At 51.3% G+C, this 57,671-nt stretch carries 52 protein-coding genes (1 of these 52 cut by a window edge); 31 read left to right on the top strand and 21 right to left on the bottom strand.

Annotated features, from left to right (window positions below; all coding sequences use genetic code 11):
- From mfd to B5D23_RS07535, 12 genes are all read left to right on the top strand, one after another.
- Positions 1-698 carry the end of a transcription-repair coupling factor gene (gene mfd, locus B5D23_RS07590; RefSeq protein ID WP_431830566.1) on the top strand. 2,776 nt of this gene lie to the left of the window's left edge, so 698 of the gene's 3,474 nt are visible here — the last part of the coding sequence; its start codon lies beyond the left edge, outside the window; the stop codon is at positions 696-698.
- 27 nt (positions 699-725) lie between these two features.
- Positions 726-1,682: a peptidylprolyl isomerase gene (locus B5D23_RS07585; RefSeq protein WP_078684811.1), complete on the top strand. Its 957-nt coding sequence runs from the start codon at positions 726-728 to the stop codon at positions 1,680-1,682.
- Positions 1,683-1,812: 130 nt separating this feature from the next.
- The gene (locus B5D23_RS07580; protein ID WP_078684810.1) at positions 1,813-2,751 is read left to right on the top strand and encodes a SurA N-terminal domain-containing protein; all 939 of its coding nucleotides are present in this window, start codon (positions 1,813-1,815) and stop codon (positions 2,749-2,751) included.
- A gap of 66 nt (positions 2,752-2,817) precedes the next feature.
- Complete coding sequence (locus B5D23_RS07575) at positions 2,818-3,762, top strand: helix-turn-helix domain-containing protein (RefSeq protein ID WP_078684809.1); 945 nt, start codon at positions 2,818-2,820, stop codon at positions 3,760-3,762.
- Between the two features lie 11 nt (positions 3,763-3,773).
- Positions 3,774-4,523, top strand: a complete 750-nt coding sequence (gene recO / locus B5D23_RS07570; RefSeq protein ID WP_078684808.1) for a DNA repair protein RecO — start codon at positions 3,774-3,776, stop codon at positions 4,521-4,523.
- Positions 4,524-4,569: 46 nt separating this feature from the next.
- Positions 4,570-5,439: a glycine--tRNA ligase subunit alpha gene (gene glyQ / locus B5D23_RS07565; RefSeq protein WP_078684807.1), complete on the top strand. Its 870-nt coding sequence runs from the start codon at positions 4,570-4,572 to the stop codon at positions 5,437-5,439.
- Positions 5,440-5,451: 12 nt separating this feature from the next.
- The gene (gene glyS / locus B5D23_RS07560; protein WP_078684806.1) at positions 5,452-7,539 is read left to right on the top strand and encodes a glycine--tRNA ligase subunit beta; all 2,088 of its coding nucleotides are present in this window, start codon (positions 5,452-5,454) and stop codon (positions 7,537-7,539) included.
- 143 nt (positions 7,540-7,682) lie between these two features.
- Complete coding sequence (gene rpsT, locus B5D23_RS07555; RefSeq protein WP_078684805.1) at positions 7,683-7,946, top strand: 30S ribosomal protein S20; 264 nt, start codon at positions 7,683-7,685, stop codon at positions 7,944-7,946.
- A gap of 179 nt (positions 7,947-8,125) precedes the next feature.
- On the top strand, positions 8,126-9,493 hold the full coding sequence (trkA, locus tag B5D23_RS07550; protein ID WP_078684804.1) for a Trk system potassium transporter TrkA: 1,368 nt from the start codon (positions 8,126-8,128) through the stop codon (positions 9,491-9,493).
- Positions 9,494-10,945, top strand: a complete 1,452-nt coding sequence (locus B5D23_RS07545; protein WP_078684803.1) for a TrkH family potassium uptake protein — start codon at positions 9,494-9,496, stop codon at positions 10,943-10,945. It abuts the gene before it with no gap.
- 35 nt (positions 10,946-10,980) lie between these two features.
- Entirely contained in the window at positions 10,981-12,354 is a 1,374-nt protein-coding gene (locus B5D23_RS07540; protein ID WP_078684802.1) for a TrkH family potassium uptake protein, read from the top strand.
- A 36-nt stretch (positions 12,355-12,390) separates the two neighbouring features.
- Positions 12,391-13,044: a potassium channel family protein gene (locus B5D23_RS07535; protein ID WP_078684801.1), complete on the top strand. Its 654-nt coding sequence runs from the start codon at positions 12,391-12,393 to the stop codon at positions 13,042-13,044.
- Between the two features lie 157 nt (positions 13,045-13,201).
- Here B5D23_RS07535 and B5D23_RS07530 read toward each other — a convergent pair whose 3' ends face one another.
- The 7 genes from B5D23_RS07530 to B5D23_RS07500 all read right to left on the bottom strand — a co-directional run bounded on the left by B5D23_RS07530 (position 13,202) and on the right by B5D23_RS07500 (position 19,214).
- Positions 13,202-14,053 carry a menaquinone biosynthetic enzyme MqnA/MqnD family protein gene (locus tag B5D23_RS07530; RefSeq protein WP_078684800.1) on the bottom strand — a complete coding sequence of 284 codons (852 nt, stop codon included), beginning with the start codon at positions 14,051-14,053 and terminating at the stop codon, positions 13,202-13,204.
- Between the two features lie 127 nt (positions 14,054-14,180).
- Positions 14,181-14,852: an adenylate kinase gene (locus tag B5D23_RS07525; RefSeq protein ID WP_078684799.1), complete on the bottom strand. Its 672-nt coding sequence runs from the start codon at positions 14,850-14,852 to the stop codon at positions 14,181-14,183.
- 102 nt (positions 14,853-14,954) lie between these two features.
- Entirely contained in the window at positions 14,955-15,983 is a 1,029-nt protein-coding gene (tilS, locus tag B5D23_RS07520) for a tRNA lysidine(34) synthetase TilS (RefSeq protein WP_078684798.1), read from the bottom strand.
- 15 nt (positions 15,984-15,998) lie between these two features.
- Positions 15,999-16,334 carry a hypothetical protein gene (locus B5D23_RS07515; protein WP_078684797.1) on the bottom strand — a complete coding sequence of 112 codons (336 nt, stop codon included), beginning with the start codon at positions 16,332-16,334 and terminating at the stop codon, positions 15,999-16,001.
- A 30-nt stretch (positions 16,335-16,364) separates the two neighbouring features.
- Positions 16,365-17,720, bottom strand: coding sequence for a glutamyl-tRNA reductase (gene hemA / locus B5D23_RS07510; protein WP_078684796.1), 1,356 nt, complete (start codon positions 17,718-17,720; stop codon positions 16,365-16,367).
- A 2-nt stretch (positions 17,721-17,722) separates the two neighbouring features.
- Entirely contained in the window at positions 17,723-18,550 is an 828-nt protein-coding gene (locus tag B5D23_RS07505; RefSeq protein WP_078684795.1) for a cytochrome C assembly family protein, read from the bottom strand.
- Positions 18,537-19,214, bottom strand: a complete 678-nt coding sequence (locus B5D23_RS07500; RefSeq protein ID WP_078684794.1) for a precorrin-2 dehydrogenase/sirohydrochlorin ferrochelatase family protein — start codon at positions 19,212-19,214, stop codon at positions 18,537-18,539. Before B5D23_RS07500 ends, B5D23_RS07505 begins: the two co-directional genes overlap by 14 nt.
- Before the next feature lie 151 nt (positions 19,215-19,365).
- Between B5D23_RS07500 and B5D23_RS07495 the strand changes: the two genes are divergently transcribed.
- Both B5D23_RS07495 and B5D23_RS07490 read left to right on the top strand, forming a co-directional pair.
- Entirely contained in the window at positions 19,366-20,679 is a 1,314-nt protein-coding gene (locus B5D23_RS07495) for a glycosyltransferase family 9 protein (RefSeq protein ID WP_078684793.1), read from the top strand.
- 13 nt (positions 20,680-20,692) lie between these two features.
- Positions 20,693-21,970, top strand: a complete 1,278-nt coding sequence (locus B5D23_RS07490) for a CgeB family protein (protein WP_078684792.1) — start codon at positions 20,693-20,695, stop codon at positions 21,968-21,970.
- A gap of 449 nt (positions 21,971-22,419) precedes the next feature.
- On the opposite strand, the gene B5D23_RS07485 is transcribed toward B5D23_RS07490, so the two are convergent.
- The 7 genes from B5D23_RS07485 to B5D23_RS07455 form a co-directional block, all read right to left on the bottom strand.
- On the bottom strand, positions 22,420-23,199 hold the full coding sequence (locus B5D23_RS07485) for an ATP-binding protein (RefSeq protein ID WP_078684791.1): 780 nt from the start codon (positions 23,197-23,199) through the stop codon (positions 22,420-22,422).
- 111 nt (positions 23,200-23,310) lie between these two features.
- On the bottom strand, positions 23,311-25,188 hold the full coding sequence (gene cooS, locus B5D23_RS07480) for an anaerobic carbon-monoxide dehydrogenase catalytic subunit (protein WP_078684790.1): 1,878 nt from the start codon (positions 25,186-25,188) through the stop codon (positions 23,311-23,313).
- Positions 25,189-25,767: 579 nt separating this feature from the next.
- Positions 25,768-26,427 carry a Crp/Fnr family transcriptional regulator gene (locus B5D23_RS07475; RefSeq protein ID WP_078684789.1) on the bottom strand — a complete coding sequence of 220 codons (660 nt, stop codon included), beginning with the start codon at positions 26,425-26,427 and terminating at the stop codon, positions 25,768-25,770.
- A 126-nt stretch (positions 26,428-26,553) separates the two neighbouring features.
- Positions 26,554-27,807 carry a replication-associated recombination protein A gene (locus tag B5D23_RS07470; RefSeq protein ID WP_078684788.1) on the bottom strand — a complete coding sequence of 418 codons (1,254 nt, stop codon included), beginning with the start codon at positions 27,805-27,807 and terminating at the stop codon, positions 26,554-26,556.
- Positions 27,797-28,534 carry a 16S rRNA (uracil(1498)-N(3))-methyltransferase gene (locus B5D23_RS07465; RefSeq protein ID WP_078684787.1) on the bottom strand — a complete coding sequence of 246 codons (738 nt, stop codon included), beginning with the start codon at positions 28,532-28,534 and terminating at the stop codon, positions 27,797-27,799. The genes B5D23_RS07470 and B5D23_RS07465 overlap by 11 nt, the downstream gene beginning before the upstream one ends.
- A gap of 86 nt (positions 28,535-28,620) precedes the next feature.
- Complete coding sequence (gene gcvT / locus B5D23_RS07460) at positions 28,621-29,703, bottom strand: glycine cleavage system aminomethyltransferase GcvT (RefSeq protein WP_078684786.1); 1,083 nt, start codon at positions 29,701-29,703, stop codon at positions 28,621-28,623.
- A 42-nt stretch (positions 29,704-29,745) separates the two neighbouring features.
- Positions 29,746-31,485 carry a hypothetical protein gene (locus B5D23_RS07455; protein ID WP_078684785.1) on the bottom strand — a complete coding sequence of 580 codons (1,740 nt, stop codon included), beginning with the start codon at positions 31,483-31,485 and terminating at the stop codon, positions 29,746-29,748.
- Positions 31,486-32,098: 613 nt separating this feature from the next.
- On the opposite strand from B5D23_RS07455, the gene B5D23_RS07445 reads away from it, so the two are divergent.
- The 3 genes from B5D23_RS07445 to B5D23_RS07435 all read left to right on the top strand — a co-directional run bounded on the left by B5D23_RS07445 (position 32,099) and on the right by B5D23_RS07435 (position 35,077).
- Complete coding sequence (locus B5D23_RS07445) at positions 32,099-33,049, top strand: GAF domain-containing protein (protein WP_078684783.1); 951 nt, start codon at positions 32,099-32,101, stop codon at positions 33,047-33,049.
- Between the two features lie 138 nt (positions 33,050-33,187).
- Complete coding sequence (locus B5D23_RS07440; protein WP_078684782.1) at positions 33,188-34,213, top strand: rod shape-determining protein; 1,026 nt, start codon at positions 33,188-33,190, stop codon at positions 34,211-34,213.
- Between the two features lie 69 nt (positions 34,214-34,282).
- Positions 34,283-35,077: an inositol monophosphatase family protein gene (locus tag B5D23_RS07435; RefSeq protein ID WP_078684781.1), complete on the top strand. Its 795-nt coding sequence runs from the start codon at positions 34,283-34,285 to the stop codon at positions 35,075-35,077.
- On the opposite strand, the gene B5D23_RS07430 is transcribed toward B5D23_RS07435, so the two are convergent.
- The gene (locus tag B5D23_RS07430; RefSeq protein ID WP_159445950.1) at positions 35,074-35,727 is read right to left on the bottom strand and encodes an NUDIX domain-containing protein; all 654 of its coding nucleotides are present in this window, start codon (positions 35,725-35,727) and stop codon (positions 35,074-35,076) included. The two genes, B5D23_RS07435 and B5D23_RS07430, sit on opposite strands and share 4 nt — an antisense overlap.
- A 3-nt stretch (positions 35,728-35,730) precedes the next feature.
- Here B5D23_RS07430 and rimI point away from each other — a divergent pair, with 3 nt between their 5' ends.
- The 6 genes from rimI (at position 35,731) to B5D23_RS07400 (ending at position 42,069) form a co-directional block, all read left to right on the top strand.
- Entirely contained in the window at positions 35,731-36,213 is a 483-nt protein-coding gene (gene rimI / locus B5D23_RS07425; RefSeq protein ID WP_078684780.1) for a ribosomal protein S18-alanine N-acetyltransferase, read from the top strand.
- Between the two features lie 35 nt (positions 36,214-36,248).
- On the top strand, positions 36,249-37,430 hold the full coding sequence (locus B5D23_RS07420; RefSeq protein ID WP_234985076.1) for a phosphoglycerate kinase: 1,182 nt from the start codon (positions 36,249-36,251) through the stop codon (positions 37,428-37,430).
- Between the two features lie 4 nt (positions 37,431-37,434).
- Positions 37,435-38,187 (top strand): triose-phosphate isomerase, encoded by a 753-nt coding sequence (gene tpiA / locus B5D23_RS07415; RefSeq protein ID WP_078684779.1) that lies wholly within the window; start codon positions 37,435-37,437, stop codon positions 38,185-38,187.
- A 41-nt stretch (positions 38,188-38,228) separates the two neighbouring features.
- Positions 38,229-38,573: a preprotein translocase subunit SecG gene (gene secG, locus B5D23_RS07410; RefSeq protein WP_078684778.1), complete on the top strand. Its 345-nt coding sequence runs from the start codon at positions 38,229-38,231 to the stop codon at positions 38,571-38,573.
- A gap of 392 nt (positions 38,574-38,965) precedes the next feature.
- Positions 38,966-40,315, top strand: a complete 1,350-nt coding sequence (locus B5D23_RS07405) for a sodium-dependent transporter (protein ID WP_078684777.1) — start codon at positions 38,966-38,968, stop codon at positions 40,313-40,315.
- A 404-nt stretch (positions 40,316-40,719) separates the two neighbouring features.
- Entirely contained in the window at positions 40,720-42,069 is a 1,350-nt protein-coding gene (locus tag B5D23_RS07400; protein WP_078684776.1) for a sodium-dependent transporter, read from the top strand.
- Positions 42,070-42,130: 61 nt separating this feature from the next.
- Here the strand turns inward: B5D23_RS07400 and B5D23_RS07395 are convergent, their stop codons facing one another.
- Complete coding sequence (locus B5D23_RS07395; protein WP_078684775.1) at positions 42,131-43,165, bottom strand: queuosine salvage family protein; 1,035 nt, start codon at positions 43,163-43,165, stop codon at positions 42,131-42,133.
- A gap of 432 nt (positions 43,166-43,597) precedes the next feature.
- On the opposite strand from B5D23_RS07395, the gene B5D23_RS07390 reads away from it, so the two are divergent.
- From B5D23_RS07390 to B5D23_RS07375, 4 genes are all read left to right on the top strand, one after another.
- Complete coding sequence (locus B5D23_RS07390) at positions 43,598-44,257, top strand: hypothetical protein (protein ID WP_078684774.1); 660 nt, start codon at positions 43,598-43,600, stop codon at positions 44,255-44,257.
- A 131-nt stretch (positions 44,258-44,388) separates the two neighbouring features.
- On the top strand, positions 44,389-44,736 hold the full coding sequence (locus B5D23_RS07385; RefSeq protein WP_078684940.1) for a diacylglycerol kinase: 348 nt from the start codon (positions 44,389-44,391) through the stop codon (positions 44,734-44,736).
- An 11-nt stretch (positions 44,737-44,747) separates the two neighbouring features.
- Entirely contained in the window at positions 44,748-46,280 is a 1,533-nt protein-coding gene (locus B5D23_RS07380; protein WP_078684773.1) for a phosphoethanolamine transferase, read from the top strand.
- Positions 46,281-46,377: 97 nt separating this feature from the next.
- Entirely contained in the window at positions 46,378-47,286 is a 909-nt protein-coding gene (locus B5D23_RS07375; protein ID WP_078684772.1) for a GSU2086 family protein, read from the top strand.
- 40 nt (positions 47,287-47,326) lie between these two features.
- On the opposite strand, the gene B5D23_RS07370 is transcribed toward B5D23_RS07375, so the two are convergent.
- Positions 47,327-48,004: a DUF1499 domain-containing protein gene (locus B5D23_RS07370; protein WP_078684771.1), complete on the bottom strand. Its 678-nt coding sequence runs from the start codon at positions 48,002-48,004 to the stop codon at positions 47,327-47,329.
- Between the two features lie 195 nt (positions 48,005-48,199).
- Between B5D23_RS07370 and yajC the strand changes: the two genes are divergently transcribed.
- From yajC to secF, 3 genes are all read left to right on the top strand, one after another.
- The gene (gene yajC, locus B5D23_RS07365) at positions 48,200-48,562 is read left to right on the top strand and encodes a preprotein translocase subunit YajC (RefSeq protein WP_078684770.1); all 363 of its coding nucleotides are present in this window, start codon (positions 48,200-48,202) and stop codon (positions 48,560-48,562) included.
- Positions 48,563-48,733: 171 nt separating this feature from the next.
- The gene (gene secD, locus B5D23_RS07360) at positions 48,734-50,335 is read left to right on the top strand and encodes a protein translocase subunit SecD (RefSeq protein ID WP_078684769.1); all 1,602 of its coding nucleotides are present in this window, start codon (positions 48,734-48,736) and stop codon (positions 50,333-50,335) included.
- A gap of 12 nt (positions 50,336-50,347) precedes the next feature.
- On the top strand, positions 50,348-51,421 hold the full coding sequence (secF, locus tag B5D23_RS07355; RefSeq protein WP_078684768.1) for a protein translocase subunit SecF: 1,074 nt from the start codon (positions 50,348-50,350) through the stop codon (positions 51,419-51,421).
- Between the two features lie 565 nt (positions 51,422-51,986).
- On the opposite strand, the gene B5D23_RS07345 is transcribed toward secF, so the two are convergent.
- From B5D23_RS07345 to nadC, 4 genes are all read right to left on the bottom strand, one after another.
- On the bottom strand, positions 51,987-52,355 hold the full coding sequence (locus tag B5D23_RS07345; protein WP_144012581.1) for a hypothetical protein: 369 nt from the start codon (positions 52,353-52,355) through the stop codon (positions 51,987-51,989).
- 168 nt (positions 52,356-52,523) lie between these two features.
- The gene (gene nadB, locus B5D23_RS07340) at positions 52,524-54,104 is read right to left on the bottom strand and encodes an L-aspartate oxidase (protein WP_078684765.1); all 1,581 of its coding nucleotides are present in this window, start codon (positions 54,102-54,104) and stop codon (positions 52,524-52,526) included.
- Positions 54,105-54,127: 23 nt separating this feature from the next.
- A complete protein-coding gene (gene nadA, locus B5D23_RS07335; protein WP_078684764.1) occupies positions 54,128-55,162 on the bottom strand; it encodes a quinolinate synthase NadA in 1,035 nt (344 codons plus the stop codon).
- 2 nt (positions 55,163-55,164) lie between these two features.
- Positions 55,165-56,046: a carboxylating nicotinate-nucleotide diphosphorylase gene (gene nadC / locus B5D23_RS07330; RefSeq protein ID WP_078684763.1), complete on the bottom strand. Its 882-nt coding sequence runs from the start codon at positions 56,044-56,046 to the stop codon at positions 55,165-55,167.
- Between the two features lie 120 nt (positions 56,047-56,166).
- Here nadC and mgtE point away from each other — a divergent pair, with 120 nt between their 5' ends.
- Positions 56,167-57,522, top strand: coding sequence for a magnesium transporter (mgtE, locus tag B5D23_RS07325; protein ID WP_078684762.1), 1,356 nt, complete (start codon positions 56,167-56,169; stop codon positions 57,520-57,522).
- The last annotated feature ends 149 nt before the right edge of the window (positions 57,523-57,671 follow it).

The raw sequence follows: 57,671 nt of genomic DNA, 5'->3' as shown, positions 1-57,671 counted from the left end.
CTTCTATTGAGAAAATCCCAGAGCAGACCCGAAAGCGACTTCAGGTTATTTTGGACATGGATTATCTGGGGGCTGGTTTTCAGATCGCAATGGAAGACCTGCGCTTGCGTGGAGCCGGAAATATCCTTGGTGAAGTGCAGTCAGGAAGTATGGCCAAAGTTGGTCTGGATATGTTCCTTGAGATGCTGGAAGAAGAAGTCCGCCACCTGCGTGGAGAAAAAGACCAGCGGGATACCAGTCCTGAATTGAATATTTTGTTTGAAGCGCACATCCCGGAAGATTATATTCCGGAAACACGTGAGCGCCTGCGTTACTACAAGGCCCTCTCCACGGCTGAGCAGGGAACTCTGGAGGAGCTGGAGAGCGAAATCCGGGACCGCTTTGGTGCGCCGCCAGTAGAATTTCAGCGCTTTGCCAATGTGCTTCGACTCAAGCGTTTGCTGGGGGCGTTGCATATTACCAAGGCTGATGTCTTTGAAGGGCGCCTTGTCTTGCATTTTACTGAGGAAGCCACAGTGCTTTCCCCGGAAGACATTGTGGCGTATGTGCAGTCCCGGCAGGGCATTGTCAAAATGCTGCCGCCAGACAAGCTGGAAATTCGTTCGCGAGATTCCAAGGATATTCTGGGGGCACTGGCATTTTTTGAAAAAGAACTCACATCGCTTGTTCCGGAAGAACCGGGAAAGGCCACCGAATAAACGCTTTGAACTGAGGTCTCTTCTCTGATGAAACTGCGTGCGCTAATTCTTTCTGTAATGCTGCTTGGCCTGAGTGGACTGTTTGCCTGTACCCCAAGCCAGAATGAGCAGGGTGTCGTTGCGACGGTGAATGGGAAAAAGATTTCTCTGAAACGGCTTGAGATGAAGTATGACTTCAAGCATCTTGATGTTGCCAACGATTCTCTACCCTCGGTTGAGGGTGTTCGCCGTGACTATGGGGAGCTTTTGGGTGATCTGATTGTGGAAGCTCTGGTTCACGAAGAACTGGAGACACGTGGGCTTGCTGTGACTGATGAAGAGTTGCAGGCTGCGGAAAACACGGTTCGGAAGGATTACCCGGAGGGAGCTTTTGAAGACGTTTTGGTAGAAGAGTATATTGATATTGATGCGTGGCGGCAGGAGCTGCGTGGACGACTGGAGTTGATGAAGCTCCACACCGAGGTTTTGCGCCCGGCTGTTTCCATTACATATCAGGAGGCAGAAAAATATTACCGGGAGCACATCTCGGAATTTTATTTGCCCGCCCGGGTTCGAGTGCATCTGATTGAGGGACCGAGCCGAGATGCCGTGCAGAGTGCACAGCTTTTTTATTTGCAGAAAAAAGACATGGGCGAGCTGGAAAAGAAGTTTAGTCACGTGAAAGTTCGGGAACTGAGAATGCAGGAAGATCGTCTTCCTGTTCTTTGGCGAAACGCGCTAAAAGGTTTGGAAGCAGGCGAAGCAACTCCGGTCATGACGGGAGAGCAGAAGTTTCAGAGTCTGGTCTTTTTGAGTAAGACTGAAGCGCGTGTGCTGGACCCTTCACGGGCCTACCCGGTGGTGGAAAAGGTTTTGCTGGAGCAAAAACTCCGGGATGCTTTTGATGCATGGCTGAGCAAGACTTTGGAGCGCGCTGAAATCCGTGTGTCGACACACCTTTTGCAGTCTGTACAAAAAAAATCTGCCAGCACGACAAAAGAGTAAATATTTCAGGACAGCGTGCTGTTTATTGCGCTGTGAGTAAAAAGATACTATTCAGGACTACGGCCAAAAGGAAAGAGTACACAGGCGTTCTGTGTGGCCGCTTTAACAGGAACATTATGGGAGAGAGTCCTTGCATCGTTCATACAAGACTATTCTTGCGTTGCTTTTTGTGCTGTGCTTTTCATCTGTAGCATGGAGTGCACAGGTCGTTGACCGCATTGTTGCAGTGGTAAACGGCGAAATTATCACCCTTTTCGATCTCAATGAACGCATTAAACCCTTCCTTGACCGTTTTCAGGGGAAGACTCTGACGGATGCCGACAAGCGGGCTATCCTCCAACTGAAACACCAAATGCTTGATGGTATGGTGAATAACATTCTCATTAAGCAGGAAGGCGATCGCCTTGGAATCCAAATTTCTGATGTTGAAGTTGAGAATGAAGTCCGAACCTATAAGAAGAATGCCAATCTTTCTGAAGAAGATTTTCAGAAGCAGCTGACCCTTGAGGGGCTGACTCGTGATCAGTTCAAGGACAAGCTGAAAGAAGAAATCCTTCGCCACAAGCTCCTTGGTTTCATGGTAAAGCGAAAAGTCGCCGTGACGAAGCAGGACATTCAGCGCTATTATGATGCGCATCCTGAGATGTTTAAGCAGAACAAGCAGCTTGATGTGAGCCTGATTCTTGCTGGATCTGACGTCAATCTGAAAGAAATTCGTGCCAGAATCGCAAATGGCGAGATAGAATTTGCGGATGCTGCCAACACATATTCTGAAGGTCCCGGAGCAGGGCAGGGCGGCCGTATTGGTACGCTCGAATGGCGCGATTTGGCTCCTGAGTGGCGCGACGTGCTGCGCGGTGTGTCTGCTGGCAATATGACAAAGATTTTTGCTGTTCAGGGCAAGAGCGCCCTTATTCTTGTAAATGGTGTTCAGCAGGCTGGCGAAGCCGACCTGAAATCCGTGGAAGATCGCATCTACAAGACGCTGTACCAGGAACGCCTTGAAAAACGTTTTCAGGAGTACATTGGTAAGCTGAAAGAAAATGCTCTGATTGAAATCAAGCTGTAGGATTTTTTTCGTCAACGTTCCGGTACGCTTCGACGAATGTGACGCAGCGTTTATGGAGTTTTCGTAATGGATTTACAGGAACTGGGCGAGGTATTCCGAGAGGAACGCGAACGGCAGGGCTTGACCATCGACGAGGTGGTCGAACGCACCAAGATTAGCAAAATCAACATCGTGGCAATAGAAAAGGCTCAGACCGAATTTTTGCCACATCCCGTATATGCCAAGGGCTTTGTTCGAAATTATGCCCGAATGCTTGGACTGGATGCTGATGAGATGTCTGCGGTCATGGAGGTGGAATACACCCTGCCAGAACTGGAGAATGGCGACGGTTGCGGGGCACTGAATCCCCCACGTATTGCTGTCCTCAATAATGAAAAAAAGCGCACCCTGCGCAAGGTCTTCCTTGTTGTCGCGGTCGTTGTATGTCTCGCAGCAGCTGGGGCGTATTACTTCTTTGGCCCGAAAAAGGCCGAGCAGCCTGTTGTTGCAACTGTTGAAGAGTCGCTTGCTGTTGAGCAGGCTGCTCCAGACAGTGTAGAGCCTGAGGCGAGCGAAGTTGTGACAGAGTCTGTCCCGGCAGATCAGACTGAGAGCGCAACGGAAGATGTTCAGGCCAATGCTGCCGCGACAGCTCCGGCTGATGCTTCGGGCGCAGAGTCCGCTGCTGAGCCGGTGGCTGATGCGACGCCAGAGGAATCTGCCCCGGCAGAAGACGTTGCAGCCCCGGAACAAACCGCAACGGTCTTGCCCATTGCCCAGCAGGTGCTGGAAGTTCGGGCAACAGAGACTTGCTGGATGCGGGCTGTGATTGATCCTGACGAGAATGGTGAGGGGAAGATCATTGATGCAACACTTCAGGCCGGAGATTCTCAGGTGCTGAACTTTGCAACGGGGCTTTCGCTCAAGTTGGGCAATGCTGGTGGCGTTGAGCTGATGCTGAACGGCCAGAAGTATGACTTTAGCGCCAAGCGTGGACAGGTTCGTACCCTGGACTTTCGCGCAGAAGAGTAGACAGCCTGCCTATGCAGGATTTTATCGATAAAGCACTTATACTGCGAGTTGGGCGGTTTCGGGAGGCGGACCTTTGGCTCCGTCTCTTTACCCCACAGCGGGGACTGCTCACCGCATTTGCATTTGGAGGCAGCCGCAGCCGGCGACGGTTTGTTGGCTGCCTCGATGCGTTAAATGTTGTTTCGTTTTTGTTTCAGCCGAACAAAACAGGGACCTATCTGGCTCTTGGCGAAGGAAATTTGCTCAAGGGACGCCGTGGCTTACGGAAAAGTTCAAAGCGCCTTGGCTTTGCGGCAAACTGTGTGAAGTTTTTTGAGGCAGTCCATGTTGAGCCAGAGGAATCAGAAAAAAGTTTTGTCCTGCTGGATCAGGCGCTGGACACAATTGAGAGCGAAGATCGCATTTCCCCGCTTTTCCCAATGCTCTTTCGATTGCGGACGGCATTTGAGCAGGGCTACGGGCCGTCGCTAGACACTTGCTCTCAATGCGGAAAAGTCTTAAAGACTGCGGTTGCTCCGACACTTTTTGTTGAGGAAGGACGAATTTTATGTGGAGAATGCTCCTCCGCAGGCGGACGCCGGGTACCTCTCAACGGCCGGGTCCTGTCCATCCTTGAGCATGTCTGCCGAAACACTCCGGAAGCGTGGTGCTCACTTGAGCTTGCTGGCGAAGATCGGCGCATCATTTATGATGCAGTCGACAGTCTGGTGCGCTGGCACTTGGGGCTGAAGTGGGAAGACGGACGCTTTCTTAGAACTTGATGATTTCGCCAGAGAAAACTCTGGATGATGTAAAGAAGGAGAGAATATGTATTTCCAGGATGTTATCTTGGCTCTGCAAAAGTACTGGTCCGATCGTGGCTGCGTTCTGCAGCAGCCATATGATATTGAGACCGGCGCCGGAACCTTCAATCCGGCAACTTTTTTGCGAGCCATCGGGCCGGAGCCGTGGCGTGTTGCCTATGTGGAACCCTCTCGCAGACCCACTGACGGCCGTTATGGTGAAAACCCAAACCGCCTGCAGCTGTTCAATCAGTTTCAGGTTCTGCTGAAGCCCTCTCCTGACAATGTGCAGGAGCTGTACCTTGAGAGCCTCAAGGCTCTTGGTATTGATCCCGCAGAGCATGACATCCGCTTTGTTGAGGACAACTGGGAATCCCCGACTCTTGGCGCATGGGGCCTTGGCTGGGAAGTGTGGCTGAACGGAATGGAAATTTCCCAGTTCACCTACTTCCAGCAGGTTGGCGGCATCGACATGCACCCGGTGAGTGTTGAGCTGACCTACGGTCTTGAACGTATTTGCATGTACCTCCAGGAAAAAGAGTCCGTGTACGATCTCGACTGGAATGCCAACGTGAAATACGGCGATGTGAGCCATCAGGTTGAAGTTGAGCATTCCCGCTACAACTTTGACGAGTCTGATCCGGAGATGCTCCTGAACCTGTTTAATATGTACGAAGCAGAGAGCCTGAGCCTGTGCGAGAAAAAATTGCCGTGGCCTGCATATGACTACTGCATGAAGTGCTCTCATACGTTCAACCTGCTCGACGCCCGCGGCGCCATCTCCATCACTGAGCGTACAGCGTACATTGGCCGTGTCCGCAACATCGCATCCCGGGTTGCCCGTCTTTACGCAGAACAGCGTGAAGAAATGGGATATCCCATGCTGAACAGGTAAGGAAGGTTTTTCATGTCTCAGTGTGTTCTCGAAATCGGAACCGAAGAAATTCCCGCACGTTTTTTCCCTCGCCTGAACAACGAGCTTGGCAAGGCAATCAGCACTGCGCTGAGCGCCGCCAAGGTTGAGGTTGAGGACTTTACTACTTTTGCGACTCCCCGTCGTATCGCTTTTGTGGCAACGGGAGTTGCCGCAGAGCAGCGCCGTGAGGAGGAGCTGTTTACTGGTCCGCCGAAGCGCATCGCATATGATGCCGAAGGCCAGCCCACCAAGGCTGCTCTTGGCTTTGCAAAGACGCAGGGCGTTGACATCAACGACTGCTTTATTCTGGAAAACGACAAGGGCGAGTACCTTGCTGTTCGCAAGATGACAGGTGGCGCAAGCACTGCATCTCTGCTTCCGGAAATCTTTGAGAAGGCTGTTGCTTCCCTTCAGTTCCCCAAGAAAATGCGCTGGGGAACTCGCGAGTTTGGCTTTGGTCGTCCCATTCACTGGTTTGTCGCGCTGTTTGACGATCAGGTTATTCCTTTCTCTCTGGCGGGCATTGAGTCTGGTCGCAGCACTTTGGGTCACCGCGTGTTGGGCAAGGGCGAAGTTGAAATCGCTCATGCTGCAGATTACCTCAAGGTGATTCGCGAAGATTGCGCTGTTGTTCTGGACGCTGCCGAGCGTAAGGAAGCCATCCGCAAGGAAGGCGACCGCCTGGCCGCAGAGCAGGGTGGTAAGGTTGTCTGGAATGATGACCTGCTGGATGAGGTGTGTGGACTGGTTGAGCATCCCGTGGTCATCCTCGGTGAATTCGACAGGTCTTTCCTCGAAGTCCCCCGCGAAGTGCTGCTTTCCAGCATGGAAGGTCACCAGAAGAGTTTTGGTGTTGAAGCTGAAGACGGAAGCCTTCTGCCGTTCTTTGTCCCGGTGCTGAACATCGAGCCAAAAGATATGGCTGTGGTCAAGAAAGGCTGGGAGCGCGTGCTGCGTGCCCGTCTGGAAGACGCCCGCTTCTTCTGGAAGACTGACCTTGAGGCCAACGTTGATGAATGGCTGACTAAGCTTGATGACGTTATTTTCTTTGGTCCTCTTGGAAGCATGGGCAACAAGACCCGCCGCATCGAAAAGCTGTGTGGCTGGCTCTCTGAGCAGGTTGATCCTTCTCTGTCCGCAGACCTTACTCGTGCTGGCCGCATGTCCAAGGCTGACCTTGAGTCTGGCATGGTTGGTGAGTTTGACGAGCTTCAGGGTATCATGGGCGGTATCTATGCTGAAAAGCGTGGTGAAAGCGCTGTGGTTTCCAAGGCTCTGTACGAGCAGTATCTGCCCGCAGGCCCGAACAGCCCTGTGCCGTCCTCTCTCGGTGGTGCACTGCTGTCCATGGCTGACAAGGCCGATACCCTTGCTGGTTGCTTTGGCCTGAACAAGGTCCCGACTGGCGCAAACGATCCGTTTGCACTGCGTCGTGCCGCTCTTGGTATTTGCCGCATCGTGCTTGAGCACAACCTGCGCATTGATCTTGATGCCTTCCTGCGTGAAGCTCAGGCCGCATATGGTCAGGATGTGCAGTGGAAGCTGGACCAGGACGAGGCCTTTGGCAAAATGCAGCAGTTCTTCGCGAACCGTCTGCGAGCCTATTTCCAGGGCAAAGGCTATGAGACGCTGGCTGTTGATGCCGCTCTTGGCGCTGGTTTTGCTGACCTTTGGGCTTTGGCTGCCCGTGTCGACTCCCTGTCTGCATTCTGCAAGGAAGCTGACTTTGAGCAGGCCGTGCTGACCTTTAAGCGCGCATCCAATATTATTGTAAAACAGGGCAAGACCGTGGAACTGTCCGGTGAGTATTCCGCAGAACTGCTTGAAGATGAGCATGAAAAGGCTCTGGCTGCTCGCCTGACCGAGATTGCTCCCAAGTGGGAAGAGCTGTGGAAGAACGATGATTTCGCCAGCCTTTTTGCACTGCTGCGCGAACTTCGCCCCGACGTTGACGCCTTCTTCGACAATGTTATGGTTATGTGTGAGGACGAAAAGCTTCGTCTGAACCGCCTGAACATGCTCAAGGCGCTGGTTTCCCGTCTTGGCCTTTTGGCTGATTTCGCCGCTCTGCAGGTCTAGTTTTTTCGACTAGACTTCTATATACTGCGAAGTCACTACGCGTATTGACAAATGAGACGGAAGCATATATTGCTCCAACTTCTCTGAACGAACTCAAACGCACAATACGTCAAAACATATACTTTTCTTTAGGAGGAAGTACCTTGGCTAATCACAAATCCGCTCTGAAGCGTCACCGCCAGAGCCTGAAGCGCAATGCTCGCAACACCGCTGTTAAAACCCGCGTCAAGAACGTGGTCAAAGCTGTGCGTGTCGCTGTTGATACCAACGACAAAGAGCAGGCTCAGGTCGCTCTGAAGACCGCCACCTCCGTGCTGGGCAAAGCTGCATCCAAGAACGTGCTGCACGCTCGCACCGCTTCTCGCAAGATTTCCCGCCTTACTCTTGCTGTTAACAAAATGGCATAACACGGCGAATATCTTCTGATACGACCCCGGCCCGCCGCGCGTAGCGTGGCGGGCTTTTTGCGTTGCAACGAAACTCGGTGTATAAGAGTCAGTGAACACTGGATTTGAGAGTGCTTTTCCAGTAGAGGGGGACGACAGCCACTGTCCCCTTTTCTTTAGGTAAAAAAGCGAGCACAGTTTTGAAAGTCATCATCATCGGCGCTGGCGAAGTGGGCTTCCACATTGCGCGACGACTCTCCGGCGAGTCAAAAGAAGTTATTGTTATTGATAAAGATCCTGATGCACTCATTCGCATTGCAGAGCATTTGGACGTTCAGACCGTAGAAGGCTCTGGGAGTAATCCCGAAACGCTCAAGGCGGCGGGTATTGATACCGCTGATGTCATGCTTGCCGTGACAGACAGTGACGAAATCAACATCATTGCGTGTACCTTTGCAAATGCGTTGTCGTCGAGCACCATTAAGTTGGCGCGCGTTAGAAATGATGACTACATTTATTTTCAGGATGCGCAGCAGACTCCGGTTTTGCCCATCGACAAGATCATCAATCCTGATGTCGAGATCGTCAAAACCATTGAGCGCATGATCCACCTGCCTGACGCAGAAGAGATCAATGAATTTGCTGACGGCCATGTCAAAATGATTGGCCTCCCCATCTCTGACAGCAGTCCTGTCCTGAACTGCAACCTTATGAACATCCGCGAGTCTCTCGGCGGGGTGAGCATCATCATTGGCGCGATTGTCCGTGGTGAAAAGCTTATTATTCCGTCTGGTGAAGACATCATCCGAAAGGGCGACCTGATTTATTTTGTATGCAGGGATGAAGACCTGCCTGCAATTATGGAACGCCTTGGTGCGCGGTATCGTCCTATTCGTAATCTGCTTCTTATTGGCGGCGGCGACATTGGTGCCCGTCTTGCTGAACGTCTGGAGCAGGTTCAGAAATTTCACGTCAAGCTTGTGGAAAAAGATAGCGCGGCCTGTGAACGGCTCGCTGACGAGCTGGACCGAACGCTTGTCCTTCGTGGTGATGGAACCGATCAGGATCTGTTGCTGGAAGAGAACATTGCGGACATGGATATGGTTGTCTCGCTGACTGGCGATGAAGAAACCAATATCCTGACTTCGCTTTTGGCCAAAAGTCTTGGTGCAAAGCGTGCTGTCACTCGTATCGACAAGTTTGCGTATTTTCCGCTTGTTCGGGCCATTGGTATTGAGAATACCGTGAGTCCCCGACTCTCTGCGGTGAACACCATTCTCCAGTACATGCGCAAGGGCAAGGTGCTGACAGCCGCATCCATTAAGGGTGAAGCTGCGGAAGCACTGGAAGCCGTTGCTCAGGAGCACTCGGAGATTGTGGGCAAGAGCGTTGTGGAACTGCACCTGCCAAAGGGTGCACTGATTCTTGCTCTTGTTCGTGGCGAAGACGTGATCTTCCCCTCTGGTGACACTGTTATTCATCCCAATGACAGAATTATCATGCTGAGTACTCCCAAGAATATTCAGCAGCTTGAGAAGAGACTGACCGTGAAGGTGGAGAGTTTCTAAATGCGCTGGCGTTACACCCTGCATGTGGTGGGAGCAATTCTTGTCAGCGTGGGACTCTCCATGCTGTTAGCTCTTGGTTTTTCCTTATATTATGGTGATGGTGGTTTGCAGCCGCTCCTGTGTTCAATGGGTATTGCCATTGGCTTGGGACTTGGCTTGTTTTTTGGCTTTGGAAATCCCGAAGCCGCGCCCATGAACCACCGCGAAGGTATGGCTATTGTTGCCATTGGCTGGATTGCAGCGGGCATTATTGGAGCGTTGCCGTTTTGGATTGGCGGCGCTATTCCGAGCTTTACCGACTGCGTTTTTGAATCTGTCTCCGGCTTCACCACAACTGGTGCCTCCATCCTGACAGAAATTGAATCCATGCCCAAAGGCCTGCTCATGTGGCGAAGCATGACACACTGGCTTGGTGGCATGGGTATTATTGTCCTTTCCCTTGCTATTCTGCCATTCCTTGGCGTTGGTGGTATGCAGCTTTACAAGGCTGAGGTTCCAGGACCTGTGCCAGACAAGCTCAAGCCTCGCATTAAGGACACGGCCTCTCTGCTGTGGAAGGTTTATGTGCTGTTCACTATTGTTGAGACTCTTTTGCTCCTGTGTGGCGGCATGGACCTCTTTGATTCTCTGGCACATACCTTTGGCACAATGGCGACAGGTGGTTTTTCCACACGAAATACCTCTATTGCCGCGTATGACAGCGTCTATTTTGATGTAGTCATCACGGTGTTCATGCTTCTCGCAGGCGTGAACTTTACCCTGCATTATCAGGCATTGCGCGGTCGACGTCTTAGCGTCTTCTGGAAGGATCCGGAATGTCGCTTTTTTGTTGGCCTGTTTGCGTGTTTCACTCTCTTCTCGACCTTTTCTGTCTGGGGAGAGAATTACGACTCGTTTTGGCAGGCCCTGCGCTATACGTCTTTTCAGGTTGCGTCGATCATCACCACAACCGGCTATGCAACTGCTGACTATGAACTTTGGCCCGCTTTACCGCAGGCTCTGCTGTTTATCCTGATGTTTGTTGGAGGCTGTGCTGGGTCCACAGGTGGTGGCATCAAGTGCATGCGTGTGCTTTTGTTGATGAAGCACTCCTACAAAGAATTATTCAGGCTTATTCACCCGAGAGCAGTAACTCGTGTTAAACTTGGCGGAAAGATCGTTCCCCCGGAAGTTTTCAACTCAATTACGGGTTTCTTCCTGCTTTTCCTTGGGGTATTTATTCTGTCATCGCTGTGTCTTGCTGCAATGGGCGTCGATATTGTCTCGTCCTTTGCCGCTGTTGTGGCCTGCATTGGCAATATTGGTCCCGGTCTCGGCATGGTTGGCCCAACCGATAACTATTCACAGATACCTGAGTTAGGTAAGTGGCTGCTGGTATTGTGTATGCTGCTTGGGCGGCTTGAAATTTATACTGTCATTATCCTTTTCGTTCCTGAGTTCTGGCGCAAGTAGCACCTGAGGGACGAGGGAAGAATCGGGAGTATTCTGTGGTTCGAAAACGTATTCCAACGTTTTTTTATCCCATTGCAGCGTTTGCGCTGACCATTTTGGTGGGAACGCTTTTGCTCAAACAGGGCTTTTCGCATCCGGGCAAAAGCCTTGGCTGGATTGACGCGTTGTTTACGGCCACCTCGGCAACCTGCGTGACAGGTCTTGCAGTGGTGGACACTGGAAGCTTTTTTAGCCGAACAGGGCAGAGCGTTATTCTGGGGCTTATCCAGATTGGTGGTCTTGGTCTGATGACCTACACCTCGCTGGTCCTGTATCTTTGGAAGCGGCGCATTGCCTTTGATGACCGCGAAGCCGTCAGTCAGACGCTTCTGCATAATCCTCGATTTAGCCTTGGGATCTTTTTGAAACGGGTCGTTCTGGCCTGTATTATCCTTGAGGCGAGTGGGGCGGTTATACTCTATGCGCTTGACCCTCAAGGCTTTTCGCCGTATTCCGCAGTCTTCCATTCGGTTTCTGCTTTTTGTAATGCCGGGTTCTCCCTCTATTCGGACAGCCTGACACAGTGGAGCGGAAACTGGGGTGTGAACGCAATTTTTATGGTGCTTATTGTTGCTGGTGGCCTCGGATTTATTGTGCTGCTGGAACTGCTTGAGCGCCTGACAGGAACCCCGTTGCGAGGCTCAAAAAGCTTGCTGGGAATCCAGAATAAGATTTCATGGCATTCCTGCATTGTGCTTCGTATGAGTTTCTGGCTTATCGCAGGCGGAGCCTTGGCCATTTTGCTTGGTGAGTTCCTGCTGCGACCAGAAAACACGCAGTACGCACTGGGGGATGAACTCTTGAGTTCACTTTTCCAGTCCGTGACTTGCCGTACCGCAGGGTTCAACACAATGGATATTGGCGGAATGGCAAACGTTTCGCTTTTGGTTATGATTTTTTTGATGTTTGTTGGCGGTGCGCCGGGTTCGTGTGCTGGTGGTATCAAGGTGACGACGCTTCGTGCGGCACTTGCCTTTGCTGGCTCTCGGCTCAAGGGACGCAAACAGTCCGTCATTACAAACTATGCTCTGGATGAAGGCTCGGTAAATAGCGCGTTGACGCTGATATTTTTTGCTGGCTGCATTGTGGTCGCTGCAACGCTTATCCTGTGCATCAGTGAAACCGGAGCTGTCCCTCACGATCAGACTCGCGGACAGTTCCTTGAGCTCCTCTTTGAAGCGGTTTCGGCATTTGGTACAGTAGGGCTTTCGACCGGGATTACTCCAGAGCTGACAACAACGGGCAAACTGACGCTCACCGTTCTTATGTTTGTGGGCAGGCTTGGCCCTATTATTTTTCTTCAGGTCCTGCAGGACCTGCATCGTCACGAAAAATTCCTCTGGTCAGAAAAACGTCTGGCAATCGGCTAGGCGCAGGTACTGAGGAAGAGCTTCGCGGAGAGACTCATGGAATCGTTAGAAATTGGCATTATTGGTCTGGGAAAATTTGGATACTTTCTTGCTCAGCGCATGATGGAACTTGGTCATGACGTGGTCGGGCTGGATTCAAATCCTGACTTTGTCCGCCGTGCCCAGGACGATTTGACCCGTGTTTTTCAGGGCGATGGAACAGACCGGACTGTGCTGGAGCAGCTCGGTTTCCAGAATTTTTCCAATGTGGTCGTCAGTGTTGGCGCTGCGATGGAAGCCAGTATTTTGATCTGTCTGCACCTCAAGGAACTGGGCGTGCCCAATGTCTGGGTCAAGGCGATTAGCTGGGAACATGAAAAAGTGCTGACGAAGATTGGCGCTGATGAAGTGTTTTTCCCGGAACGCTATGGTGCTCAACAGCTGGCCTTGCGCATGACGCATCCGGGGCTTATAGATTACCTGCCGTTTGGCATGGGCGTGCTGATTCAGCAGCTCACTGTCGACAACTGGGCAGGGCAAACTTTGCGACAGCTCGACCTGACAAACAAATACCGCTTGCAGGTTGTGGCTATTCGTCATCATCCCAAGCCATCTTTTGAGTTTTTGCCGCAGGCAGACACCATGCTGCAAAAGGGTGACGAACTGGTCATTTTTGTGCAGGAAGAAATGCTTAAGAAAATTAAACCCTAGTCGAAAGGGCTGGCGTCTGTGGAGAGTTGGGGAACTTTCCGTACGCAGACGCGAGCAGACTAGAGGTTGCCCCTGAGAGCCTGAGGAAGTGTGAGGCTCTCAATATAACCGGCGAGCTTCTTTGGGAGTGTGCTCGCCGGTTTTTTTTGTGCAATTTTTAGAGCGCCCAGCGCAGTGCAGGGCTGCCGGGAATCAGTCCCAGCTTGCGGCAGTAGTCCGCAAAGAGAATAAGCGACGCCTGTTCATTTGGCCCAAGACGGTAATCAAGGGTCGACAGGTAATCCTCAATCTGTTCTTCGGTAATCCAGGAATGGAATTCGTCCATTTCGGCAATATGTGAGACGTAACTGTTATACGTCAGCTTGCTTTTTTCCAGAGCCTCATCCACCACGCGCAGAAGATTCTGCTGCGCCTCACTCAGTCCATGCCGGACAATCCACACCGAAAAGACAAAAGGCAGACCTGTGAAATCACGCCACTCCTGCCCAAGGTCAATAATGTGCCAGCCTTCGGGCGGACGAATCCAGTGACGCAGGGCGAGATTGCCGATTTCAAGGAAGGGGCGGCCCAGTGTATGACCTGTTCCAGGTTCAATGGGATTCCATTCTGCTTCTGGCAGCTTCCAGGAGAATTTCCATAAAACCTTGAGCAGGGCAGCAGAGCTAGCAGAAGCCTTGGTGAGGTTCACTGTCGGACCGTTTTCCTTGATCCACTGTGGCAACTCGGCGAGTGGTACCGGACTCATAAGAAAAACGCTTTTGACGCGTCCTTGTGGTGCGGTAATGGAAAGATTGGGGAGTACCCGGTACTGCTCTGCGTGCAGAAGGTACTCAAAGGCAGAGGCGGGAGCGAGATCCATGTCACCAGTCGCCATTGCGCTGTTCATGAGAGAAGGGTGTCCCTTGACGTACTGTATTTCGTCAGACGGGGGAATGTGATCTTTGAGAGCGAGAAAGAGGGGCAGAATATTCAGGTAATCAATTTGCCCAATGGTCAGATGGGTTTTCATGGAAAAAAATCCTTCTTTACAATCAGTTCCATTCTGTGGGGAGGAACATGCCCCTTGGGCTACAGAAAAAGAAAAGCCCCCGGAGGTATACCCCCGGAGGCCAATGCTTGCAACTTGTGGAAGTCGACTAGGCAAGCTGAGAAATAAGGGTATCCTTGATTTCGTCAATGGTGCCTTCGCCGTCAAGTTCGATGTACTTGAAGCCAGCTTCAGCAGCCTTGTCGCGGTAGAAGTAGGCAGCTGCGAGAGTGCCGTCTTCAGTGTTGTAGTAAATGTTGTGGCGCTTGTTGATTGCTTCTTCGTCCAGGTCGTCCTTGCGGGCGCTCAGGTCGCCACCACAGACACGGCACTTGTCGCCATTAGGCGCGATAGCCGGGATACCAACGTTGTTGGGGTGGTTCGGGTCATTGGCGCAAAGGCGACGGCCCATGATGCGAGCTTTTGCAATTTCGCGAGGGAGCTTGATTTCAATAACGTAGTCGAGCTTTTCGCCGTCTTTCTGGAGAGCGTCCCAAAGCTTCTCGGCCTGAGCGATGGAGCGGGGGAAGCCGTCCAGCAGCCAGCCCTTGGAGGAGGACTTTTTCAGTACGTCCAGAACCATGGGAATAGTGATATCGTCAGGAACCAGTTCACCTTTTTCGATGAATGCCTTGGCCTTGAGACCAAGCTCGGTACCGCCGCCGATGTGTTTGCGGAAGATAGCACCAGATTCGATGTGATCGATGTCGTACTTTTTCTTAACCAGGGAGCCCTGAGTGCCTTTGCCGCTACCATTGGGGCCAAAAATCAGAATATTCACAGGTTCCTCCTTAACACGTTTAAAATTTCACAAAGGTCTATCCTTCTCACAGCGCCCTGTCAATGCAAAGCCCTGTAAGGGGGATGGAATAGTTACAAAAAGTCATTTTTTCTTGGGGAGAAACGTGATGCTTCTGGATGAGAGCACGACGCGTTTATCACCGGGAAATTGTAGAGTTTTTCCGCCTTCTCCGCGCTGAAAAGTCTCTTCGAGTCGAAAAAGACTATCTGCACGAACTTGCCCGGGGCCAAGGCGCTCCAAAAGGATTTTGAAAAGTCTCAGGCGCATTGCGGTGTGCTGCATGCGAAGTTTTGGTGCAGACAGGGTGTAGGCCCCCTCTGTATCTTGCTCCGCTGACGCTATCAGCTTGGCGAGCTGTGCATCCCAGAATGTGGCGTCTTTTTGAGCCAGCCGCCATCGAGTGGCAACGGTGTTCAGGAATCCGGGATTTTCACGCATGAAAAGCGGGAGCAGTTCGTGACGCATGCGGTTTCTGGTGTAGCGCGTATCTGCGTTAGACGGATCTTCGACCCATTTTACGTCAAGCCCTGTGGCAAAGGCTTCGATGTCTTCTCTGCTACACATGAGCATAGGGCGAAGTAGGGCACGCTCGGGATTGAAGGCCTGCATTCCTGCAAGCTGGGGCCAGCCTGTGCCTCTGGAAAGCCGCATGAGGCTGTCTTCGGCAAGGTCATTCAGGTTATGTCCCAGTGCAATGTAGTCTGCATTGCATCGCTGGCGCTGTTCTTCCAGAAAAGCATAGCGCACTGTTCGTGCGGCTTCTTCCAGCCCCATTCCGCGTTCGGACGCAAAGGCGCCGACATCGATGCGTGTTGAAAAAAACGAAATGCCAAGCCGTGCACAGATTTTTGCTGCATGTTCGGCTTCTGCGGCAGATTCTTCCCGCAGGGCATGGTCAAGATGAGCGGCGCTCACGGTGCAGCCAAGACGGGAAGACAAAAGTTTGAAGAGAAGAAGGAGCGTTGTGGAATCAACGCCCCCGGAAAAAGCAGTAAGGATGTGGGTCCCACGCAGGGAGAGGCCAAGCTCTCCCTCGAGAAATTCCTGAACGGACAGACAGAATCTGGCCGCCTTGGGTGGGATGTCCTGTAAGTGGGACAAGTTGTTCATGACGGTTCTCCCTCATTAGGCAGGGATGTCATGCTCTTTGAGCAGTCTGTCGAGCCACTCAATGGCATAGAACCGCTGTTCTGGAGTGGCATAGGCCACGCAGGAGCAACGCATAATGCTTCTGGCCCGGACCAAAAGCTCCAACCGGATGCTGTCTTTCTGAAGTTCCAGCCCAAGGCTGTATGGACCGCATTTTTCAGCATGATCCTTTTGCTCGGCAGTGTACAGATTGCTTGGGACATCAAGCCAAAACAGATCGTCCATGCCGCTTGTGAGGCCAAGGGAAGTGAGCTGAGATCGCAGGCGCTCAATGTGCTCGGAATTCAGGTCTTCAATACAGTAGGTGCGCATGAAATTCTCACTTACAGAGGGTTAAACAACTTATTTACTACAGTCTGGACCGCCATTTGCCCGGAGCTGGACCACGTTGGACCGCTTACGGTCTGCGTGTGCATTGTCCGGAATGTCTTCGTGATCGAGGTTGAACATGCGGCGGGTTGTATCAATGAAGCGCTGGGCAGAACCTTCTTCCTGAGTACGACGTTTCAGGAAGGTGATTGGTTCGTGGTAGAGCTTGTGGGTAATGGACTTCACAAGCGTCTGGAGGGCTTCGTAGTCTTCATCAGACACGGTGCCGAGGCGTTTCATGGTGCGTTCCAGCTCGTGAGCTGCAATAGCTTCGCCGGAGTTCAGAAGATCACAGATGGTGGGGTTCAGCTGGAGGGATTCCAGCCAGGTGGCAAAGTGACGGGTTTCGGAATCAATAATTGTCTCAGCCTTGATTGCTTCTTCGCGACGCTGAGCAATATTTTCTTCCACAACCTCTTTGAGGTCGTCAATGTCATACAGATACACATTGTCCAGTCCATTGACATCTGGATCAATGTCACGCGGGACAGCAATGTCGATGAAGAACATGGGACGCTGGCGACGTTTTTTCAGTACAGCCTTGAGGTCCTTGGCGCGAATAATGGCGTCAGTAGCACCTGTGGAGCTGATAATGATGTCAACGTCTGCAAGCTTGCGCTGTAACTCTTCAAACATGATGGCGCTTCCGCCCATGCGGCGTGCAAGCTCCTCACCGTGTTCAAAGGTTCGGTTGGCAACGAGCAGTTCTTTGATGCCTGTGTTGATGAGGTGTGTTGCGGCAAGCTCTGCCATTTCACCTGCACCAATCAGCATGGCCCGATTGCCCGACATGTCGCCAAAGATCTTTTTGGCAAGTTCAACGGCCGCGTAGCTGATGGAGACCGCAGAGGATGCAATTGAGGTTTCGGTACGAACGCGTTTTGCCACGCTAAATGCCTTGTGCAGTACGCGATTCACGATAACCTTTGCCGAGCCATACTCAATGGATTTGCGATATGCATCCTTGAGCTGGCCCAGAATCTGGGGTTCGCCAACGACCATGGAATCAAGGCTGGCGGCAACGGTGAAGACATGCTTTACCGCGGCAAGCCCCTCATGGATGTACACATGGGGCTTGAGCTGGGGGACAGAGCCTCCACAGTGGGACGCCCAAAAGCGAAGGATGTCTTCTTCGTTTGCTTCTGGGGTGGTGACGGCCAAAATCTCGACACGGTTACAGGTCGAGAGGGTCAGGGCTTCGAGAACAGGTCCGTCAGCTTTGACAAGGCCAAGCTCCACTGTGTTGCAGTCCTTCAGCGCGTAGGCTTCACGAATTTCGACACCAGCGGTCCGATGATTAAGTCCGATAAGGTAGATTTTCTGATTCATGGTTACTGCATGAAGTTGTGGTGAGAAGGCATCATGAAATTGACGACAACAAGCGACAGTACGCTAAATATGAATACTGTCATGGCAAGCACAGCTGCCTTGCGTCCTCGCCAGCCCATGGCAAGCCGTTGATGAAAAAGATAGGCATACAAAAGCCAGATAATGACGGACACCCATTCCTTGGGGTCGCCAGTAACGGTTTTTTGCCAGGCAAAGCCTGCCCAGATAAAACCGGAGAGCAGACCAAGAGTATACAGTGGAAAGCCAAAGAGTACTGCGTGATGATTCGCGCGGTCAAAGGTATTGAGCGACGGAAGGTCTCGCCGAAAGCCAGTGAGCTTTTCTTTGGCTTTGATCTTTTTGTCAAGGTGCAGGAAAAGTGCTCCCGCCACAAAGGCAATTGCCAGGAAGCTGAGGGCAAGGAAGAGCGTTCCTATATGAAGCATAAAGAATGGTCCGGCCCAAGCCTTTGGCATAATGACCTTTGTGCCAGACAGTCCAAGTGAGGACAGGAAGAGCAAAAGGGCAAGAGGAGAGGCTGCAAGAGCAGGAAATTCCAGATTTTTTTTCCACCACAAAATGTAAAAAATAGCTAAAACCACCCAGCCGAGCAGGTTAAGGTGGAAATTCCCTTCGAGAAGGCTTGCCATGCCAGAGCTGTTCCACCACAGGAAAAGAAAAATGCTGTGCAGCACAAAGCCTGCCCCAGAGAGCAGGGCTGCGACTTTTTTGAGCGCATGGCGCGAGCTGAGCATCCCACCTATAAAGAGGATAGACCCAAGGGCATACAGCAGAGTGATGCCAACCTGAAGGACATTATTCAATTCCATCGAGCAGTTCTCCAATATGAGAATGCAGCTGCGGCGGGAGAGCCTCGCTCAGGAGGTCCCGGACGCGGAGCATGTCGTTTTCACGCAGGGCCTCAGGAAGGGGGCCAAGCGCGAGTTGACGAAAAAGAGTTGTGTTTTGAGCTGTGGGAAGCCCAAGGTTCAAAATGAGCGGACGAAGTCGGCCCATGATTGCGACAAAGGGTTCATATTCTGGTCCCAGAGCCTTTTCAAGTTCCATGCGGATTCTGCGCGAAACAGCCGGACTTGCTCCGCCTGTGGACAAGGCGAGAACCAGAGCGCCACGCTTGAGGCTGGCAGGCACGATAAACGTGCTCTTGTCTGGTGCATCGGCAATGTTACACAGGGTTCCGTGTTTTTGGCACAGTTCGGCAATGTGACTATTCACTTTGGCATTGTTGGTGCATGCAAAAACAAGTGTCCGCCCTTTAAGGTCGGATTCGTCAAATTCTCGCTGCTCAAAGTGAAGGCTCGGCGACGCGCACAGGTCCAGAAGCTCTTTGGACGCTTCGCCAAGGTCGAGTACGCAGATTTCACGCGGCCCGGCACTCAGCAGGGTGGTGATTTTGCGCAGTCCAACGGCTCCAGCGCCAACAACGAGGCAGCTGCACGCAGAGAGATTAAGAAAAGCCGGATAATGTCGCATGACCGGGTCATACCAGAAGTAGGCTAAGCCTGCAAAACTTTCCGCATTTGCAGAAGTTTTTGTCTCGGGGCATGATGCCAGTTCTGGCCGGTTATCTGCTCGTAACAGATGACTTTTTGTCTGCCGTTAACCGTTTACCGTAAAAGAACGTATGTCAACAGAATCAGATACAGGGCTTTGCGGCCCGAAACTTGTTGTTCAGCTTGCCCGATTTGGAGATCTTGTTCAAACCAAACGGTTGATCCTGTCGCTTGTTCGTCAGTCCGAATCCGCAGTGCATCTTGTGGTGGATCATTCTCTGGTCACGCTGGCAAAGTGCATTTATCCCGACATCATTGTGCACGGAGTACACGCCCATGCGCGGCCCGGTGTGACGGAGCAGGATATCCTTCGGCAGAATTTGGCCGTTTTCCACGAGCTGAAAGAATGTCAGTTCTCGGAAGTGTATAATTTGAATTTTTCGGGCCTGAACATGGCTCTGTCTACGCTTTTTGACCCTGATACTGTTCGAGGACACAGGATGGAGCAGGGGCAGGAGCGTTCTGACCTTTGGTCACAAATGGGAATGCGCTGGGTTCGGTTACGCCGGGATGTCGGCATGAACCTTGTGGATTTTTGGGCTTGTCTTGCGGACGACCCCATTGCACCGGGGGAAGTCAATCCTATTGCTATGCGAGGCGGAAAAGGCATTGGTGTTGTCATGGCTGGACGAGAATCTCGTCGAAGCATTCCACCAGAAACACTGGCTGCTATTGCAGGAGCAACAACACAGGGAACTCGTTCCGACACTATTTTTTTGATTGGCAGTTCCTCCGAGTCTGGCCGGGCGCGAGCTTTTTTGGATGCTGCTCCGCGAAAAATCAGGGAAAACACGACTGATTTGACAGGGAAAACAGACTGGGCGGGCCTGATTGATGCGCTCACAGGACTTGATGCACTCATTACCCCCGACACAGGGACCATGCATCTGGCTGCGCATCTTGGCGTTCCTGTACATGCGCTTTTCTTGTCTTCTGCGTGGTGTCACGAAACTGGACCCTATGGCATTGGGCACCGTGTGTGGCAGAGTGCAGAGCCTTGTGCCCCATGTTTGGAATCCGCTCCGTGTCGAAAAGGTGTCAAATGTTTGAATGCCTTTTCTGGGCGCAACTTTTTACGCCATCTTGCGGGCAATGCCGCCTTTGAGGTTCCAGAAGGAATGCTTGGGTATGTAAGTGCTATTGATTCCTTGGGCGTGACCTATCGTCCTGTCCTTGGCCAGGACCCAACAGAAGCCTCGCGTGCATCATTCAGGGCGTTGATTGGGCAGTACAAGGGCTACGCCATGTGGGATAAGCCCGTGGACGAGCGAATGGTGCGCACGATTTTTCATGAGCAGGACTGGATTTTTGGCGGAGACATGACTCCTCAGGACATCAGGGAAATGGTTCCGGCCCCAGAGCTGGACGAACAGGCAGCAGAATAAAGGCGTTAGTCAGATGAATAGCTCTCTTCGAATTCTTATTGTTTTGCCAATGTATGGTGGTTCCTTGCCCATCGGGCACTATTGTGCTCGAGCTTTGCGACGCATGGGGCATCTTGTTGAAATTTTTGAAGCGCCTGAGTTTTTGGGAGCGTATGAGTCTCTCTCCGAGATGCGTATTTCTCGGGACAAGGTCAGCTCTTTGCAAAATGGGCTTCTGAATGTTGTGTCGCAGGCTATTCTTGCCAAAGCTGAGAGTTTTGAGCCTGATCTCGTTTTGAGTATGGCGCAGGCTCCTCTTTCCATTCCTACGTTGCGCCGTCTCAAACGGGACAATGTCACGACAGCGATGTGGTTTGTCGAAGACTACAAGTTAATGACCTACTGGAAGGGCTATGCGCCGTATTATGATTTTTTTGCGGTGATTCAGGAAGAGCAAATATTTGAGAAGCTGGAGCAGATTGGGCAGGAGAATGTCCTGTATCTTCCCCTTGCTGCGGACCCAGAATTTCACAAACCAATGGATTTGACTGCGGTAGAGCGGCAGCTTTGGGGTTCCGAGTTGTCGTTTATGGGAGCAGGGTACGCCAACCGTCGCGTTGCATTTCATCAGTTTGCAGGCAAGAAGTTTAAGCTTTGGGGCAATGGCTGGGAAGATGACGCTGTTCTCGCACCCCACGTTCAGCTCAAAGGACGGCGTTTGAGTTCGGAGGAGTGCATCAAGGTTTTTAACGCCACGGTTATCAATCTGAATTTGCACTCCAGTGTACATGTGGACAAGCTTGTTTCAGGTGGTGACTTTGTAAATCCCCGAACCTTTGAGCTTGCCGCGTGTGGTGCCTTTCAGCTCGTTGACGAGCGTTCTCTCATGTCAGATCTTTTTTACTCTGACGAGCTTGCGACGTTTGAAACTCTTCCCGAGCTTCATGAAAAGATAGAGTATTTCCTCGCGAATCCTGAAGAGCGGCAGGCTTTTGTTCAGCGGGCGCGTGAGAGAGTCTTGAAGGACCATACTTACGATCAGCGGATGCAGACCCTTTTGGATTTTATCGCTTCCCGACGCAGTGCCTGGCCCGCGCGGAAGCAATCTGAAAGTGCATTGGCAGGTCTGCCCCCAGAATTAAAAGTGCAGGTGCTTGAGCTGCTTCAGCGGCTTCAGCTTCCCGTTTCCACCAGTCTCGAGGACCTTTTGTGGGCTATGCGGCAGCAGAAAGGGACTCTTACGGAGTTAGAGACTTCTCTTCTCTTTCTTAACGAGTGGCGTCAGCAGTATGGCGGCATTATGGGCGAGTGAGAGAAGTTGGGGCCAGCCTCAGCACGGTAGTGCTGGATGGGCGGGAGGGAGAAAGTTGGGGGCCAGCCCCCAAACCCCCGCGTAAGGGAATGATTCCCTTACGTATCCTCATCGAGTTTGAATTCCATCCACGCTTTGCGTGAATGAAATTCAAACTTGGGTGAGAATGCGATAAGAAAGTCGTTCTCTTTACCGTGCGTTGCCACCATTTTCTTTTGAATGCCAGATGGCATTCAAAAGAAAGGAATGGAGCGCAAAGAAAAAGAACACACGGGACGCCCACTAGCTCAAAAAATAAGGCTGATGGAGAGGAAAGCGAAGCTTTCATCCCATTCAGCCTTATTTTTTGAGCGAACTTGGGATTCCCAAGGGCCTCGTCCTTGGGCGGGGTCAAGGGGCAGCGCCCCTTGCAGGGTTTGGGGCAGCGCCCCAACAACACGCTGGTCTTGTTAATTCATAGCAAGAGAGCTGATAAGCTCCTGAACTATGCCGTTGATAGCGGCTTCTTCTGGTAAATGAAGGACGGAGCTGTCCGTCATCTGACGTTCAATGAGTCCGGGGAGCGGCGGGATGGAGAGTGCTGTTGCCGGGAGTCCCTGAATGGCTGGCGGAGTTTGCCCGGTGTGCCGGTTAATGACGAGAGTTTGATTATCAAGCCCAAGGTCGCGAGCCATGCGGGCAATTTCAGCTCCTGTTTGCAGACTGCGAAAACTTGGTTCCGAGACAATGACAAGTCCGTCGACATGCGATGCTGTACCGCGCCCAAGGTGTTCGATTCCTGCTTCAAGATCGACGAGCACCCAGTGGCGACTTTCCATGATGACATGGGCGAGAAGAGCCTTGAGAAGGGCGTTTGCGTCACAGGCGCAACCGCCTCCGGCATTTGTTACAGCACCCATGACAAGAAGCCGTTTTCGGCCGGGAGTGATTCCGGGCTGTGGTGTCCCTGTGATCGGGACCTCAAGCGCGAGAGATTCTGGAAGGTCGCCAACGTCTGGGTTGAGATGTAAAAAACCACCGTCGTGAATTCGTTCCTGAATAAGATCCTTGCGTTGAATGAGCGGGGTCGGAAGGTTTTCTTTTCGAATACCAGAGGCCTGCCCAAGAGAGAGCGCCGTGTCTGCATCCACCATCCAAACGTCTTGCCCGTTGCAGGCCAGCCAGTCTGCCACCCATGCCGTGAGAGAAGTCTTTCCAACGCCACCTTTTCCGGCAAATGCAATTTTCATGAGCTGTCCTTTTGCGTCTTAAGCAGCCTGTGCTGCATTCTCTTTGCGCTGTGTCGTGTCGAGAGAAGGGGAGCGCGTATGCTCCCCTTGAGTTGTTCCGTGTGAGGAGTTTTATTTGTCTAATCCCAGAGCCTGACGCTTTGCATTAATGCGGGCATCAAACATATCTGCTGTTTTGATGGGGTCGGATTCAATGAAGAAGGTTGCTCCTACGAGGTCCTCCAGTCCCGAAACTGCGAGGTTGGTCACGGTTTCAGAGCCAAGGATATTGGGAGCATGTCCAAGATGAGTGTAGATGCCAGAGGCAACGGCATAGAGACCAATAGACGCAGCTTTTTCTGAATACCATTCAGGCGCAGAGGCTCCGACTGGGAGGTCGGAGATGTCAACGTGTAGTTCGTTGGCAAGTGCGGCGCAAAGCTGCAAAATGCGCGAGTTGTCTACGCAGGACCCGTAGTGCAAAACAGGCGGAATGCCGAGTGCTCCGCAGACTTTTTTGAGACCGGGACCAGCCATCTCAATGGCTTCTGGAACAAGAAGACCAGCCTTGCCGGCTGCCGAAGAAACGCAGCCTGTAACGAGAACAAGGATGTCTCGTTTGATAAGCTCCTTGGCGAGGCCAACATTGAGCGAGTCGTGTTTTATTTTGGGATTGTTGCAGCCCACAATGCCGACAGCTCCTCGCACATCTCCCTGTGCAATGGCGTCAACCAGCGGTGTGAGTGTTCCGCCAAGCGCTTCGACGACGGCTTCGTTGGAAAAACCAGACATGATGCTCACGGGCTGACCTGGTATTTCAACGCGGCTTGGGTCACGTTCGGCAAAGGCTTCTACTGCGAGTGATACAATTTCATAGGCCTGTTTCTGGGCTGTTTTGGGATTAAAGTCGTAGTGAATGGCACCTGTGAAGCGTGCCTTCTTTGCTGTGTCGATGAATTTTGTGTGATAGCAGCTTGAGACCTGCACGAGGCTCGGCATAATGCACTGGTAATCAACGACAACGGCTTCTACCGCACCGGTAATGATTGCCAGTTCTGTCATAAGGTGGTTGCCAGCCATTGGGATGCCCTGTCGCATAAGTAGTTCGTTACCTGTGCAACAGAGACCTGCTATGTTGATGCCTGCTGCTCCAAGTTCCTTGGCCCGAGCGATGAGCTTAGGATCACGCGCCGCAGCCAGAATCATTTCGGACACCACAGGGTTGTGCCCATGGACAAGCAGATTGACCTTGTCCTCTTTGATGACAGCGAGGTTGGCTGTGGATTTTGACGGTTTGGGAGTGCCAAAGATGACGTCTGAAAGTTCAGTGCCGATCATGGAACCACCCCAGCCGTCAGCGAGAGCCATTCGCGCTGCGTGGAGCATGGTGTTTGGCGCGTCGTTATCTACGCCCATGTGTGTGCGGTGCATCATTTCGACGATTTCATGATCAACACCGCGTGGCGTGACGCCAATCTTTGCCCACTTTTCTTTTCTGACTTCTGGAACTCTGGACAGGAATGAGACCTCTTTTCCCCGTGAACCAAAGTCTGAGAAGAGGCGTTCCAGAAGTTCCTCGGCAACGTCTCTGAGTTGTCGCCCCTGTGTTTTAATTCCAATTTCACCCGCGATACGAACAAGTTTTTTTTCATCCTTGATGCGGTAGCCTTCTGCATCCCCTTCAAGAATAGCCTCAAGAACTTCTATCAGGTCTCGCCCGTGGTCTGAGTGTGCAGCTGCTCCCCCTGCGACAAAGCGCCCAAAATTACGGGCAACAACGACGTCTGCGTCAGCTCCGCAAACGCCCCGCGGCATCTTGGGCGTGATGCGGCACGGACCCATTGTACAGTTGCGGCACGAAGTACCAAGTTCACAGAATTTGCAGTGTGGCGTCTGCTTGTCCAGGCGGTCGTATACTGTTTCAACCCCCTCCCGCCGGGCCTTCGCTATCATCGCCTTTGCATCGTCCCATATTGTGAGTTCGTCGATGGGGCTCGGTTCTTTTGCCATAAACTCCTCCAATAATGTTGCCAATTATTACACCGAATTCATTGCTATTAAAGGAGCGTATAATCCGAAATGGCCTCAGTATGTCAGATAGGCGACATTTGGCTGTCGCAGTAAAAAAATGGGGCCTGCCTCAGTATGGTAGTGCAGGATGGGTGGAGGGGAAATTGGGGGCCAGCCCCCAAACCCCCGCGTAAGGGAATGATTCCCTTACGTATCCTCATCGAGTTTGAATTCCATCCACGCTTTGCGTGAATGAAATTCAAACTTGGGTGAGAATGCGATAAGAAAGTCGTTCTCTTTCCTGTGCGTTGCCACTATTTTCTTTCTGAACGCGAGCGTTCAGAAAGAAAATAAGTGCGGCAGAAAAGGCAAAAGAACTCGCAATCGGGAAACGCCACTAGGCCGAAAAAAAGGGGCCGGATGAAGGGGAAAGCCAAAGGCTTTCACTCATCCGGCCCCTCTTTTTCGGGCGATAGCGGGATTCCCAAGGGCCTCGTCCTTGGGCGGGGTCAAGGGGCAGCGCCCCTTGCAGGGTTTGGGGCAGCGCCCCAACCCCAACCTCAGCAGAGCACGAGATCCTTAGATGCACTGCTCAGAGGCGTGACGCTTGAGGGCGGGCAAATCTGGGATAATGTACTGCCCACGGCCGTGCTTGATGATAAAGCCAGCGCGGAGCATATCGTTGAGGAGTGTAGAGACAGTCTGGCGAGAGGCGCCCATAAGCTGGGCGAGCTGTTCAATGGTGAGGTTGAGATCGATGAGCACACCGGAGTGGTGAGGAACACCTGCCTGCTGCGCCTCGTCGATAATGTAATCGAGCAGTCGGGCATATATGTCCTTGAAGACAAGACCGCCAATGATGGAAAAGGTGTTCTTGAGAATGTGGCCGAGCACGCGAACCATAGTGCGGGTAAAAACGGGGTTGCGATCCATGAGTGTTTTCATGGCGTGTACATCGGCGACGAGAAGCTGGGTGGAGCTGAGAGATTGTATGTAGCACCCGGCATGCGTGGAGTAGAGATCGCCGGGGCGTAAAATAGCGAGGGTGAATTCCTTGTCAGCATAGGCGAGATACACGCGGACCCGCCCTTTTTTAATAATGAACGTCAAGTCTTCCCGTTCATCTGGGGTGTAAATAATGGCGTTCTTGGGCAGGGTCCGAGTGTTAAAGACTGCGTGAAGCTCGTGAAGTTCGTCTTTCTCTAACTCTTCGAGCAGGTTTATTCCGGGGAATTTCATACGCCTTCGTGGGGAAAAGGTTCATGATAGACATGACGGTAGCATGGATGTGCAAAGCCAGCAACTTCCCGAAAATATTAGGCATTGCATAATGTTGCAGACGCTTTTCCGAAGGGTGGCGAAAGATTATTTCTTGCGCAAATGGGCTTTCCAGGGGGCTGAGAGCTTTGGTTCTTCGCCTTGATCCTTGGCGTGGTAAAAGCTGCGTCCCTGAAGCTCGTCGGGCAAATATTCCTGCGCAACCCATGCGCCGGGGAAATTGTGCGGATACTTGTAGCCCTTGCCATAGCCCCATTCTTTCATTTGCTGCGTTGCCGCATTTCGAATGTGAAGGGGGACGGGCTTTGCACCATTCTTGCGAACCTCTGCGGCGGCGCGATGATATGCCTCATAGGTGGAGTTGCTTTTTTTGGCGAGGGCCAAATAGACAGCGCACTCGCTCATGGGGATAAATCCCTCAGGCATGCCGACAAATTCAACTGCCTGCTGACAGGCGACAGCCATTTGCAGGGCGTTGGGGTCTGCAAGGCCAATGTCTTCGCCAGCAGATAGAATGAGTCGGCGGCAGACAAAGCGGGGGTCCTCGCCACCTTCGAGCAGACAGGCGAGGTAATAGACAGCCGCGTCTGGGTCACTTCCTCGAATGGATTTAATCATTGCACTGGCGAGGTCGTAGTGCGAATCACCGGCCTTGTCGTGGCGCAAAACAATGTCAGGAAGAAGGCCTTTGAGATGCTCTGGGTCCCGGTGGTCTTCGGGCAATTCGGCTAGATACTCAATGAGATTGAGAAGACTCCGGGCGTCCCCCTGCGCAAGCTTGGTCAAAAGGTGCAAGGTTTCGTCCGGGACTTCAATTTCAAGGCGCTTGAGTCCTCGCCGGGCAACGTCCATCAGGTCGTGGCGGGTGTGGGCCTCCAGCCGGAGAACATGAAGCCGTGAAAGCAGTTGCCGAGTGATAGAAAAAGAGGGGTTTTCTGTCGTTGTGGCAATGAGTGTCATCTCGCCGTTTTCCAAAATCGGGAGGAAAAAGTCCTGCTGCGCTTTAGAAAAACGGTGTAGCTCGTCCAGAATGAGAAGCTGCATACCCTGAAGACGCTTGCGCAGAGAGCTGATGCCTGCTTCTGGAGCGCTGACACGAATGTAGGGAAGACCAGAGTGCCGGGCAAGAAGCAGGGCGAGTGTAGATTTGCCACAGCCGGGAGGGCCGTACAGGAGCATGCTCGGCAGACGGTCAGCGTTCATGACCGCGTCGATTTTTTCTCGCAGATGGGCCTGCCCAATAAAGTCTTCAATTGTTCTGGGGCGAACGCGATCAGCCAAAGGCTGCGTGTCGCCACCTGCGCTCCCCTGGTTGGGAGCGGTTCCGGGATTAGTCAGCATGATGTCGTCCCCACCAGAAAAGCCCGAGACACATCAGTGCCGCAGTTTCCCAGCGCAACACAGAGTGCCCTAAGCTCATTGCCTGAAATCCATTTTCGCGAAGTGCTTCTGCTTCCTCATCAGTAAAGCCGCCTTCTGGTCCAACAACACAAAGGACCTTTCCGGGGCGAGTAACGGCTGGAAAGTCGAGAATGCTTTCGCAGTCCTGATCTTCCCATAAAAGATAGCAGTGCTCGTAGTCTTTAGCCATTGCGATCAGATCGTCGACACCATTGGGACAGGTCTTGAGTTCTGGAATGCGCGGGTTGCCGCACTGCTTGGCTCCAGCCAAAAGTTTTGCCTGCCATGAGTCTTTGACTTCGTCTGGGACTTTGCCCTGACTGCGCTGTGCCTTCCAAAAGATAAGCTCTGCAGCCTGAAGCTCAGTTGCTTTTTCCAGCAAAATGCTTCGGCGCAGGCTTTTGGTCCAGCCAAGAGCAAGGCTGACGGGGTTGTGGGGCAGAGGAATATCCTGAATTTCAAGCGGAGAGAGAACCGCAGCGTGCTTGGCCGTGGCTGTAATTTCAAATGTACCAAGAGTCCCAAGGCCATCGATAAGCTGGACGGTTTCTCCGGTATCAAGGCGGAGTGAGCGCAGCATGTGGCTGGCCTCTTCGCCGCGCAGTTCAACAGAATTTCCGGAACGGGCCGGACCCCATAACTCAGGTTCAAGATAGAATGTTTTCACGTAGAAGCTCGGTTTTTGCAAAAAAATGCCCCGAACGAAGTCCAGAAAGAACCTGAACTGGTCCGGGGCACAAAAGATGTTTCTGGTTACAGCGCCGTGCGAGCTGTGCCATCCCTGTAGAAAGGAAGCTCAGTCTTGCGGGCTTGGATTTTCTTTTTGCCCTTTCCAGCAAGAAAATCAACCTGATCGGCGTACTCTTTTTTGACGTAGGCCAGTGCAATGGCATAGCCAAGGCTCGGAGCAAAAGATCCGCTTGTTACCCGGCCTACTTCTTCGCCAGAGGGCAGGAATACAGGATCATTGTGCCGGGCTGCGCGGCGGCCCTCCATTACAAGTGGAATGAGCAGTTCGCGAACCGTATGGGCCTTGTCTTTGCCAATGTACTCAGCATTCGATTTCAGGAAGAAACCGCATCCTGATTCTGCAGGTGTGTGCTCTTCGTCCAGGTCCTGTCCGTAGAGGGACAGACCAGATTCCAGACGCAGGGTGTCTCGGGCGCCAAGACCCGCAGGCAAAACATCCGGATGGTCCAGCAGAGCCTCCCACAGGCGTTCTGCGGCTTCTTCGCGGATGTACAGTTCATATCCCAGCTCGCCGGTGTAACCTGTACGGCTTACAAGGAAGGTGTCGTTCTGGAATTCAGCCTTTTTAAAGGCAAAGAAGCGCAGGAAGCTCCAGTCGAGACCGGTGACGGTGTTGAGCGCAGAGCAGGCAAGTGGTCCCTGAATGTCAATTTTGGCCATAAGCTCGGACATGTCATCAAAAAAAACATCGTCCGACAGATGTGCCTTGATCCAGGCAAAGTCGGACGAGATGCGGGCACTGTTGACGACAAGCATGTATTCGTCGTCAGTAATACAGTACACGATGAGGTCGTCGAGGATGCCTCCTTCTTCATTCAGAAGAAAACCATACCGGCAGCGTCCGGGACCCAGTGTCTCCAGATTGTGTGTAACCAGTCGGGACAACTGCTCCTTGGCGCGTGCTCCCTTTAGCTTAAATTCGCCCATGTGACAGATGTCAAAAATTGAGGCCTTGCTGCGGGTGTGATGATGTTCCTCAAGGATACCTGTGTACTGAACAGGCATTTCCCAACCAGCGAAGGGCACCATTTTGGCACCGTATGCCACATGCCAGGCATGAAGTGGAGTGGTCAGAAGCTGTGTCAATGAATCCTCCTCCGAATCCAGTGCGGGACGTTTTAAAGAAAGTTACTCTGTCGTACTCAGTTCCTTATTCTCCATATCGGACCGGGACTTCCGAATAGCCTTGAACTCGTCAACGAGCGAGACAAGTCGCCCGTAATTTTTTTTGATTTCAAGTCCATAAGGAGTCAGCTCTTCGTCTTTACGCCGTATGTAACTGCGCACCAGATAGGGGTCCGAGAGAATGTGTTCGCCTATACCTATGACATTCTGCACCAGTTGGTCAAAGTAGTTTACGATCTCAAACTTCAATTCATGGAGAATTGCATTGGTCTGGACCAGCATGTCTTGGTAACTGATTTTTTTGCCGCGGAAATTTCTGTGCTGGAGTTCATCCAGAATCTGCGCCTTGCGCGCCTGCTGTATGTAGCTGTATTTGCTCCAGACTTCCTGAAAAAGCTCGTTCATGGAGTTGAAAACTTCGGAGTTGTCTGGATCGAGTAAATACGTATCCAGCACCTTGACGACGTAGGAATAAAATTCATCAGAGTAGGCGATAATACGCCGCTGGTGCTTGGAGAGCCATGAGAACAGAAATTTAAGCCGCTTTTCATGGCTGTCGGTGTTCTCGACAACTTCATTCCGCTTATACACCGTTCTGCCCTGATATTCACCCTTTGTTATGTCATTAAGACGAACAACAAGGTTTGTTGCATCCTTGAGCAGGTTGATATTCGGGTTTGGGCGGCCTGAATAGGGGTGAATAATTTCCTGTCGCAGAACAGAAAGGGCACGGTCCTGACGGATGTTGTCCTGGGAATAGCCGTGCTGCCGGTAGGTCACACGAAGAATCACAACGCGGTTGGCCTTGTCGACAAAGTAGCGGCCCCGGCCAAGTCTGGTCAGGGCTTCTTTTTGTTTTTCATCAACCTGCACCAGCGCAATTTTCTGAACGCGAGGGTAGCGGCGCTGGGAAGGGTGCGAGTACAGCGAGGTGAGCGTCCTGTCAGACTGCCCCAGCGCCCGGATGAGGAATTTTTCGCCAGCGGCATGGAGTCTGCGGGCAAAAAGTGCACTGGAGGTGCGGCGCTCCGAGACAATCGGGTAGCCGTACAGCTCCATAAGAAACTGGAAGACAAAATTGCGGTTCCGTTCGTACATGGCGTTGTCGCCAATGCGGAATTTTTTGATACGCAGGCCAAAGCGCTTGATCTCGGTGTCGAGGTCAGAGGGGAAGGACGCATAGATGCCTGCCAGATGAAATCTGCCATCAGCATTTTTGGCCATGACATGCGCCCGGTCGAGGCTCAGCAGCTTGGGAAGGAGGCGAGGATATTGGCTCAGGTCGGTAAAGTCCTTGCGGTTGAATGCCTTTCGGAATTCGTCCTGATAGGGCTTTGGCAGGCGCTCAAGAAATGTTTTGAGGTTCTGCCGATAAATATTTTGCTCCAGAGGACAGGCTCCTGTGTCCTTGGAGTTCTGAATGTCATGAAGAATATCAAACTGGAATGGTTCGCTAAAATAGTTGAGAGGCCGGGAAAGGGCCACCATGCTAAAGCCGGGCAGAAATCCGTACTCGAACATGTCGGATTCAAAAGAGGGCAAAAGTTCGCGAGCTTCAACAAGTGGATAGTCCGAAGACTCAAAATAGGGTTTGAGAAGGCAATATTTTATATGAACAAAGTCAAGGTAACGCTTCAACTCTTCAAGCGTTTGAACAGAGATTGAAGACGGTTCAAGGTTTTCCGGGTCCAGGCCGGAGTATTCTTTAATATTGCAGAATGCGTTTTCCCAGCTAAAGCTCATGCCATTGTGTCCACGGGGGGTGAAAAATTACGCGAAGGATTGTTACTGTCTTTGGCAAAATGTGCGGCGATTTAGTGTGGAGCGGGCTGAGACTTGCAAAAAGGACTCCAAAATCTCTGCCTGGGCCGCACGCTTCCGCGCAAACACTTTACATTCACTGGAAAAGAATGACAATAGCAGACTTGCCTTTCTTCGCATATTGCGGGAAAAAAAGGTGTCAGTTTTGCGACTCTGGGCTTTCTTCTATTGACCTTGCTAAGCCCTCTCGCGTAAAGAATATTCAGGAATTAAAGGGTCTGCTGTTTTTTGCCCTCCAATTTCTTTTCTGGGAAATCATGCTCTCCAGCGTTTTTTTTGACGGGGAGTTTTATCTGCGTGTCAAACTCACAGGTGCTTTCCCCCTTGCCGCATTCTCGTGCAAATCTTTCCAAAGATGTGTTTCTTGGGTGTACAAGAAGACGATTCTGGAAGTATACTCGTCTATGCTGATCCGAGGGGGTGCCTTTAGGGCGTTCTGCCCGTCTGGTCCAGCTTCCCCGAAAATGTCGTTCAACCTGGTCGGTTTTTGGTATCACATATTTTCCTGATTTTTTAGTAAAGTAGAGCCGTGGAAATGGGAACCAACAGCCTTAACAAGCTCCTTGCCATTGTTTGCAGCGTCTTTGACGCGTATTCGACCGTTCTTTTTCTGCCAGACAAAAATTCTTCAGAATATATTCTTGGCGCACAGTTTAGCCTTGGGAATGAAATTCGCGAGGATCTGAGACTTGCGCCGGGGCAGGGTCTTGTTGGCTGGATGATTCGCAACCGCAAGCCGCTGCTCATTAATAACTTTGACCGCAAACGCAGTCGCCTTGGCTATTACACCGGCGACGAGGAACTCAAGGTCAAAGCGTTCATGGGGTGTCCCCTCAAGACTGGCGAAGGTGCGCTTTGCGTTGACTCTCGCCGTTCCTATAATTTTAGCGACAAAGAATTAAAGATTCTCGATATGTTCTCTGGCCTTGCCTGTGACATTAGCGATGGGCTGACACAGGTTGAGCAGGATCTTGTTGAGCATCGTTTTTATCGCAGTCTCCAGCAGATTCAGGGATTGCGCCGCCAGTGCCCGCACTGGAGCGTCTTTCTGAAAGCGTTTTTGGAAATCGTATCAGAAGCGACCCGCTTCCCCGTCTGTTTTCTCGCTGCTCGGGATGAACGGGGCGAGGGCTATTTTATTGAAGGTTCTAGTCAGGAGATTTTTGACGCAAAATCGCTTGAGCGGAAATATTCAATGAAGAGCGGACTCGTTGGCTGGGTCTTTAGTAACCGGCAGGCTGTCTGCTCCGGAGAATCTGTTTGCTCTGCAGTAGGTCAGACGCTTTTGGGAAAAGACGCTGCTCTTCCTTTGTGCAAAACTTTTATTTGCCTCCCGCTCTTGATACACAAAAAGGCGAGAGGAGTGCTCGTGCTTGCCCATCCAGAAGCGATGGAGATTAACTGCGCGACAAAAGGCTTTGCAGAAATGGCAACAGACCACCTGACGCTGTTTTTGGAGAATCTTTACCTTAAAAGCCGTATCTAGTAACAGGCGGGCAAAACGAGAAGAAAACGTCGTGTGCCATTGCCGCGACTCGCTGATTACGATATAAGAAATGGTGAACTGTCAGGTGAGACCTTTCGTCAGACTCAACATTTCAGTTTGGAAAAAAGAGAGCTGATAATGATTTTTCGACGCCTTTTTGGCTTCCTCGGCAAAGATCTGGCTATGGATCTGGGAACAGCCAATACTCTGCTTTATACCCCAAAGGATGGCATCATCCTGAATGAGCCTTCTGTTGTGGCTATTGACGCCCATGACGGAAGCATCATTGCCGTGGGAAAAGAAGCAAAAGACTTTCTCGGCCGTACTCCAGAACGCATCCGTGCCATTCGACCACTCAAAGACGGTGTGATTGCCGACTTTGAAGTGACAAAGGAAATGATTTCCTTTTTCATCAAGAAGGCGATCACTGGTATGAGTCTTATTAAGCCTCGTATCGTTATCTGTGTGCCCACTGGTATTACGCAGGTGGAGAAGCGCGCTGTTATTGAGTCTGCACTTCAGGCCGGTTCACGCGAGGTCAAACTCGTGGAAGAGCCTATGGCGGCAGCTATTGGCGCTGGACTCCCCATTGAAGAGCCTGTTGGGAATATGGTTGTAGACATCGGTGGCGGCACAACAGAAGTGGCCGTCATTTCTCTTTCTGCCGTTGCGTATGCAGAAAGTGTCCGCGTTGCGGGCGATGAAATGAACGATGCCATTCAGCGGTATTTTCAGGACACTCATCAGCTGCTTATTGGTGAGAACATGGCTGAGCGGGTGAAAATGACGCTTGGTACAGCCATGCCTATCGGCGAGCAGCTCCAGGGTGAAGTCTCTGGCAAAAACCTCGTGAATGGCACACCAAAGAGTATTCTTGTGACAGACGCAGAGATTCGGGAAGCTATCTCTGAACCTGTGTCACACATTGTTACTGCTGTTCGCCGTTCTCTGGAGAAAACTCCTCCAGAGCTGGTTGGTGATATTGCACGCAATGGTTTGCTGCTTGCTGGTGGTGGGGCGCTTCTCAAGGGCCTTGACCAGCTGATTAGTCAGGAAACCAATCTTAACGTCATTGTCGATGAAGAGCCGCTGTCAACGGTTGTTCGTGGCACAGGGCGCACGCTTGATGTCCCCAAGCTTTATGGCAAGGTGTATATCAACTAGTTGCCTGTCCAATTCAAATAACAGGGCGGTCCATGTGGCCGCCATTTTTTTGGTCTGTGGAGTACCGCTATGTCTGATTTTGTGACGCCTGTTCTCTTGATGCAAACTCTTGCTGCTGTTCGTGAAGCTGGTAGAATTATTACTGAAGCCTGGGAAAAACCCCGCAGTATCAAATATAAAGGCCCGATTGATCTGGTGACTGAAACAGATGTCGCTGTCGAGACTTTTTTGGGGAAGCGGTTGCGAGAGATTTTGCCTGAGGCGAATGTGCTGGGTGAAGAAGGCTCTCCCGCTGCACGCCCGGAAGGCACGACGTGGATCATCGACCCCGTAGATGGAACCACAAATTTTGCACACAGTATTCCGCAGTGTGGCATCTCTTTGGCTCTGTGGCGAAATGATACGGTAGAGATGGGAATTGTGTACCTGCCCGCTGAGGATGAGCTGTTTCATGCTGTCCGGGGCGAGGGCGCATTCCTGAATGGGAAAGAAATTTCTGTGACGGACGAAAGCGATGTTGAGCATGCTCTTGTTGCAACGGGCTTTCCGTATTCCATTCGGGAGGACATCGACATCGTTATGCAGAATCTGCGTGCCGTGCTGATGACCACACAGGGCGTGCGCCGCTTTGGCTCAGCCGCTACGGACCTTGCGTACACGGCATGTGGGCGTTTTGACGCATATTATGAAATTCGTCTGAAACCGTGGGATTTGGCTGCGGGCTGGCTTTTGGTTGAAGAGGCTGGCGGCAAGGTGACGCTGTATGATGGCGTGACCCCGTTTGACTTTGGAAAGGGTATTCTTGCGTCAAATGGCAAGGTTCACAAGGCCGTTGCGGCCCTGATTACTGATACGGATGATTAGTGTTCTTTGGGTGCCTGCCGCGTCTTTTTGGGGAAAAGCATATTGAGTTCCCAGAGATGAACAAGTGCAGGCGTAAGCTGGTCTCGGAATTCTGTGGCCAGTGCCCGAAGCTCATCCCGGTCAACGGTCATGATTGCCTGTGTCTGCGGGACGCTGTTTTTTATGGCATGCGAAGAAACGCGTCCTGCGGAAAAGAGGCTGACAAAGCTAAATCCTGTGGCTGGGCAGGCTGGTGTTTCGTGAACAAAGCGAACTCCGGCCATGTACAGGTGCAGTTCATCATTAAGGAGCCGCAGGGCTGCCTCTTCTGCGGCTTCATTCATTTGAACACAGCTCGAGGCAAAGATGTCCCAGCGACCCGGAAATATTGGACTTGAAGCGGGACGCTTTCGCAGGTAGAGCTTGCCTGCTTCATCGTAGAGCAGCACAAGAACGGCTCTGTGGCGAAGTGTTTGTCGTTGCGCATCTTCTAGCCCCAGAATGCACAGTGGAGCATTGTTTTCATCAACGATCTCCACATACTGTGTGGGGACGGAGTTGCGGTGCGTGGGGCGCTTTTTGCCCGAAGGGTTTTGCTTTGCTGCCATAAGCGGTGTATAGCAGGGGTTGTGTGAAACTATCAACTCAAGGCATGCCGAAAATTTAGGCAAATTATGGACTATTCCTTTGAGCAGCTCGGGGAAAAAGATCTGCCAGAGCTGGTAGCGCTCGAAAAGCAGTGTTTTTCTCATCCATGGGGGGAGAAAGAGTTTCGGCTTGGTTTGGAGCGCAAAATTTTTTATGTTTTTGGGTTTACTTCCCCAGATGGACTTCTGGCCTACTGCTCACTGCACATGGTCGCTGGAGAAGCTGAAATTTTGAACATTGCTGTTCGCTCAGACCTGCGGCGTCGGGGACTGGGTGAGCGCCTGCTCAGGCTTATCGTGCAAATCTCCAAAAAAATGAATATACAGTCCATGTATCTGGAGGTTCGCGTCTCCAACCTGCCCGCTCAGGCCCTGTATCGAAAGCTCGGCTTTGAACAGGTTGGGATGCGCAAAAAATATTACCCCGACACAGGGGAAGACGCTCTTGTATTGCGTCTGGATGTGGAGAATAGAGAGTCTTTTCCCTCGGCAAAAGAGCCGGGGGCGTGAAATTTGATGTCTACGGGCAAGGAGAAACTGCCGTGATTCGCTTTATCGACCAGATGGACCTGAAAGGAAAAAAACTGCTCATCCGCGTTGACTACAATGTGCCCATCAAAGACGGCGTCATTGGTGACGACAATCGTATTCAGGCCAGCCTGCCAACCCTTCGCTATGCTCTGGAGCAGGGTGCAACCCTGATTCTGTGCTCTCACCTTGGAAAGCCCAAGGGCGAAGTGAAGCCTGAGCTGTCCCTGAAGCCTGTTGCGGCCCATCTTGCCGAGCTGCTTGGTCGTCCTGTTCTCATGGCTCCTGACTGCGTTGGCGAACGTGTTCGCTCAATGGTGGATGCGTTGTCTGCCGGAGATGTTCTTCTTTTGGAAAACCTGCGTTTCCACAAGCAAGAGCAGGCAGGAGATGATGAATTTGGCCGTCAGCTTGCCGAACTGTGTGATGTGTACTGTAACGATGCTTTTGGCACCGCTCATCGCGCTCATGCGTCCATGACGGCTATTCCGGCTCATGCACCTCAGAAGTGTGCTGGCTTCCTGCTGAAAAAAGAATGGGAGTTCATCGGTGAAGCTCTTGCGGCACCGAAGCGTCCATATGTTGCCATCTCTGGTGGAGCAAAGGTCTCGTCCAAGCTGGGCATCCTGAAAAAACTTTTGGAAAAGGTCGATACCCTTATCGTTGGCGGTGCTATGGCCAACACCTTTATGTTGCTTGATGGCATGAAGATGGGGGCATCCCTTGTTGAGGCTGATCTGCTCGACGAAGCCCAGGCTGTTTTGGACTTTGCCAAAGAAAAGGGCGCTCGCGTTGTTTTGCCCCTGGACTTTGTTGTTGGAGAAAGTCCTGATGCAACACAGGCTGCTGGCATCGTGGAAGCAGGACAGGATATTGAGCCTCACCTGATGGCTTTGGACGTCGGCCCCAAGACTGTCGAGCTGTATCGTGAGGTGCTTTCTGGTGCCAAGACTGTGGTCTGGAATGGCCCGGTTGGTCTCTTCGAAAATGATGCATTTGCTGATGGTTCGCTGGAGCTGGCCCGGATTATCACTGGCCTTGATGACGCGCTGACCATTGGTGGTGGTGGCGATACTGGTGCATGCCTGAAAAAGGCAGGCCTTGCCGATAGCCTGACCTTTATTTCTACTGGTGGCGGTTCTTTTATGGAATTTATGGAGGGCAAGGAACTTCCTGCCTTCAAAGCTCTGGAGGACTAACTGAATGCAGAAGCTGATTGCTGCAAACTGGAAAATGTTTAAAACCATTGGTGAAGCCCGGGAAATGGCTTCCGATCTGGTTCGTCGTGTTGGGGAAATCCCCGCAGATCGAGAAGTGCTGGTTATTCCTCCAAGCACCGCAATTTTTGCTGTGGCCGAAGAGTTTGGCCATGCCAAAGGCTTTCAGGTTGGTGGGCAGAACTTCCACCCGGAAGTGGAGGGCGCATTCACGGGCGAAATCGCTCCGCGTATGCTGACTGACCTGTGCTGCACCTATGCGCTGGCAGGTCACTCTGAGCGTCGTCATGTCTTTGGCGAAGGCGACGAGCTTGTTGGGCGCAAGGTGACCTTCGGACTGGAAAATGGTCTGAAAATGATTTTGTGTGTTGGTGAAAAAATTGATGAGCGAAAGGGCGGACGCGTTGAAGAAGTTCTTCGCCGTCAGCTTGAGGTCGGTCTGGCGGGAGTTTCTCGCGATATCCCCGAGACGGACATCGTTGTGGCCTATGAACCAGTCTGGGCTATTGGCACCGGAGAGGTTGCAGGTCCTGAAGAAATAGTGCATGCTCACGCCTTCATCCGGAATGTTCTCGTTGAGTTGTTTGGTGAAAAGGGCCATTCTATCCGTATTCAGTACGGTGGAAGCGTCAAGCCAAAGAACTGCGCAGACATTCTTGCGCTTGACAACGTGGATGGAGTATTGGTAGGAGGCGCTAGCCTTCAGGCTGAGAGCTTCAGCCAAATCGTCAAGGCATAAGTTAACAAACCCACAACGCACGGGTTTTAAGGGAGTTTGAATTGCAATCTTTAGTCCTTACGCTGCATATTCTTGCCTGCCTGATTCTCATTGTACTCGTACTACTACAGTCAGGAAAAGAGGGCATGGGTGTCATTTTTGGCGGTGGTTCCAGCACGGTTTTCGGTTCTTCTGGAGCTGGAAGCCTTTTGACCAAGCTAACTGGCTTCCTAGCAGCCATCTTTTTGATTACGTCGCTCCTGTACAATGTCTTGATTAGCTCTACGCCTGGTGACGAGACCATTATGACGGATATTCCGGCTGTGACCCAGCCTGCTCCTGTTGAGCAGAAGGCTCCGGTGACTGACGATATTCCTACAGCAAAGGAATCCGAACCAGCAAAATAGACTCTTTGATGCCTTAAGGCAGAATTGAGATAGAGAGAGGGGGAACTTTCCCCTTCGCAGCATTTCATTGTGCTTGTACAGGACCTGCAGCTTCGCGCTGCAGGTCCTTTTTTTTCCAAAAAACAGGTGAACCCAGAGGGTGCTGGGAATGGTCTGATGACACTGCTTTTTGGATTGTGAAAAGAGACAGAGCTGCTTGTGTTCTTGGGCTGGCCGAGGTGAAAAATCGCGGCACAAGGACAGAGCCTGTGGTAAAGCTGCCAAGACACCCTTGGGGAAGGGATTCAGCAGACCACACATGCTCACTCCACGCGAGCGTGGAGCGTGGCGAAACTCCGCCACAGGATAGATGACTCACTGCGCTGCAGTGCAACGAAAAGGGAACAGACTTCATGCAGAAAAGAGACGGATTTACTTCGAGTATTGGCGTGACACTGGCAACACTGGGGTCCGCCGTTGGCCTCGGTAACATCTGGAAAGTTCCGTACCTGACAGGAATGAATGGCGGGGCGTCTTTCCTCGTCATGTATATTATGTGCACGTTTGTTGTTGGCCTGCCCATCATGATCGCGGAGATTCTGATTGGACGGCACGTCAAGGCAAATGCTGTTGAGAGTTACCGAAAGCTTTCACCAAAAGGACAGCCGTGGTTCCTCATCGGTGTGATTGGCGTGCTTGGCGCTTTTACCATCACGGCATATTACTCGGGCGTTGCTGGCTGGGTTTTTGCCTATGTGTATAAAAGTTTTGCTGCGCTGATTACTGGCGGGGGCGTCGTTGATAGCACCGCTATGTTTAATGACCTCGTCACTGACCCCGCACAGGCTGTGTTTTGGCAGTATGTTGTGCTGGTGACTGTTGGTCTGGTCATTATGATGGGTGTTTCAAAGGGCATTGAGGGAACAGTGAAACGCCTGATGCCTGTACTGTTTGTCCTGTTGGTGGCTCTTGGTATTCGGAGCATGACTCTGCCCGGTGCCTCTGCTGGATTAGCCTTTTTGTTCAGCCCGGATTTCAGCAAAATTGATTCAAACGTGATTTTGATGGCCCTTGGTCTGGCATTTTTCAAAATGTCGATTGGTATGGGCATCATGACAACCTACGGCAGCTATTACCGTGATGACCAGAATGTTCCGTTCACCACACTTCAGGTTATGCTGGCTGACCTCACTGTGTCCATTTTGGCTGGTGTGGCTATTTTCCCTGCTGTTTTTGCCTTTGGAATGGAGCCTGCTGCTGGTCCGTCCCTGCTGTTTCTGACCATCCCCGAGGTTTTCAAGTCCATGCCTCTGGGAAATTTCTTTCAGCTTCTGTTTTTTGTTCTTGCTGCGGTGGCATCCCTTGGCGCAATGCTGTCGCTGCTGGAAGTTCCTGTCGCATTCATTACCGAGCAGACAGGGTGGAGCCGAAAAGCAGGAACAAGCATTACTGTTGGCCTGCTGATGCTGTTTGGTGCCCCGGCTGCATTGTCGAGTAGCGTTGCACAGGGCTGGCATATCTTTGGTATGAATCCCTTTGATTTTTACGATTATCTTTCTTCAAACCTGCTTTTGCCTCTTGACGGCATCGCAATTTGTGTGTTTGCTGCATGGGTCTGGGGGAAGAAACCTTTCTCCAAAGCATTTTCCAACAATGGTCAGCTCGAAAACGGTACGATTGCAGCGCTTGCTTTTGGCTTGCTGAAATACGTATCGCCTGTCCTGATTCTCATCATCCTGTTTAAGGGACTGGGAGTCTTTTAGACAAAGGGTGAGAACATGTGGAAGGTGAACCCTGACTGTGTTTGATGTATTGTGAGTTCGGAAAAGGGCTTCCAGCGAAAGCTGGAGGCCTTTTTTGTTGTGCGCTTTTCTCCAGTATCTCTGTGAACTTGATGGACATAAATGAGATAAAAACTTGCACGAGCCTGGTATCTGTGGAAATATAGGCAATCCTTTTTCTTTCTTGTTCGGGTTCCGCAACACCAGTCCTGTGTTTCGTTTTTTACAGATGAACATATTAAAAATCAGACTGTTTGACTCTGGAACAAGAACGATATACAAGGGCGTGCTTTTTTTTGATTGTGCAGTGCAGTGCGCTGCACGTTTTGTGTAAACACCGTAACATGTTCGACATCGTCTTGGGGAAGATGGTGTAAAGGGGTATTATGCAGAAAAGAGACGGATTTACGTCCAGCATTGGCGTGACCCTGGCAACGCTAGGCTCCGCTGTTGGCCTTGGTAACATTTGGAAATTTCCGTACATGACGGGTGCCAATGGTGGCGCATCATTCCTTGTCGTGTACATTGCCTGTACTTTTCTTGTGGGCTTGCCCATCATGATGGCCGAAATTCTTATTGGCCGTCACGTTAAGGCAAACGCTGTTGAAAGCTACAAGCGACTTTCTCCCAAAGGACAGCCCTGGTTTTTGATCGGTGTTTCCGGGGTTGTGGCTGCTTTTGCTATTATGGCATTTTATTCCGGTGTCGCAGGCTGGGTTTTTGCCTATGTTTTCAAGAGCATTGTCGCACTCTTTACGGGAACACAGGCAACTGACAGCGTCGCCATGTTTAATAGTCTGGTGAATGATCCCATTCAGCCGATTATTTGGCAGTACATTGTCCTTGTTTCTGTTGGCCTGATTATCATGATGGGTGTGGCCAAAGGCATTGAGGGAACAGTGAAGAAGCTGATGCCCGTTCTGTTTTTCCTGCTCATTGCGCTTGGCATTCGCAGCTTGACACTTCCCGGTGCTTCCAAAGGTCTTGAGTTCCTGTTTAGCCCGGATTTTTCCAAGATTGACTCCACAGTTATTCTGATGGCTCTCGGTCTGGCATTCTTTAAGCTGTCCATTGGTATGGGTACCATGACTACATATGGTAGCTATTACCGGAACGACCAGAATGTTCCAACAACGACACTTCGCGTCATGCTGGCTGACCTGCTGGTTTCCATGTTGGCAGGCATTGCCATTTTCCCGGCTGTGTTTGCGTTTGGTATGGAGCCTGCTGCTGGTCCGTCCCTGCTGTTCCTGACAATCCCGGAAGTCTTTAAGTCCATGCCTATGGGCGGGGTTTTTCAGGTTCTGTTCTTCGTCTTGACTGCTGTTGCATCCATTGGTGCAATGCTGTCGCTTATTGAGGTGCCTGTGGCATTTGCAACAGAAACTCTTGGATGGAGCCGAAAGAGTGTTACAGTCATTACTGTGATTCTGCTGATGATCTTTGGTGCTCCGGCTGCTTTGGCAACCAGTGTGACTAAGGACTGGCAGCTGTTTGGCCTGAATCCTTTTGATTTCTATGACTACCTGTCTTCCAACCTGCTTCTGCCTATTGGCGGCTTGGCGATCTGCCTCTTTGCTGCCTGGGTCTGGGGTGGGAAGGCATTCAAGAAAGCGATGTCCAACGACGGCGCACTGCACAATGGTGGTATCGCCAACATTGTTGTGCTGCTCCTGAAATTTGTCACACCGCTTCTTATTCTGGTGATCCTTCTTCAGGGCCTTGGGTTGATCTAGCCCAAACGTCTTACATGAAAGACAAAGCCCCGCTTTTTGCGGGGCTTTTTTTATGTCGTGGCTAGTAGAAGCAGGTGTACTGCGTTTTGTGCGGGTGGAGTAAGTTTTCACTGTGTTGCGCGAGCTGGCGTAACCCGTGGAGAATATCCGGTCCAGAAAGATCGGGACGCTGCATGCGGATGCACTCAAAAGCGGCAAACGCTGCTGCTCGAAGCTCAGTTTCTTCCCGCTGGGGAGGAAGAATTTCTCCAGCTTCAATACGCTGGCTCAGTTCCTCAGGCATTCGGAGAACGTCGAGGTTCCGAAAGAGCAGTGGAAGTTCGCGTCCACAGCAGGGGAAGAGGGTTTTGACATCTGGGAATGAGCAGTATTCAGGGAGCACTGTGGATAGGGCTTGGTGAAGCTCAAATGCGGCGCGCTGTGCTTTTTCAAGATATACAACTTCCATCCCATCACGCCAGGTTCTGCGGTCATCAAAAGCCGGGAAATGTTCGGCAAGCTGGCTGACAAAACGAGTGGCTGTTGTTTGTCCGTCTGGAGCTTTGACAAGCTGCTCGACAAATTCTGTCAGATCATGAAGCCCCTGCGCGATAAGGCGGTTGCCTGCATCATGAGCGACATCAATGAGCATTTCGGAAAGGGTGTGGAGAGCTTTGGGAGCATTTTCTGGCTCAAGCCCAAAAAAGGAAGAAAGCAGCTCGGTTGCTGTGAGCGCGCACAGTTGTCGGGCAGAAATAATGCCGCTGTCATCAGCAGCGTCCTGAAGCTGGTTAAGAAAAATATGCAGAAGCTGGCGGCGTTCCTGACCACAGTGCTCAAGGACAAGCTCATCGTAGCTTTGTCCAAAGTCCAGCATATTTTTAATGATAATGAACGAAAGCTGTGCTCTGGACGAGACTGAGGGAAGAGCGGTCGGAGTGGGAGGAGTCGTTGTGCTGAGCTGGGATGCGAGAGTTCGTAGCTGACGGGTTTCAAAATGGATTTTTGATCGGCCGGACTCGGCAATATTGGTGCATGACGCCGCGACGTTATTCAGGCTGGCCGCAAGGCGGGTGCCACGTCGAGGCTGATGGAGTTCGTGTGCAAGTACAGTCATGGTTCTCTGCTTGTGAAAGTGTTTTGCTCTTTTCTCCCGGCGGATTACGCCGTGGAGAACGTTGCCGACACAATTATCAACTTTGTGGAAGAAAACAACTTTAGGCACAAAAAAAGTGGATGAGTCTGTTTTTACAGAAAACCCTAATGATTTTTCTTGTAAAATCAAAAAAGATAGAAATTTCAATATAGAATAGATATGTATGGTTGTATTTTTAATACAGAATTATTCATATGCGTTGCACAAGAGGTGCAAGAAATATCTCTGTTGCAGAGTGAACAAAGACGTCGATTGGTTTTTGTTGCGTGGTGACAAGGGGAAGAAAAGTGCTGGGACTTGATACTTGGATAAAAATGATTTAGTGCGGGCGCTCAATGCGCAGCAGTGCGCGCATTCATAAAAGATGACTTTAGAAAAATGAGGGCAGAGAATATGAAAAAAGGCATGATGGCCGTGATGGTCTCCTTGTCGTGTATGCTGTTTTTGACAGGCTGTATGAGCCAGAAAGAATACATGATGAGTAAGGGATATTCTGCTGCCTATTCGCAAGGCTACCAGGACGGAAATGAAAGTGGCCGGGCTTCGGCTGGTGGTTTCTATAGCTTTAAGAAGAATACCCGGCGATTCCAGCGCAATGGGCAGTATCGTCAGGGCTGGAATGATGGATATCGCCAGGGCAAAAATGAACAGATTCACGCAAATCGAACTGTTGAGCGGTTCCGTCGCGAGCAGGATCGGCAGCGGCATGAAGAGCAGATGCGTCGGGACCAGGAGCGCTGGCGCCACAAGCAGGAACAGGTTCGCCGCGAGCAGGACCGCCGACGCCATGAACAGGATCGTTTGCGCCACGAACAGGAACGCCGACGTCATGAACATGAGCGTATGCGGCATGAGCGCGAGAGAAAACATCAGGAGCAGGCTCGCCTGCAACGTGAACGTGAGCGTGAAAAGCAGGAAAGAGAACGTGTCAAGCAGCGTGAGCGTGAACAGCGACGTCTGGAACGTGAGCTTCGCAAGGAGCAGCACAAACATGAAAAGGCTGTTCATCAGGCGAAAAAACATCATAAAAAAGATGACGTTTTCTACTATTAAAAAAGTGTTTATCGTCATGAAGGAAAGCCCCCTTTATGGGGGCTTTTTTTTATATGCGTTTGCTGGGAATATTGACGCTTGAGGCTGACAAGGGTAGTCCCAGCAGGAACCTTGAATCACTGGAGAAGCGTATGGAACGCATTTCGCGAATTGTAAAGGCTGCATCGTACTCTTGGGATGGATTGAGAAGCGCAGCTCAGAAAGAAAAAGCCGTGCAGGATGAACTGCTTGTGCTCGTACCTGTGATTGTGCTGGCGTTTTGGATTGGAGATACAGCTCTGGAGACGGCTGTTCTTATAAGTAGCTGGTTGCTGGTTTTGCTGACGGAGCTTTTGAACACGGCAATTGAGGCTGTGACTGATCGTGTTGGCACAGAATGGAATGAATATGCCAAGCAGGCCAAGGATCTTGGCTCTGCTGCGGTGTTTGTCGCCTTGTGCATTGCGGGCATCACCTGGTTTGCAGTGTTGGTGAGCTAAAGGGAGAAGGGATGCGCTTAAATAAATTTTTCTTTTTTCTGCTGAGCTGCGCTTTTGCCGGTGCGATGTTTAATCAGCAGATATATGAACTTCCGGTTTGGGGAATGCTCCTGGATCTGGTCGTCGTATGTGTGTTGTCTCTTGCTTTGGGCCTGCTTATCTCGCTTGTGCCCTATGTTCGCGTGGCGCTTTTCCCTCTTGTGAGCGCTGGCGGTTTTGCCGCTGCATATTTTTATAAAACATTTGGTGTGTCCCTGAGCTATGATTCTTTGGCGTGGCTTGTGGAAGCAAACAGATTTGAAGTAAACAGCTTCCTGACTCCCAGCCTTATGGGGATTCTAGGAGCTGGCATAGTCTTTGGCTTTGTGCAGGCTTGGTTGTCTGGTTCATTTGATTTGAAAAACAGACGGCTGAAGTTTGGTATTTTTGTTGGTGTCTTGGCCTGCACTGTTTTTGTGTACAAGGGAGCGTGGATAGGTTTGAAGCACTTTAAGGTGCAAAAAACATATGAGGCAATTTCGCTGAGCCGTATTTATCCGTTTTCGGTTCCCAAGGCTGCTCGCATGTATTTGCATGAAGCCAATGAAATGCAAAAAATGCTGAATCTGCCAGACCCTGCGACGGTGCCGTGTTCTGCTTTGCCGCAGGAAGATCGCCCTATTGTGACGTTTATTATTGGGGAAAGTGTTCAGGCGTATCATTTGGGGATAAACGGATACCCCAGAGAGACCACGCCGCGTCTTGCAAAAGAAAAAAATCTGCTCAACTTTGGTGTCTGCCGCTCTTTTGGTAACACAACGCGCGTTTCTTTGGTTGGTATGCTTACTGACGCAACAATCAAAAAACGGAAGCCGCGGCATGGCTCTTTCATTAAAATTTATAATGGATTGGGCTACAGAACTGCTTTTTATTCCAAGCAGAATAAGATTGGCCGAAGTGGTCAGCTGACAGATATGCTGATTTCCTGTGCGCAAGATGTACAATATATACACAACGGTGGCGGAGATTTCACTCTTCTTGATCCTCTTGAGCATGCAGCAAACACAGTGAAGGGTGGACAGCTTATTCTTCTTCATATGAGTGGTTCCCATTTCTCATACAAAAAGCATTATGGTGACGACTTTAGAAAATTTGTTCCAGATGCGTATGAGAATGAGAATTTGGCGCAGTATCATGATGAAGTGATTAACGCTTATGACAACACAATCTATAAGCTGGACAGTTTCCTCGTTGGGGTTATGGATAAACTTCGGGACAAGGATGCAGTCTTGATTTACGCCTCAGATCATGGCGATTCTTTGGGAAAACGCGGTGTTTTTCTTCATGGAACCTCCATTCAGAAAGAGCAGTATGAAGTGCCGCTGCTGATTTGGTACAGTGACCTCTACGCCCAGAAGCATCCTGAGATTGTTGCGGGCTTGCGCTCTTCGCTTGGCAAATCTGTTTCGCACGACAACCTGTATCATACGATTTTGGGACTTGGCGGTATCCAGTCGCAGCTCCTTGATCCAAAACTCGATTTGACTCGGGGCAAGGCAATATAGCTTCTTCTTGCAAGCTGGCCAGTGTCTTGGTACCCCTTCATGCGGTATCGGCACTGGCCTTTTCTGTGTCGTGAGACCCTTATGGAGGGAGTTATCAATGCTTAATTTTTCAAAAATCAGAACATATCCCATTCGCCAGCGGCAAAACAAGTTTAGCCTTGAGCGGATGATTCGTCCTGAATCATATTCTGTGTCACCCGTCTCAAACATGAGCACGCTTGCTGACCATGTTGTCGCTGCCAAAAAAGCAGGGGCAAAGGTTTTGGTCATGATGGGCGGCGCTGTTGTGAAAGAAGGCTGTGGCGCGTTGCTCATTGATTTGATGAAAAAGGGCTATATTGACCATATTTCTGGCAATGGCTCTGTTTCTATCCATGACTTTGAAATTGCGTTGATTGGCGAGACTTCGGAGCATGTGCCGAATGGCCTGAAAGATGGAAGTTTTGGCATGGCAGAGGAGACTGGTTCCATGATGAATCAGGCTATTCTGAATGCCGCAGCTGATGGTTTGGGCTATGGCTATGGCATCGCCCGGATGATCGATCAGGAGGCGTTGCCGCACCGTGAAGACAGCGTGCTGTGGAATGCCTACCAACTCGGTATTCCTGCGACAATCCATGTCGCGATTGGTGGTGATATTATTCATCAGCATCCGTTATGTGATGGCGCAGCCTTAGGTGCGACCTCTTTTCATGATTTTGAGATCATCACGGAAACGATTTCTGAGATGGCCAAGGGCGTCGTGCTGAATATTGGTTCTGCTGTTATTATGCCCGAAGTTTTTCTGAAAGCCTTGACAATTGCTCGGAATCTTGGCTGTGATGTTTCTGGATTTACTACGGCGAATTTTGATTTTATTGATATGTATCGTCCCCGGACTCGAGTCTTGCAGTGGCCTGAGGCTCTCGGTGGAGTAGGTATTGATATCCGTGGTGACCACAAGCAGACTGTTCCGGCCCTGCATCATGGTATTTGCACCCATCCGCAGTTTGCAGATCTTTCATAAAAAAATAAAAACGGCTCGCTATTGCGGGCCGTTTTTATGTCTAAAATGATGTGACGCCTTTTTCGAAAAGACGTCTGATCTTTTCTACTCTTTGGCGGTTCACGCCAAAATCCCAGTACCCAGAACGCGACGCAGAACGGATGTGAATTTTACTCTGTTCCGGGCTATACAGACACTCGACATCATCTGTGAAGGGAATGAACAGGAACTTTACACGAAATGTTGCATGAATGTAGTTCCCATCTTCCTGTTGGACGGTTGATTGAGGAATTGTCGTAATGGCAGCTTTGAGACGGGCCATTACTTCTGGGACAGGACCTTGCGCTTCTATTGCCGCAATACGGTGTGTATTGTCTGTGGCATAAGAAGACACACAATTGGGGCTGGAAGGGCAGGGGGTGAATCGCCGACGTTTCGACAGATCGGAAGAAGAGTCTGATGCTGTTACGCAGCTGCAAAGGCCCAAGCATATCCAGACCGCAAGCAGTGTGAGTAAACTCTGGCTAGTCATGGATGTACCATACGGCAACTGCGTAAAAAAAGGAATGGGAAAGACAATACTCGAGAAAGAAAAGTCTCTGAGCATAGCTGTTTTATTTTCTTGAAGATTTCGCCTAAAAATGTTCTCTTTAAGAACTTCATCTGTTGCCTTGTGCTTTTTCTCTGTAAAAAGACGGTGATGGAGATTTTTCTTTTGAAAAAAAGCCTGCCTTTTCATTCTCCCATATTCTCCAGTATCCTACAGAATACAAGGGTTGAGCTGGGGCTGACGGAGTTGACGAAAACCCGCCAAGGCTTTATCAGATTGCATGGCGGCCTATTCTTTTTATGGACGCTATGATACATGTACCAAACGCCTGCTCCGATTCGGTTCGGTCGCGGGATGGATACCAACACTTCATTAGGAGGCCAAATGTTTTTCGCTGACGTAGCCTACGCCATGGGCGCCGGTGCGACAGGAGCTGACGGCGCTGCAAATCCGCTGACCGCCATGATGCCCCTCGTTCTTATGTTCGTTATCTTCTACTTCCTGCTCATTCGTCCGCAGCAGAAGAAAGCGAAGCAGCACAAAGAAATGCTTAACGCACTGAAAAAAGGTGATTGGGTTCTGACTGGCGGTGGTTTCTACGGCCGTATTGTTGAAATGCATGAGGAAGAAGTCCTGCTGAATGTTGGTGAAAGCGACCTGCTCGTCAATCGTAGCTTTGTCTCCAACGTTTTGGACAAGGCTCCGAAAGCATTCCCCGCTGCCAAGAACGACAAAAAGAAAAAGTAGTTTTGGGCGGTGTTTCCCGCAAGTGTGGAAAAAAAGGCAAGCACGTGGCTTCTGTGGGTATGTGTCCGCAGGGGTCTGCTTGCCTTTGTTATTGAACAATAAATTTTTACTGGCTACCGGCGCAGAAAAATCGTCTGCGCCGCGTTTGTGTTTGGAGCCCGAGGAGTAACAATGAAAGGGAGCCTGCGTTACCGCATTATTCTCGCCCTGCTGGTGGGCGTGCTCGGCCTTGCCTATGTGCTGCCCTCGTTTGTTGCGAAGGATTCCCCCATGCGGAAAGTCCTCCCCGACGACGAGATCAGTCTGGGTCTCGACCTCAAAGGTGGTGTTCACCTGACTTTGGGTGTCGATATTGACAAGGCTATTGAGTACAACCTGAACCAGCTTGGTCAGGACATTCGTTCCTTAGCTCGTGATGAGGGCGTCGTCGTCCTTAAGCCTGCTGCAAAGAACGGAAATCTTCTGGAATTCACCCTGCTCAAAGATTCTCAGCGTGCAGAACTCGACGCACTGCTCGACAAGCACTACAAGAACATGCTCGCCGTTGACAGCCGTAAAGACAGCGCTGACGGAAAAGTGATCTACACCCTGAGCATGAAAGACGAGTACGAACGGCAGGTCTCCAAGCTGACCGTCGATCAGGTACTGAAAACTATCCGTACCCGTATTGACCAGTTTGGTGTTGCTGAACCCGATATTCGTCGCCAGCAGGGCGGTCGCATTCAGGTACAGCTGCCCGGTCTTGATGACCCGCAGCGTGCTATTGATGTTATTGGCCGTACTGCTCACCTTGAGTTCAAACTCGTTGACGACATGGCCGACCTTGCCAAGGCCAAGAAGGGCTTTCTTGCCCCCGGCCGCGAGATGGCTACTCTGAAAAAACTGCGTATGGATGGTTCCTACTCTGAAGAGCCAATCGTCCTCAAAAAAGACGCCGTTCTTTCCGGTGAGTACATCACTGACGCTCACGTCAGCTATGACAACTTTGGTCAGGCCTACGTTAGCATGACATTCAACGCCCGTGGCGCACGTACCTTTGCTCGCATCACTGGCGAAAATGTGAAAAAACGCCTCGCTATCGTCCTCGACAGCGAAGTGTATTCCGCTCCTGTCATTCAGGACAAAATCACTGGCGGCCGTGCTCAGATTACAGGCAACTTCTCCGATACAGAAGCTGCTGACCTTGCTCTGGTGCTCCGCTCTGGTGCTCTTCCTGCCCCTGTTAAGGTGCTCGAAGAACGCAGTGTTGGTCCTTCCCTTGGACAGGAATCCATCGACAAGGGTGTCACCGCCGCTGCCGCTGGCTTTGCCGTTGTTCTTCTCTTTATGGTTGTCTACTACGGCTTCAGTGGCTTTGTTGCTGACCTTGCCCTGATCTTCAACATGGTTCTTATCATGGCCGGTCTTGCTGGCTTTGGTGCGACCCTGACCATGCCCGGTATCGCAGGTATCATCCTGACTATCGGTATGGCTGTTGACGCAAACGTCATTATCTTTGAGCGTATACGTGAAGAACTTCGCAGAGGTTTGACAGCTCGCGCAGCCATCGAAGAAGGCTACGCACGTGCAACCCTCACCATTCTTGACGCAAACGTCACAACGGTTTTGGCTGCTATTATCCTTTATCAGTTTGGTACCGGTCCTATCCGTGGCTTCGCCGTGACCCTGACTCTGGGTATTCTGGCCTCCATGTTTACGGCTATCTTTGTGACCCGCATTCTCTTCGACTGGTGGGCTGCAAAGCATAATTCCGATGCAAAACTGAGCATCTAGGGAGAAATGAAGATGGGACTGCAAATCATCAAATCTGATACGAAAATTGATTTCGTAGGCTTTCGTAAGATCGCTTTTACGCTGTCAATTTTGCTGATTCTGCTGGGCATCGGCTCCCTTATCATGAAGGGTGGCCCGCGCTACGGCATTGACTTCGCCGGTGGTATCACCGTTCAGGTTAAGTTTGACAAGGCTATTCAGATCGATACTCTGAAAGATGCCCTCGGAACCACTGGCCTGAAAGATATGACCGCTCAGAGCTTTGGTAGCGCTGACGATCATGAATATCTGATTCGTATTTCTGCAATGGACGTCTCCACGGATGAGGTCCGGACCAAGGTTTCCGAAGCCTTGACGCAGAATATGTCTGACACTGGATTCACCATTCAGCGTCAGGAAATGGTCGGCCCAAAAGTCGGTGCTGACCTCCGAGAAAAAGCCCTCGAAGCTATGTTTTATGCGGTTCTTTTGATCGCTATTTACATTTCCGGGCGTTTCGAAGCTCGCTGGATGGCTGCCGCAATTATGGCCGCAGCGCTTTCCGGTGGCATCTATGTCCTCGGACTCGTTAACCTGCCTATGAGTTTGCTTATTGTCGCCGCTATGCTGATTACTGTCGGCTTATGCTGGTATCTTAAGCTGAACTATGCGCTTGGCGCTGTCGTTGCGTTGATTCACGACGTGTTAATCACGGTCGGTGTGTTCTCGCTTTTGAACAAAGAATTTGATTTGACCATTGTTGCCGCTCTTCTGACGATTATTGGTTACTCCTTGAACGATACAATTATCGTTTTTGACCGTATTCGTGAGAACCTGCGCAACAAGGCTCATCAGACCTTTGGCGACGTCATCAATGTCTCTGTTAACCAGACTCTTTCCAGAACCCTGCTGACCTCTGGCACGACCCTGTTCGTTGTCATTGCACTCTTTGTTCTCGGTGGTGGCGTTATTCACGACTTTGCCCTCGCTTTGCTTATTGGTGTTGGCGTTGGTACGTACTCATCCATTTTCGTCGCAAGCCCAATCCTTATGGGATTTGGCCCTTCTGCTTTGCAGCACGACGAGGATGCAGAGGAAGCAGCCTAGCTGTTTTTTCCTCTCGTATTGTGTTCAAAGGCCCCCAGAATTGGGGGCCTTTTTTTATGCATAAGAAGCGTTTTGGTGGGGGGCTATGAGATTACGAGACTCCGTCTCGTGCTCTGCAAGGGGCGCTAGGGTGGGCGGGGACTCTGTCCCCGCACCTCTGCAAGGGGCGCTGCCCCTTGACCCCGCCCAAGGACGAGGCCCTTGGGAATCCCACTATCGCCCGAAATAAAAGAGGACCGAAATGTGATGAGAGCGTAGCTCTCCTCTCCATTTCGGTCCCTTTTTTTCGGCCTAGTGGCGTTTCCCGATTGCGTCTTCTTCTGCATTTTCCAGCCGTACTTATTTTCTTTCTGAACGCGGGCGTTCAGAAAAAAAATGATGGCGAACTCGCAGAAGAGAAAGACTTTCTTGTCGCATTCTCACACAAGTTTCAAAGCCGTCCAAGCGAAGCTTGAACGGCTTTGAAACTCGATGAGGATACGTAAGGGAATCATTCCCTTACGCGGGGTCCGGGGCTGGCCCCGGCCGGGTTTGGGGCAGGCGCCCCAACACTTATCTCTCTCCTCTATTTAATAAAAAGAGGGTAATCAGTAGAGCGGATACAGCGAATGATCTCGTTGTGCCAGTCTTGCGACGGGAAGGAGCCGTCGAAGTTGTAAAGATGTCCAGGGCGCTGTTGTGATTCTGTAACGACGAGGGCGTTAAGGTTGGGGACGTGGTTTTCAGAACACCAGGATTCGATGAGATGGAGAGGCTTTTTTAGGCAGGTAGCTTGTTGAGGTTTGCGGTCTACAGCTTCGCAGAGTTCGCTGTAGGTGAGCGTCCGAAAGTTTGTATCTTCTTGTGTTGCGCGGGGCTTGCGGACGCGGCGCTGGTGATAGAGCAACGTGTTTAGAACCTTAATTGTAAAGCGGTTCATGGATGCATTGTCCATCGGGCGATCCTCCGGTTTATATGTAGTAATGTTTTCTACATACAAAATGAAATCCATTTTTTCAATGGGGAAAAAGAAAAGTCCTATTCCTTTGAGGGGAGTAGGACTTTTTTAATTCGAAAGAAGGCTTGTGGCTGGCGTAAAACCAGTCGTAGAGCTTTTCTGCGCTTACTTCCGGTAATGACAACCTGTTGAGGTGTGGTTTCTGCTTGCGCCGAGGGTGACGATGTAGGCTGCATAGCATCCGTGGAAAAGGTCAATCAGCGACTTGGAGATTGGTGTTTCCCGGTAGAAGTCCTGAAGGTTTCGGTAGAGGCTGCGCATGTCGTCATAGGCACGCTTGAGGCGCGGTGTTGTTCGGGTAATGCCCACATAGTTCCACATCGTGGTGCGGATGGTGGCCCAATCCTGCGCAATAAGCGCGGGGTCTTCGTTTTCGGTGTTTCCACCGCTAACCCAGTCGGGCATTGCCTCGACAAGGCGCTTAGGCAACTTGTTCCGGGCGTTGTAGTGCTTGGAAATATCTTCTGCTGCGCTGACGCCGTAAAGCAGTGCTTCCAGCAGTGAGGTGCTGGCAAGACGGTTTGCTCCGTGAAGACCTGTGCAAGCACATTCGCCGACGGCATAAAGCCGGGAAAGGGTAGTCCGCGCGTGGGTGTCCGTAAGCACTCCACCACAGAAATAATGGGCAGAAGGAACGACTGGAATGGGTTCCTTTGTGATTTCCAGACCAATTTCACGGCATTTATTCGTGATGGTTGGGAAGCTTTTTTCAATGTCTACAGTGCTGTACTTGGCGACATCAAGATACACACAGGGGGACCCTGTAGCGAGCATTTCGTCCTGAATGGCACGGGTAACGATGTCGCGGGGAGCGAGGTCGGCGCGTGGGTCATAGCGGGACATAAAGGCTTCGCCCTTTTCATTGACAAGCCGGGCGCCTGCACCGCGAACAGCTTCGGAGATCAGGAAACGCCGCGGCGCACGATGATACAGCGAAGTGGGGTGGAACTGCACATATTCTGCGTTGATGGTTTTGGCTTTGGCGCGGGACGCCATGACCATACCGGAACCAATGGAGGATGCGGTGTTGGTCGTGTGCTGGTAAATTTGCCCGATGCCGCCAGTGGCGAGAATTGTGTAGTCTGCCAGGATGGTTTCAACCTGCTTGAGGTCGTCGTTGTAGACGTAGGCACCGCAGCACTGATTTTTGAGCTGATATTTAAACTCAAGAGCCTTTGCATGGTGATGACTCGTGAGCAGGTCAATGGCCGTTCGCTTGGTCATGATCGTGATGTTTGGATGCCGCTGCACTGCTGCAGTGAGCTGATCCATAATCGCACGACCAGAATAGTCTGCGCAGTGGATAATCCGGGGGCGGTCGTGACCGCCTTCCCGGTGAAGATCCAGAGCACCTTTTTCATCTCGGGCAAAATCAACTTTCAGCTTGTCGAGAAGAATGTCCTTGACGGCCTGCGGACCCTGCTGAGCGACAAACCGGACAGCGCGAGGGTTGTTTTGTCTCCAGCCCGCGACAAGAATATCCTCTTCGAGGGCTTTGGGGTTCTCGTCTGGGGCTTTATAGATAATGCCCCCCTGAGCAAGGGCAGAGTTGCCTTTGTCTGGGGCATCGTCTGCCGTAAGCAGGCTGACCTGTCGGCCTTCGTCAGCGAGCTGCAAGGCGGCGGTTGCACCTGCAATGCCGGAACCAATAATGAGAACCTCTGTCCTGTACCGATAGCAATTCATGACGAAATATCCGTTGTGAAAGTTTATGAACAGACGTCGAGCATGCGGTCAAGCGCAATACGGGCGTGGTATGCGATGTCTTCAGGTACGCGAACGGGTTCGGCGGAGTCGAGCTGCTGGAGTGTCGTCGCGAGCAGGTGTTCGGTGGTTTTCGCCATGTTGCTGCATGTGCTTGGGTGCAGTGGGCGAACTCGTTTTACCTGATGGTATTTTTTAGCAAGGCGTTCGACGAGGTTGATCTCGGTTCCGATGTAAATTGTGGAATCGTTGGGTGCGTCTTCAACGAACTTGATGATTTTGGACGTAGAGCCTGCGGCATCGGCCTTTTTGACGACCTTAGCAGGACACTCTGGGTGGACGATGACAAGAGCATCGGGATCACGGCGCCGGACTTCGTCAACGTGTTCGGGGCGGAAGCGCTGATGAACAGCACAAAGCCCGGGCCAAAGCAGGAGCTTTTTGCTCGTAGCTTCGGCAACGTCGATGTTGTTTCCGCCACCACGGATGTCCAGAACCATTCTCTTGTCTTCTGGAATACCAAGGTTATTGGCTGTGTTTTCGCCAAGATTTTCATCAGGCAGGAACAGAACTGTGTCTCCCTGTTTCATTGCCCAGGTCATCATCTTTTCAGCGTTGGCAGAGGTGCAGACCGAACCGCCGTACTGGCCAACGATGCCTTTGATGGCTGCAGATGTGTTTACATATGCCAGAGGGATGACGCGAGCACCATTTTTGGTCAGCTGGCGCATGGCACAGTCCAGAATATGGGCTGGAGCCATTTCGGACATGACGCAACCCGCGTCAGGGGCTGGCTGGACAACAATCTGTTCTTCGCCAGCAAGCATGGCAGCAGTTTCAGCCATGAACGACACGCCACAAAAAACAATGTATTTGGCGCGTAGTGCCGGGACCTGGCGAGCCAGCTCCAGAGAGTCACCGCGGAGGTCTGTGTGCATGATGACTCTATCATTCTGGTAGTGGTGGCCCATGATAACGAGGTCAGAGCCGAGCCTTTCCCGAACTTCGGTGATGATTTTTGTATCTGATGTTGCTGTCATTGTTAAACCTGTTCCTTTATGCGAACACGCATGCTGAAATCCGCTGCGGGTGCAGAGTGGGTAAGTCTGCCAACCGAAACGTAATCGGGGCCAATAGTGCCGATGCTCGCAAGTTGTGAAAAGTCGACACCGCCGCTCACTTCTGTCTCAATTGTGTCTGGGATGACAGAGAGCGCCTGAGTGAGCATTTCTGTGGTCATGTTATCAAGCATGATTCTGTCCACATTTTGTGAGACAGCTTCCAAAACTTCGTTTTGATCCCGGCATTCGACCTCAATAGGCGGACAGGGGGAGTAGGTCTGTCGCAACGCTGTCACAGCAGGTGTGATACCACCTGCCTGATCGATGTGATTGTCTTTGAGCATCAACATCTCTGCGAGGTCGATGCGGTGGTTTTTGGCGCCACCAATGCGGACGGCATATTTTTCGGGGTAGCGCAGCCCTGGAAGTGTTTTTCGTGTGTCCAGGAGTGTCGTCCTGGAATCACCAAGCTGGTCAACATATTTTTTGACGAGGTTGGCGATGCCAGAGAGGTGACAAATGAAATTGAGGATAACCCGCTCAGCCTTGAACGCGACTTTTGGCGAACAAACAAAAACGGCAACAGTCGTTCCCTCAGGAACGGTGTCGCCGTCATGATTATAATATGTTACGTCTATGGACGTGTTTGGAGCAAGACTACTCAGAACAAAATCCGTGATGGGAAGCCCCGCACACAGCGTTGCTTCTTTTGCAACAATTTCGCAGTGAGCCTGTTGAGTATCCAAAAAAACAGCCTCAGATGTCAGATCTGGTCCATCTTCGTCAAGTGCCAGAGAAATACTGCGTTGGAGGTACTCCATCGCCTTCCCCTGGAAAAATGTTTCAAATTGCGTATTGTTCATGAGTACTCGCAAAAATTTTGGGGTAGAGTCCGTCTATCGGACGTATGACAAGCTGCCCCGTGAGTCAAGAATATTGAATACTTTGACCTCTGGGGCCTTTTGCGTTACCAGTCTCTCGCTATGAAAAAAGAGGAACGTATCACGACAGAACAGGAACAGCTTCAGAAATTTCGTGCAGTTGAAGACGACGTCGAAAATACTGCAGCAGAGATGGAAAACGTCCACCCCGCGGACGGTGCTGACCAACTTGAAAGCCTCTCCCTTACGGAGCAGGTTCAGGTCGTTACGTCTTTAGAAAAGGAAGACGCTGCCGAATTTATTGCGGAAATGGAACGCCATGACCGCGCTCGGCTTATGCGAGACCTCCCTCCTGAATTTGCTGCTGACCTGCTTGAAGAAATGTCGCCAGATGACGCTGCCGACGTTTTGGATGACCTTGATGATGCCCATCAGCAGAGCCTTTTGAAGCGTGTCGAGGATGAAGAAGCGCTCGAAATTGAGACGCTTTTGACCTTTGACTCCAACACTGCCGGTGGTGTTATGAACACCGAGGTGACGGTTATTGACCGGAACATGACGGCAGATCAGGCAATTCAGCGAATTCGTAGCGCTGCGGAAGAAACTGAAATTCCGTATTATGCCTACATTGTTGACGAGATGGATCACCTCGTCGGCGTGCTCTCTCTTCGCGATCTTATGCTTAGCCCACCCGGTCAGCAGTTGCGGGAGGTCCTCGGCAAGCAGCATCTTGTCTATACGTACTTCGATGAAGACAAGGAAGATGTGGCGCGTAAACTCACGCACTACAACTTCCTCGCCGTCCCCGTCGTCGATCGCGAGATGCGGCTTCTTGGTGTGGTAACCCATGACGATGTTATTGACATCATTCATGAGGAAGCCAGTGAGGATATGCTCGGTATGGTTGGTGCTGGTCAGGATGAAACCACCGACACACCGTGGGTTCAGTCTGTCCGTATGCGTCTCCCTTGGCTCGTCGTGAACGTCGCTAACTCTGCAATCTCTGCGTGGGTTGTCCATCTCTTTGAGGGAACAATTGGCGAAATGGCCATTCTCGCGGCCCTCATGCCTATCGTCGCAAATCAGGCTGGCAACTCTGGTCAGCAGTCTCTCGCCGTCATTATTCGGCAGCTCGCAATGGAATCCTTTGACCGCAAGCGTGCATGGAGCGCCGTTGCCCGTGAGGCACGCATTGGGGTGCTCAACGGCATCATTGTCGGTCTGCTCGTCATGCTTGGCGTCTTTCTCCTTACTCACAACATTCAGCTCGCCTGTGTTATGAGCTTCGCCCTCGGTCTCGACATGTGTATTGGTAATGTCGCCGGGGCATCCATTCCCGTCATTTTGCAGGAACTTGGGCGTGACCCCGCTCAGGCTTCCAGCATTTTTTTGACAACTCTCACCGACAGCGCCGGATTTTTTACCTTTCTCGGGCTTGCTACGGTATTTTTATTATAAATATTTTTTATTGGGACCTGGCCCGCGAAGGCTGGGTGGGAGGGAGAGAGAGAGAACCGGGGCCAGCCCCGGACCCCGCGTAAGGGAATGATTCCCTTACGTATCCTCATCGAGTTTGAATTCCATCCACGCTTCGCGTGAATGAAATT

It is taken from the genome of Desulfobaculum bizertense DSM 18034, from assembly GCF_900167065.1.
GTDB classification, from domain to species: Bacteria; Desulfobacterota; Desulfovibrionia; order Desulfovibrionales; family Desulfovibrionaceae; genus Desulfobaculum; species Desulfobaculum bizertense.
The sequence above is the reverse complement of the archived record's forward strand: the minus strand, read 5'-3'. Positions and strand labels throughout refer to the sequence as shown.

Bases quoted from the DNA above. Each gene is read 5' to 3' on its own strand.
- B5D23_RS07585 (WP_078684811.1), top strand. From the start codon at position 726: ATGAAACTGCGTGCGCTAATTCTTTCTGTAATGCTGCTTGGCCTGAGT.
- B5D23_RS07575 (WP_078684809.1), top strand. From the start codon at position 2,818: ATGGATTTACAGGAACTGGGCGAGGTATTCCGAGAGGAACGCGAACGG.
- recO (WP_078684808.1), top strand. From the start codon at position 3,774: ATGCAGGATTTTATCGATAAAGCACTTATACTGCGAGTTGGGCGGTTT.
- glyQ (WP_078684807.1), top strand. From the start codon at position 4,570: ATGTATTTCCAGGATGTTATCTTGGCTCTGCAAAAGTACTGGTCCGAT.
- glyS (WP_078684806.1), top strand. From the start codon at position 5,452: ATGTCTCAGTGTGTTCTCGAAATCGGAACCGAAGAAATTCCCGCACGT.
- B5D23_RS07545 (WP_078684803.1), top strand. From the start codon at position 9,494: ATGCGCTGGCGTTACACCCTGCATGTGGTGGGAGCAATTCTTGTCAGC.
- B5D23_RS07535 (WP_078684801.1), top strand. From the start codon at position 12,391: ATGGAATCGTTAGAAATTGGCATTATTGGTCTGGGAAAATTTGGATAC.
- B5D23_RS07530 (WP_078684800.1), bottom strand. From the start codon at position 14,053: ATGAAAACCCATCTGACCATTGGGCAAATTGATTACCTGAATATTCTG.
- tilS (WP_078684798.1), bottom strand. From the start codon at position 15,983: ATGAACAACTTGTCCCACTTACAGGACATCCCACCCAAGGCGGCCAGA.
- B5D23_RS07515 (WP_078684797.1), bottom strand. From the start codon at position 16,334: ATGCGCACCTACTGTATTGAAGACCTGAATTCCGAGCACATTGAGCGC.
- hemA (WP_078684796.1), bottom strand. From the start codon at position 17,720: ATGAATCAGAAAATCTACCTTATCGGACTTAATCATCGGACCGCTGGT.
- B5D23_RS07505 (WP_078684795.1), bottom strand. From the start codon at position 18,550: ATGGAATTGAATAATGTCCTTCAGGTTGGCATCACTCTGCTGTATGCC.
- B5D23_RS07500 (WP_078684794.1), bottom strand. From the start codon at position 19,214: ATGCGACATTATCCGGCTTTTCTTAATCTCTCTGCGTGCAGCTGCCTC.
- B5D23_RS07495 (WP_078684793.1), top strand. From the start codon at position 19,366: ATGTCAACAGAATCAGATACAGGGCTTTGCGGCCCGAAACTTGTTGTT.
- B5D23_RS07490 (WP_078684792.1), top strand. From the start codon at position 20,693: ATGAATAGCTCTCTTCGAATTCTTATTGTTTTGCCAATGTATGGTGGT.
- B5D23_RS07485 (WP_078684791.1), bottom strand. From the start codon at position 23,199: ATGAAAATTGCATTTGCCGGAAAAGGTGGCGTTGGAAAGACTTCTCTC.
- cooS (WP_078684790.1), bottom strand. From the start codon at position 25,188: ATGGCAAAAGAACCGAGCCCCATCGACGAACTCACAATATGGGACGAT.
- B5D23_RS07475 (WP_078684789.1), bottom strand. From the start codon at position 26,427: ATGAAATTCCCCGGAATAAACCTGCTCGAAGAGTTAGAGAAAGACGAA.
- B5D23_RS07470 (WP_078684788.1), bottom strand. From the start codon at position 27,807: ATGCTGACTAATCCCGGAACCGCTCCCAACCAGGGGAGCGCAGGTGGC.
- B5D23_RS07455 (WP_078684785.1), bottom strand. From the start codon at position 31,485: ATGAGCTTTAGCTGGGAAAACGCATTCTGCAATATTAAAGAATACTCC.
- B5D23_RS07445 (WP_078684783.1), top strand. From the start codon at position 32,099: ATGGGAACCAACAGCCTTAACAAGCTCCTTGCCATTGTTTGCAGCGTC.
- B5D23_RS07440 (WP_078684782.1), top strand. From the start codon at position 33,188: ATGATTTTTCGACGCCTTTTTGGCTTCCTCGGCAAAGATCTGGCTATG.
- B5D23_RS07435 (WP_078684781.1), top strand. From the start codon at position 34,283: ATGTCTGATTTTGTGACGCCTGTTCTCTTGATGCAAACTCTTGCTGCT.
- rimI (WP_078684780.1), top strand. From the start codon at position 35,731: ATGGACTATTCCTTTGAGCAGCTCGGGGAAAAAGATCTGCCAGAGCTG.
- tpiA (WP_078684779.1), top strand. From the start codon at position 37,435: ATGCAGAAGCTGATTGCTGCAAACTGGAAAATGTTTAAAACCATTGGT.
- B5D23_RS07405 (WP_078684777.1), top strand. From the start codon at position 38,966: ATGCAGAAAAGAGACGGATTTACTTCGAGTATTGGCGTGACACTGGCA.
- B5D23_RS07400 (WP_078684776.1), top strand. From the start codon at position 40,720: ATGCAGAAAAGAGACGGATTTACGTCCAGCATTGGCGTGACCCTGGCA.
- B5D23_RS07395 (WP_078684775.1), bottom strand. From the start codon at position 43,165: ATGACTGTACTTGCACACGAACTCCATCAGCCTCGACGTGGCACCCGC.
- B5D23_RS07390 (WP_078684774.1), top strand. From the start codon at position 43,598: ATGAAAAAAGGCATGATGGCCGTGATGGTCTCCTTGTCGTGTATGCTG.
- B5D23_RS07385 (WP_078684940.1), top strand. From the start codon at position 44,389: ATGGAACGCATTTCGCGAATTGTAAAGGCTGCATCGTACTCTTGGGAT.
- B5D23_RS07380 (WP_078684773.1), top strand. From the start codon at position 44,748: ATGCGCTTAAATAAATTTTTCTTTTTTCTGCTGAGCTGCGCTTTTGCC.
- B5D23_RS07375 (WP_078684772.1), top strand. From the start codon at position 46,378: ATGCTTAATTTTTCAAAAATCAGAACATATCCCATTCGCCAGCGGCAA.
- B5D23_RS07370 (WP_078684771.1), bottom strand. From the start codon at position 48,004: ATGAAAAGGCAGGCTTTTTTTCAAAAGAAAAATCTCCATCACCGTCTT.
- yajC (WP_078684770.1), top strand. From the start codon at position 48,200: ATGTTTTTCGCTGACGTAGCCTACGCCATGGGCGCCGGTGCGACAGGA.
- secD (WP_078684769.1), top strand. From the start codon at position 48,734: ATGAAAGGGAGCCTGCGTTACCGCATTATTCTCGCCCTGCTGGTGGGC.
- secF (WP_078684768.1), top strand. From the start codon at position 50,348: ATGGGACTGCAAATCATCAAATCTGATACGAAAATTGATTTCGTAGGC.
- B5D23_RS07345 (WP_144012581.1), bottom strand. From the start codon at position 52,355: ATGGACAATGCATCCATGAACCGCTTTACAATTAAGGTTCTAAACACG.
- nadB (WP_078684765.1), bottom strand. From the start codon at position 54,104: ATGAATTGCTATCGGTACAGGACAGAGGTTCTCATTATTGGTTCCGGC.
- nadA (WP_078684764.1), bottom strand. From the start codon at position 55,162: ATGACAGCAACATCAGATACAAAAATCATCACCGAAGTTCGGGAAAGG.
- nadC (WP_078684763.1), bottom strand. From the start codon at position 56,046: ATGAACAATACGCAATTTGAAACATTTTTCCAGGGGAAGGCGATGGAG.
- mgtE (WP_078684762.1), top strand. From the start codon at position 56,167: ATGAAAAAAGAGGAACGTATCACGACAGAACAGGAACAGCTTCAGAAA.